Source organism: Acinetobacter sp. YH16053 (assembly GCF_013417035.1).
Taxonomy (GTDB): Bacteria; Pseudomonadota; Gammaproteobacteria; order Pseudomonadales; family Moraxellaceae; genus Acinetobacter; species Acinetobacter towneri.
The window spans coordinates 1-57,671 of the sequence record NZ_VPEP01000012.1 but is presented as its reverse complement, the minus strand read 5'-3'; the positions used below and the strand labels follow the sequence as shown (position 1 = coordinate 57,671).

Below are 57,671 nucleotides of genomic sequence, written 5' to 3'. Positions count from 1 at the left end.
GTTTACCGTGCTATACGCGGTTTAATTCGCGTGAATGATAATTTACCGATGTATCATTAAATTCACGTTCGTTCGTCTTTTTAAGATGTTTTGAGCGATCTTGCCTAGATGCTGTTCATTCAACTTTTTGGGATGATGTGTTTCGTTTTAAAAATTTTGGTCGCCATTCGCTGACCAGCACGCCTAAAACCACCAGTAGTCCACCGAACAACGCCAGAACTGCCAAGCGCTCGCCTGCCAAACGTCCAATCAATGCGGCCCAAACAGGCTCACCTGCATAAATAATAGCAGCTTGCGCAGGGTCTACTTGTCGTTGCGCCCAGTTCATCACCAATTGAATCACGGCACTGGCAATGCCTAAGCCGAGCAAAACAGCAAGGAGTGACCACTGAAATTCGGGCAATTGAGTTTCTCCAACCCATGGTGCAATCGCAAAACACAATAACGATGCACAACCCAGTTGGATGAGGGTAACGCGCTTTAAATTGACCCGATTGGCAAAATAGCTAATTAAAATAATTTCAAAGGCAATCGCAATTGAACCGATTAAAGTAATGGCTTGTCCAAAACTTAACTGAATTGCGCCTAAGCCATTGCCTGTTAAAAAGACCAAGCCTACAAATGCCAAAATAGCACCCAACCAAGTCATGACATGCGGACGTTGATCAAAGCATAACCACAGCAATAGCGGTACAAGCGGGACATACAGCGCCGTTAAAAAGGCCGATTCGCTACTGCTGATACTTTGTAAGCCAATGGTTTGAGTGACATAACCTAGCGCAATGACTGCGCCTATGGCAAAGCCTGCATAGAGTTCATCGATGCTAAAACCACGTAAGCTTCGCCATGAAATCAGCCCCACGGCCAACGTGGCTGCGGCAAAACGTAAGCCTACAAACAGTACTGGACTGCTGAAGTTCAAACCGTATTGCACGGTAATGAAGGTTGCACCCCAAATTAAGGTAATCAAAATGAGCGCCAGTTGCGGCGCTTTGCTGCGAAGCATTGGTGAAAGCTGAGACATAGAACCAGTGGGAGATGAAGAAAACTCAAAATGAGTAAAATAAAATCAAAATAAAAAAGAGGTCCGCAGACCTCTTTAAAAATACGCGGCAGAATTACAAAGATTGCTCATCTAAAAGCAACTGTGCCTCACGCAGGCTTAACGTGCCTTCGTAAATTGCACGACCTGTAATCGCACCTAAAATGCCAGGCTGACCTTTTAGGTTGCGTACGTCATCTAAATTGGTCACACCGCCAGAAGCAATCACGGGTAAGCCTGAATATTGCGCCAAGTTTACGGTTTGTTCTACGTTCACACCTTGCATCATGCCATCACGGGCAATATCGGTATAAACAATGCTAGATACACCTGCATCGGCAAAACGCTTAGCTAAATCTGTTGCCTTCACGTCTGTGACGTTGGCCCAACCATCAGTAGCCACCATGCCATTCATGGCGTCAATGCCGACAATGATGTGTCCTGCAAATTTCTTGCAGGCTTCTTCTACAAAAGTAGGCTCTTGTACGGCTTTGGTACCAATAATCACGAACGATACGCCTGCATCCAAATAGTGTTCGATGGTTTCGAGTGAACGAATACCGCCACCAATTTGAATTGGAAGTTCCGGTTGTGATTTTGCAATCGCTTCAACCACAGGTTTATGAATTGGCGTACCTGCGAAAGCGCCGTTTAAATCGACTAAATGCAAGCGACGCGCGCCTTCATTTACCCAGTGTTGTGCTGTTGCCACTGGATCGTCAGAAAATACAGTATCATCTTCCATACGACCTTGTTTTAAACGAACACACTTGCCATCTTTCAGGTCAATTGCAGGGATGATCAGCATGCTTTCGCTCCTTGCCAAAAACTTATTGAATTCAATCTGTGCATCTTAACAAAGTATTGTTAAATATCTAAGCATCTGTTGTAGGTTTTGTTTTAGAGGGACGAATCCGCAATTTGAGTGAACTGTTTGGGATATGCTCGGGCAATAGACCCAAACGCCCCAATTCTTCAAATATCAACACAGGTGCGTAGGCATCGGCGGCAGCATAGGCAATTTGTGCTTCACTGAGCTGTTTGCATGCCCAGTTTGAGGTGCTGATACTTCGGCTTTTAGGGAAATGAACGTGAAATAATAATGCCATGGCATTTTTAAGCCCAAGCGGACTTTTAAAACCAAAACTGCCAAAACATTTGGATAGTTCAATCACGCTATTCAGTTGTATACCTTTTTTACGAAATAAATGGGCATCATTTTTCAGCCCAAAACCTACTTTAATTTGATCGCGATTGGCAAAAACTGGCTGCAAAAATTGCCAAATGTCATCATTGAGCTGAAATAGATAGGCTTTTTCTAAGGTTGCGAGCTGAATTAAATGCGGGCCTGTAGAAACTTCGCCTACATTAAACGTGGGTTTAGATTCAGAATCGAAACCCAAGACAGCTGCGGTTTTCAGTTCAGCTTCAATTGCTAGACATTGCTCTAGATTTTGAATCAGTACAATATTTTGACGCGCAATATTTTCAAACAGTGGCAATTGCCGAATTTCATCAGGGCTAGGCAGGGTACGCAGACGAGTGAGATCCATAACATTCAAAGCGGTAAAGAAGCGGTTTTAGCCTAAAGCGTTTTGCGGAATTTGGCAAAGTTTAAAAGATTGAAAATGCTGTGCAGGACAAAGATTGCAGCGAATATCCTGAAAAAATAGCCCAATAGATGGGCTATTTCGAAATATCAACCAAGTGGAATATTTTTGCTTAGACGTTGCTGAATATACCTGACAAGAAGCTGCCAATAATCGCCAAAATCATCAGCACAATAAAAATCCAAGCCAGTACTTTTTCCCAACCTGCAGTTTCACGTACCGCACCATAGCTATTTTGACGATCATCGCCAGGTGCAAATACCAAATATAAACCCATAATAATATTCACCAAAGGCACCAAAATCAGCAAAGATAACCAGCCAGTATGATTGCGGTCATGCAAGCGGCGGATGGTGAAAATAAAGCTAAAATAGAACGCAACGATATAAATGATCACGAGCAAGATCATGCCGATGCCCATAGAGCCAGAGCCGAGCTCTAGCAATAAATTGGGTGCAACAACGGCAATAATTGCAATCAGTACTGCAAGCCCCAAGCTGAGCAAACAGTTCCACGCTAAAAATGATAATCGACCAAAACGCCCCGCTGCACTGAGTGCAGAATCTTCTACATATTGACTCATTGTTGTAATTCCTAGATTTTTTGAATTTTCTGTCGCATACCGTATATTTGCTCAAAAATCTTGTGAGATATCTCTCTCACATCGCAAACATAGACCAATTATCGACAGACCCTCAGTTTATTTTGAATAAAAGGTATAAAAAACGCTTTAATTTTAAACACAAATCAATGTGCAATAAAAGTGAAAAACATTCACGCAAAAATAAAGCCGAGATTAACTCGGCTTTATTGATTGAAGCATCCTGAATATTAGATATTCCATTCCACAAAGTTTTTTAGTAACTGCAAACCAACAGTGTGACTTTTTTCTGGGTGGAACTGCGTTGCAAACAAGTTGTCTTGATGCAGGGCTGTACAGAAAGTTAAACCATAATCACAGGTCGCGGCCACGATTTTTTCATCTTGCGGTTCAACATAAAAACTATGCACGAAGTAAAAACGCGCATCTTGTTCAATGTTGTTCCACATAGGGTGGCTCGGGTCACGTTGATGTACCTGATTCCAACCCATGTGTGGCACTTTTAAACCTGCTACTTCAGGAAAGCGTTTGACTGTACCTGCAAAAATGCCCAGTGCATCTGCTCCGCCATTTTCTTCGGAATGTTGCATCAGCGCCTGCATGCCTACACAAATTGCAAGTACAGGTTTATTAAAGACCGCGTTGCGTACCACGTCATCAATGCCAGCTTCATGCATGCCTTGCATACAATCACGCATAGCACCCACACCTGGAAACACAATTTTATCGGCTTGTGCAATCAGTTTTGGGTCATTGGTCACATCTACCGTTGCACCCACATGCTCTAAAGCTTTCGCTGCAGAGTGTAAATTTCCCATGCCATAGTCAAGAAGGGCAATTCGGGTCATTAGAGTGTTCCTTTGGTTGATGCCACTGTATTTTCAGCACGCGGATCGACTTCACATGCCATACGTAAAGCACGTGCAAATGCTTTAAATACGCTTTCAATTTGGTGGTGGCTGTTTTTACCTTTGAGGTTGTCGATGTGCAGTGTCATTAATGCATGGTTGACAAAGCCTTGGAAGAATTCTGAGAATAAATCCACATCAAAAGTACCAATACGTGCGCGGGTAAATGGAATATCCATAAATAAACCCGGACGACCCGATAAATCGACAATCACACGGCTTAAAGATTCATCAAGTGGTGCGTAAAAGTGACCGTAGCGTCGTAAACCTTTTTTATCGCCCAAAGCTTGAGCAAAAGCTTGTCCAAGCGTGATACCACAGTCTTCTACAGTGTGGTGATCATCAATTTCCAAGTCGCCATCACAATGAATATCAATATCAAACAAACCGTGTCGCTTGATTTGATCAATCATATGGTCTAAAAATGGAACTCCAGTGTTGAGTGTGCCTTGACCCGTACCGTCCAGATTCACACGAACTCGAATTTTAGTTTCGTTGGTATTTCTCACCACTTCACTGATACGTTGGGTCATAGACACGTTCCTCAAAAAACGTCAAAAATGATTGATGTAAAATGTTTTCGCTGTGACGAAGTCTCAGCATATTAGATTGCTCAGGAGGGTTAATCAATGCCTATTACCGTACATGCCTATACTTCACTGGAAAATACCGAAGTGCGCAGCCAGCTTGAGCGACTGTATGATACCAGCCCTGAATTTGGCGATGGGCAAGATGCGGTAAGCCAACTTGAGCAGAACTTGGCTCAGTATACCCTACTTTACACGGCAGAATTTAATACTAAAGTGATTGGTGCGATTTGGTGCACAGGGCAAGATGATCATCGTACGCTTGAATATATTGTGGTGCATCCTGCAAACCGTGGTCGAGGTGTGGCAGATCGTTTGGTGAGTGAGGTGTGCCGTATGGAAGAAGCCAAAGGTGTGCAGCACTTTCAGCCGGGTTGTGGTGCGATTCATCGTTGTTTGGCGCATTTGGGTAAGTTGTGAGTTTTTAAAAAGCTGACGTTGTGTCTGTCTTTTCAGTTTATCCGTATAGGTCAAAATTAAATTAGTATCGAAAATCCCTTCTCTTGCGCCATATATGGCTCAGGGATGAGGAATATCTTCCGTAAGAGGATGATGGGGGATTGAAGTATGGTTTTAATCGGATTTGTGAAAGAAGTTTATCTAAATCCTATATTGTTTTTTGTGCTTGCACAGCCACAATTTTTAGCTAAGGTTTAAATAGCTTTGCGTAGGCATCTTCCTACTTTGGCAAGACCCAAAGTAGGCAAAAGTCTTTTGTTACCCATACACGACATCCTTGTCGTGATGGGTAACGTGGGGCATCCGTGCCCCACATTCGCGTATCGGAAGTTTGTCAAAATTTAATTGGAAAAGAACTCATTTTTAAATTTTTGGGTGATATTTCAGCAGAAATAGAATGAGGTTGCTGTAAAAGTAAACATTTGCACTGAAAAGCGAAAAAGACTATTGACGATTTACAGCTGAAACTGTTTAATACGCGTCATTGGCGTGATAGCTCAGTCGGTAGAGCAACGGATTGAAAATCCGTGTGTCCCCAGTTCGATCCTGGGTCTCGCCACCATATTCAAAACGGTTAAATGTTTTCAATCCCTGATTCCATCAGGGATTTTTTTTTGCATAAAATTTATGCGATCAAATAAAAAAGTGATGATTTTTATTGACTATTCAGCCGAGATACGGCTTAATACACGGCATTGGCGTGATAGCTCAGTCGGTAGAGCAACGGATTGAAAATCCGTGTGTCCCCAGTTCGATCCTGGGTCTCGCCACCATATTCAAAAAGCCTCAAACAATGTTTGGGGCTTTTTTATGCGCAAAATTTTTTATGTCTAAAATAAAATCTTGTATTCAAACCCGCTTTGCCTCTTCATCTAAAGTCCACAATACGTATTAAACAAGCTGAATTAAAATCAAGCGATCATGGTCAGGGAATGCAGCATGAAAGATTTGTTTTCGCAGGGCAGCGATTTATATCGTCAGGCACGTCCGCAGTATTCAACCGCGATTGTCGATACGATTTTACAACATGTGCCAGAGCGCTGTTTGGCGTGGGACTGTGGTGCAGGTTCTGGGCAGTTTACCCAGTTATTGGTACCACATTTTCAGCAGATTTTAGCCACAGATTTAAGTCAAGCACAGTTGGATTTGGCACCGCAGTGGGCAAATGTGAGTTATCGTACCTGCTTGGCGCAAGACAGTGGATTGGCGGATGCAAGTGTAGATTTAATTACCGTTGCACAAGCGATTCACTGGTTCGACTTTGATGCTTTTTATGCCGAAGTACATCGGGTACTAAAACCCAGTGGTGTGTTTGCTGCGGTGGGCTATGGTCTGATTCAGGTAGAAGATAAGGCAGTGAATACTGAAATTCAGCGCTTGTATGCTCAGACTTTAAAGGGCTATTGGGATGCCGAGCGCCGTTATATTGATGACTTATATCGCACAATTCCTTTTCCATTCCAAGAAATAGTCACGCCTGAACTTTGCCTGAAATATTGTTGGTCGGCAGCTCAGTTGTTGGATTATTTAAATACTTGGTCGGGGCTGCAGCATTATTTAAAGCAGCATACAGAAACGCCTTTGCTTGAACTACAGCAATTGTTACGGCAGCAGCCTACTCAGGTGTTTGGTATTCAGTTCCCCGTGTTGCTGCGTTTAGGTCGTTTGGTATAAAAAGTCAATGTATTGAGTGATTTTTGAACTTAAAATATAAGTTGGTGAAAAAAGGATGTTTCTCCACAGGTGTAATTTACCTATGTGCGAGGTGTCCAATGTTAAAATTTTCTCTCCCTATTTTATTCAGTCTTGCGCTGAGTCTCCCTGCGACTGCTTTTGCCAATCTTGATCAGCCTTTACAGGTCTTGGATGATTGTGCATTAAGTGCAGAATATGGGCAATCCAACAGCTTAAATTTGCTGCATGATCAATACCGCTTTACCGCGCAAGATGTGGTGAATCAAGTTCGAGCTGAACAAAACCTAGACTTAGCAAGCAAATTTGCAACTTTGGGTTCTCGTTTTTATATCAACCCGCAAGGTCAAACTGTGCTGCAAATTCAACGTGATGTGGTGTCTTTGGGTGTGATTGAAACCACACTCAGTGTGGATGGTTTACGCCAGTTAGGGCAGCATTTTATAGATGAATTTAAAGCTTTGGCATTTGAGTAAAATGGAGTGCGTTGTCGCAAATGACCTTGTGACAATCTAAGACATAAAAACTTAAGACATAAAAAAACGCCCTGAAAAATCAGGGCGTTTTTTTATTGCACGCGAATTATGCTGGTTGCGCAGATTCTTGTTGTGCAGGAGTCAACATGTGACCGTGTTCTTCGAAGTTTGCATGCCAAGATAATGCTTCACGAAGTAGGTGAGGAGTGTGACCACCTTTTGCACATGCACGCTCAAAGTAATCATTCAATGCATTGCGGTACATTGGGTGTACACAGTTGTCGATAATCGCACGAGCGCGTTCACGTGGTGCAAGACCGCGTAAATCTGCTAAACCTTGCTCAGTAACCAAAATGTCAACGTCGTGTTCGTTGTGGTCTACGTGCGCAGCCATTGGAACGATAGATGAAATGTCACCGCCTTTCGCAATTGATTTAGTCACGAAAATCGCCAAGTGTGCGTTACGCGCGAAGTCACCTGAACCACCAATACCGTTCATCATTTTGGTACCGCATACGTGGGTTGAGTTCACGTTACCGTAAATATCAAACTCAAGTGCAGTGTTAATACCAATGATGCCTAAACGACGTACTAACTCAGGGAAGTTAGAAATTTCTTGTGGACGTAAAATGAATTTGTCTTTGTAGTGTGCAAGATTACCAAATACGCGATCGCCACATTTTTCAGACAAAGTCATTGAACAGCCAGAAGCGAACTTCATTTTGCCTGCATCAATCAATTCAAACGTACAGTCTTGGAGTACTTCTGAGTACATCACCAAGTCTTCAAAGTTAGAGTGTTTGAAGCCTGTTAATACTGCATTTGCAATTGAACCGATACCTGCTTGTAAAGGTGCCAAGTTTTTCGGTAAACGACCTTGAGCTACTTCGTTTTCAAAGAATGCGATCAAGTGATCTGCAATTGCTTGAGTTTCGTCATCTGGATCGGTCACGTTAGATGGAGAGTCAAGCAAGGTATCGTTAAATACAATACCCACAACTTTTGCAGGGTCTAACTGAATACCTTTGGTTCCAATACGTTGTTCAACGTGAGTTAATGGCACTGGACCACGTGTTGGACGTGCTTCAGGAATATAAATGTCGTGTAGGCCTTCAAATTCTGTGCTTACAGTGGTGTTGATTTCGATAATGACTTTATCTGCATATTCAACAAAGCTTGCAGAGTTACCTACAGAAGTTGTTGGAATAATTAGGCTGTCTTCAGTAATTGCAACTGCTTCAACAATCGCGATGTCTGGGCGTTTTAGCGTATTGTTACGCATTTGCTCAACAGTTTCAGACAAGTGTTGGTCAATGAACATAACTTGACCTTGGTTAATTGCTTTACGCAAAGTGTTGTCTACTTGGAACGGCATACGACGAGCCAAAACACCTGCTTCAGTCAATTGCTTGTCTAAATCATTACCAAGACTTGCCCCAGTAATTAAGTCAATTTTTAAAGGATTGGTTTTAGCGCGTGCCACCAATGCAAGTGGAACAGCTTTTGCTTCACCCGCACGAGTAAAGCCACTCATACCTACGGTCATACCATCTTGAACGAATTCAGCAGCTTGTTCTGCGCTGATTACTTTGTCGTGGAGGGAGGCTAAACGGATGCGATCTAAAGACATGGCGAACTCTCGTAAAATACTAGACTGATACCGATTGTACCGATCAAAAAAGGTATTTTGCATAGGTGTTAGGCTAAGGTCTAATTTTTTGCCTAAATGGTGGTATAAAAATATAAAATAATACATAAATAATTGAATTTAATCGTTTATTTATATATCAAAAGGTAAATATTACAATTTGTTTGATATATTTTTATACAATTTTGATATGCACCATCTGAATTTTTTACTTTGATCGTCCATCTGATTTGCTGTTGGTCTGAAATTGGTATATAGCAAGCCAGATAGAGATCAAAAGCGTCAGCCGTTTAGAAGTGTTCACTCAAACTTTGTTTGATTTTTTCCAGCGTGCCAACATTATTTTTTTCTTCAACGATTTCAGGTTGTAACGGCAGGGTAATGATGGCTTCAAGACCACCGTGTTCACGGTTTTGAATGGTGAGCTCGCCCTGATGAATATCGACAATACGTTTTACAATTGCCAAACCTAAGCCACTGCCTTGTACAGTACGTGCTTCATTGCCGCGTACAAAAGGCTGCATTAAATCGGCAATTTGGTCTTCTGGAATGCCTGTACCGTTGTCTGCCACGCTAATCCGAATGTGTTCATCCAGCACTTCTGCAGACAACTCAATTGGCTCTGCACCATAGCGTTTCGAGTTATTAATCAGGTTGCCAATCAGACGTTTCAGCGACAAACTGCGCGCCTGAATTAAAGGTAATTCTTGTGCGTTAAAGCGAATATCCAACGGTTTAAATTGAATAATCAATTCCTGCAGCAAAACATTTAAATCGGTTTCTTGTAATTCTTCATCGGAACCATCACGCATATAAGAAATGAATTGATTTAAAATCGCATCCATATCTTCTACATCGTAAATTAAGCCTTCTTTTAAAAAATCATCATCGGGCATCATTTCGGCACTTAAACGAATCCGTGTCAGTGGCGTGCGCAGGTCGTGTGAAATACCTGCCAACATGATACGACGGTCACGTTCAGTCTGTTCCAAGGTATAAATCATGTGATTAAAGGCTTGGTTGACCTCACGAATTTCCTGCGGACCGTGATTGGTTTCCAAATAAGGTGCTTTGCCTGTTTTACTGTAGCTATTGGCGGCATTTTGCAGACGACGCAAAGGACGATTCAGCTGACGTACTAGAGTTAAAATAATCGCTGCAGCAAAAAGCGGAATACCCAAAAGCCAGCCAAAGACCAGTTCAGGGCTGTAGTTGGCATAGGTTTTAAGGGGTTCACGTACCCAGTTGCCATTCATTTCTGGGGTTTGAATCCAAATACGCGGGCTTGGTTTGAACTGGAAATAGACCGTGACATCCTGCATTTTTAATTCAGTTGCCAGTTTCTTTTCTATTTGTTGGGTAAAAAACTCTGCAATGACTTTTTCCCTTACATTAGGAAACTCACGTGGATCGGTTACATATTCAATGCCGACCCGATTTTTAAGCCACGCATCGACATCGACTTCGGCTTCATTGTGAAAAATGCGCAAATCTGGATTGTTTAAAATTTCCAGTTCAACCGCTAAATAGCGGGCGTGTTGTTGAATTTCAGGTAAATACAAGGTGCGCCAAAAGAACCACAACGACATAAACAGGCTAAACAACACCACAAAAACCACCAGTACCGTGGTGCGCATGGCTGCAGAGCGTGGTTTGATTTTGTCCAGAAAACGCTCCCAACGAGTACGTTTCTTTTCAGAATACGCCACATAGTCGGTAAATTCTTGTGGGTCGATGGGTTCGAGTTTCACATATTGTCCTGTGGCAGAGGTTGTAAAGCGAATTTGGTGAGTGAAATTTTATGATGAATATACTTTTTATTGGAGTGTTTGTTCTTTAAATCATTGCACAATGATCGGTGTGTTTAAATATTAGTCATTGCATGAAGATGTGAGGCTGAAGCCCCACATCATTTTCAACTTATTCCGCGCCATCTGGAACAAATACATAACCTACACCCCAAACCGTTTGAATATAACGCGCACGAGCAGGGTTTTCTTCAATTAAACGACGTAAACGTGACACCTGAACATCAATCGAACGCTCCATCGCACCCCATTCACGACCACGCGCTAAATTCATTAACTTGTCACGGGTTAAAGGCTCACGAGGATGTTGTACCAACGCTTTGAGTACTGCAAATTCACCTGTAGTTAGGGTCACGACCTGACCTTCACGGGTTAAAGTGCGGGTCGATAAATCTAGTGACCATGGGCCAAAACCGACCACTTCCATTTGCTGACTTGGTGCGCCCGGAACTTCTCGCACTTGACGACGTAATACGGCACGAATACGTGCTAACAGCTCGTTTGGATTAAATGGTTTTGGCAAATAATCATCTGCACCTGCCTCAAGTCCTGCAATACGGTCAGAGTCACTACCGCGAGCCGTGAGCATAATAATTGGCGTGTCGATGTTAGATTGACGTAAACGACGGCAAATACTTAAACCATCTTCAACAGGCAGCATAAAATCAAGCACGATTAAAGAGAACAGTTCACGCTGTAACAAACGATCCATTTGTGTCGCGTCGTGGGCAGTTTTGACCACAAAGCCCTTATCTTCCAAGAAACGCTGTAACAGGGTACGTAAACGCACATCATCATCGACAACGAGAATGCGTTCAACGCGGTCAGTTTCGCTGTGTACGGTATCTGTTTTTTCAGCAGGTACAACTAAACTCATGATGTGCTCCTTTATTCTTTATTGTCATCGTAAACAAAAAGTTGAGTTGGCTTTGAGTATACGATTCATTGGTATCTATTGCCTATGCTCTAAAGCAACAAATATTGCAGATAAAATCAAGACATAGATACCAAATATATACAGCATTCCCATGCGAAAAACTGACATATTTGCCCATTTGAGTCTAACATAAGCCTGAATTTTATTTAGATTTATAAAATTTTGCCGAATTGGCAAAAATCGCCAAAAAACCACCATTTATAAAATTCATAAAACAATTGTGGATTTTATAGTCTTGGTCTTTATAATCATGGCTTTTAGTACTTATCCTTGTAGGATCACACACGATGACTGACTTAGTTCAGCAGTTAGCAAAAGAACTTGCCGTACGACCAAATCAAGTAGAAGCTGCCATCAAACTTATTGATGAAGGTGCTAGCGTTCCATTTATTGCACGTTACCGTAAAGAAGTGACGCAAGGTTTAGATGACACGCAGCTACGTCAGCTCGATACACGTTTATCGTATTTACGTGATTTATATGAGCGTCGCGAAAAAGTAATAGAATCACTCAAAGAACAAGATAAATTATCTGATGATTTATTGGCACGGGTTAACGCTGCTGAAACCAAAAATGCTTTAGAAGAAATTTACGCGCCTTACCGTCCAAAACGCACCAGTAAATCGTTTAAAGCTAAAGAAGCAGGTTTAGGCCCAATTGCAGCGCAAATTTTTGCAGAACAGGTTGAGCCAAGCGAAGCTTTAGCAGGCTTTAGTCATGCAGACTATCCTGATGCAGACAGTCAGCTAGATGCGGTACAACACATTCTGATTGATGAATGGGCACAAAATATTGCCTTAACCACAGAATTAAAAGAAATTTTTGCCAAAACAGCGGTATTAAAAAGCTTGGTTGCTTCTGAAGAGAAAAAAGAAGTGGGCAAAAAATTCCGTGATTACTTCGATTTTTCAGAAAACCTCAACAAAGTGCCTTCACATCGCCTATTGGCGATGTTGCGTGGTCGCCAAGAAAACGTCTTGGGTTTAAAAGTTGATGGTGAAGACAGTGCACCTTTGGCACGTATTGAAACTGAATACAATTTAGATCAAATTCAGCCGCAAGCACGTCAGGACTTTTTAAAGCAAACGGCAAAATTGTTCTGGTTGGGCAAAGTGCGTCCACAAATCGAACATTCATTATTGACTGAAAAGCGTTTGGCTGCCGAAGCTGAAGCGATGGATGTCTTTGCAGAAAACTTGCGTCATTTATTGCTCTCTGCACCTGCAGGTGCGCGTTGTACGCTGGGCGTAGACCCTGGCATCCGTACAGGTGTCAAACTGGCTGTGGTGAACCAATCTGGCGATGTGGTTGCACATAGCACGGTTTATCCATTTGCACCTAAAGAAGACAAAGCAGGCGCGATTGAAGAACTTGCACGTTTATGCCGTGAGCACAATGTTGATTTAATCGCGATTGGTAACGGGACTGCAAGCCGTGAAACTGAAGCGGTTGTGGCAGAAATGATGGCGGCGCACAGTGACTTGAAATTAACACGTGTGTCTGTATCTGAAGCGGGTGCATCTGTGTATTCAGCTTCTGAATTGGCATCGCAAGAGTTGCCAGAACTAGATGTGTCGATTCGTGGTGCAGTGTCGATTGCACGTCGTTTGCAAGACCCATTGGCAGAGTTGGTAAAAATTGATCCAAAATCAATCGGTGTGGGTCAGTATCAACATGACGTGAATCAGGCAGGTTTAGCAAAAACCTTAGAAGCTGTGGTAGAAGACTGTGTGAACTCGGTCGGTGTCGATGTCAACACGGCATCTTCAGCAATTTTGGGTTATATCGCAGGTTTGAATAAAGCCATTGCACAGCAAATTGTTGAATACCGTAAAGAACATGGCCGTTTTGACAATCGCCAAGCTTTGAAAAACGTACCGCGTTTAGGCGAACGTACTTTTGAACAAGCAGCAGGTTTCTTACGTATTCAGGCAGGTTCTGAGCCTTTGGATGCTTCTGCAGTGCACCCTGAATCTTATGGTTTAGTAGAAAAAATTGTGGCTGCCAAAGCGACCACGGTTAAAGATATTATTGGTAATACTGAAATTATCCGTTCGGTGAATGCTGAAGAATTTGTGGATGAGCAAGTCGGCTTACCAACTATTCAGGATGTTTTGTCTGAATTGGAAAAACCAGGTCGTGACCCACGTCCTGAATTCCGTACGGCTAAATTCCGTGAAGATATTACTGAAGTGGCGCAGTTGACTGAAGGCATGCAGCTTGAAGGTGTTGTAACCAACGTGACCAACTTTGGTGCTTTCGTGGATGTGGGCGTACATCAGGATGGTTTGGTGCATATTTCTGAGTTGGCCAATGAATTTGTGGCTGATCCGCATAAAGTGGTGAAACCAGGTCAAATTGTTCAAGTGCGTGTGTTGCAGGTTGATGTAGAGCGTAACCGTGTGAATTTATCGATGCGTCCTGAAGGTTCGGCTGCACCTGCAAAAGCAGCGCGTGCACCACGTCGTGATCAACAACAGCGTACAGAGCGTAAGCCACAAGCGAAACGTCCACAGCAGTCACGTCCTCAGACTGAGCGTCCACAAGCGAAAAAACCACAAGCCGCTAAACCACAAGAAAATAAAATTGGTGGTTTAGGTGCATTGTTGTTACAAGCAGGGATTAAAGGTTCGAAGTAATTTTGAATTGCTCTAACAAAAAGCTCCCGAAATTCGGGAGCTTTTTGTTTTGCAGGAACATTTTTATATACAGATTTTTTGATGGATTTTAAATCAACGGTACAATCCAACTCACCAAAATCAGCATAATTCCCAAATGTCCAAGTTTACGAGTCACTGCGACTAGTTTTGACGGTGGTGCTTCAAGTTGGCGAGCATATTCCTGAAGATTTAAACCTTGTGAGGCTTTGCTGCTAAATAAAAATACGCCCAAATCAATACAAATTAAAATCGTGCCGACATCGGCAACAACCTCTAAAAGTTCATATTCTTGCTGATAAAGCGCCGTTGCAACCTGATAACTCAGAAACAAGGCAAAGGCAAAACAGCCATACTGTAAAATGAGGGCCAGTGCTCGCATAATCCATTCAAAATACTTAAAACAGCTGTGTTATAGCATAAAAATGCGGTGCAATTGAATGTTTTGTTATGGTTGAGATTGTGGATCTTAAATAAGCAATTAACGGATTAAGCCTTGCAGAACAAAACTTGTGGCAATACTGCCTGCTGCCAATTTAGACATGAAATAACTGTAATTAGAAGAGGCAGAAACTTCGGACATCGCACCAGATGAATGCGACATGGGCACGGCAAGTTGGCTGCGATAGCCCAATTCGACTAACAAGACCACCAGGCCTGTCAGTGTCATCACTTGAAATGTGTCTACATGATTGCGCGTAAGCTCAGTATATAAGTGATAAAAACTTAAGCCCGCAGCAGAAAAACAAAATAGCTTAAACAGATACAGAGTTTTCATGTGTTGTACCTTTCATTATTGTAATGTCATTTTGAATGCTATTTCTTAAACCAATATTAAAATCACATGAAAAGTTGCGGCTGCACAATTTAAAAATTGTTGAAGTGATGTTGTATTGTTGTGCGCTGTTCAACCTAAGCTGTAAAAACAAATAGGCGACCCGTAGGTCGCCTAAAGCAAAACTTGAATTGTGTATAAATTACCAGTGTTCACCTGGGAACAAGCGCGCATACGCTTTTTGTACCCAGTTCAGTTTTTGCTGCTCGCCCACAGAAGCGGTAGAGCTTGGGAATAAGTTATAACCAATCGACATGAGTTTGTTGTTAATGTCTGGTGCAATCGCATAAGTGATTGAAGCCAAACGACCCAAATGTGTCGCAATTTTCTTCGGACGTTTCACAATCGCATAAGCAATTAAATCTGCCGCTTGCTCAGGTGAAAGGGTGGGCACGTACTTATAAATTTTGGTTGGTGCGATCATTGGGGTACGAACCAATGGCATATACACCGAAGTAATCGCAATTTTGTGTGTATGTGCTTCTGCAGATAGACAGCGACTAAACGCATCCAATGCGGCTTTAGATGCCACATAAGCCGAGAAACGCGTTGCGTTGGCTAATACACCAATCGAGCTGATGTTGATGATGTGACCATCTTTACGGTGCATCATCTGCGGCAAAATATTGAGTACCAAACGCACAGCACCAAAATAGTTGAGCTGCATGGTACGTTCAAAGTCGTGGAAACGATCAACCGACTCATGTACTGCACGACGGATTGAGCGGCCTGCGTTGTTAATTAAAATATCAATATGATCGACAGAGGCAAGAATTTGTTGCGATACAGCATCAATAGAGTCCATATCGTTTAGATCACAAGGGAAAACTGAAGCCTTGCCACCACGTGCTTCAATTTCAGCTTTGACTTGTTCGAGCGTTTCCTGAGTACGTGCCACCAAAAGCACATGCGCACCTGCATCGGCTAGCTTATGTGCCACGGTTAAACCAATACCACTCGATGCACCTGTAATAAGGGCAACTTTACCATTTACACGCTGTTGAAAAAGTTTCTCTAATTTTGGCTTCACGCTAATATTCCTGATTTAGATTCCTGAGTTGTCATTTTTATTGAGATTGACGATTCAAATTTCAGACTGAATTTGAACTGTTTTACTTGGCTTTATGATAGCCGATTGCACAAAAAAAGCTATGGAATAAGTGGTTGAATTTAAAAATGAATTTAGAGTAATTGCTCTATTTTTGTGAGCTGTATATCTTTATTTTTACCATGAAATAAAGCTAATGCAAAGACATACAAAGAAAAATTAAAATAAAAAAGCATCCTGTTGAAATTAATCAGCAGGATGCCAGTACAAAGTTTGAACTGATGAGTTTTTATACGGCTGCTAAAGCTTGCTCTAAATCGGCAATTAAGTCATCGGCATGTTCAATCCCGATGGATAAACGCACCATATCTTCACTCACACCAGCCGCTTTGAGTTCATCTGCACTCAACTGACGGTGAGTGGTGGTTGCAGGGTGGCAAGCCAGACTCTTGGCATCGCCAATATTGACCAAGCGTGTGAATAATTGCAGTGCATCAATAAAGCGGGTTCCGCCTTCACGGCCATCTTGCACACCAAAAGACAGAATTGCAGAAGGTTTGCCTTTCACATATTTTTGTGCCAACGCATGTTGCGGGTGATCTTTCAAACCTGCGTAATTGACCCATTTCACTTTTGGATGTGCCTGTAAATATTCCGCTACTTTTTGCGCGTTTTCAGTATGGCGTTCCATACGCAGGCTTAAGGTTTCTAAACCTTGTAAAATTAGGAATACGTTATGCGGGCTAATCGCTGCACCTGTATTGCGTAGTGGTACTACACGTGCACGTGCAATAAATGCTGCAGCGCCTAAGGCTTCTACATAGTTCACACCATGGTAACTTGGGTCAGGTGTATTTAAGGCTTTAAAACGCTCAGGATATTTGCCCCAAGGGAATTTACCGCTATCGACAATAATTCCGCCAATAGACGTACCGTGACCACCAATATATTTGGTCAGTGAGTGAATGATGATGTCTGCGCCAAAATCAAATGATTTTTGCAAGACAGGCGTGGCTACAGTGTTATCCACCACCACTGGAATGCCGTATTCGTGCGCAATTTTCGCAATCGCTTCAAGGTCAATAATATTGCCCAATGGGTTACCAATGGATTCTACAAAGACCAGTTTGGTTTTGTCATCAATCAGGTCGCGTAAGCTTTCAGGCTGTTGATAATCGAAGAAACGTACTTCAATGCCTTGTTTGGGCAAGGTGTGGGCAAATAAGTTGTAAGTACCGCCGTATAAAGTTGATACTGAAGCAATGTTATCGCCTGCTTCGGTAATGGTCTGAATTGCGTAGGTAATTGCAGCCATACCCGATGCTAAAGCCAATGCGCCAATACCGCCTTCAAGTGCTGCAACACGTTGCTCCAATACTGCAGTGGTTGGGTTCATAATACGGGTGTAAATATTGCCTTGTACTTTTAAATCAAATAAATCGGCACCATGTTGCGTATTATCAAAGGCATAAGAAGTGGTTTGGTAAATAGGCACAGCCACGGCTTTGGTGGTTGGTTCTGGGCTATAGCCTGCATGAATGGCCAAAGTTTCGTCTTTATAGGTCATGTTTACTTCATCTTCGTGAGTTAAATTGGTTTGAGTCTAGCACTTTTAAATATGAAAGAAAGTGTAAAAATGCTGCAATATTTAGCTGTAAATTTGATATAGCAGGCAAAAAGTCCTGTGCTTATCCGCTGATCGCTAGAGTTGTAACAAAGCATGCAAGATGTTTGTGGTGTCTTATTTTTTCTCCGTATTCAGGTATAATACCCGATTATTTTTTCGCTCATTAGAGCAGGGGCTGCTCATCTGAGCCCCAGATTTGGTTTTCTATTGAGGAGTCCTACGTGGCCCAATATATTTATACGATGAACCGAGTGTCGAAAATGGTTCCGCCTAAGCGCGAAATCTTGAAAGACATCTCCTTATCATTTTTCCCAGGTGCGAAAATTGGTGTGCTTGGTTTAAACGGTGCAGGTAAATCGACTTTGCTCCGTATTATGGCGGGCGTAGATAAAGATTTCTCTGGTGAAGCTCGTGCACAGCCAGGCATCAAAATTGGTTATCTTGAGCAAGAACCACCACTAGACCCGAGCAAAGATGTACGCGGCAACGTGGAAGATGGTGTGCGTGAAGCTTTAGATGCTTTAGAGCGTTTAGACCAAGTTTTTGCAGAATATGCAGATCCAGATGCAGATTTCGACAAACTTGCAAAAGAGCAAGAGAAGTTAGAAGCGATTATCCAAACTTGGGATGCACACAACCTGAACAATCAGCTTGAACAAGCAGCGGCAGCATTAAATTTGCCAGCTTGGGATGCTGATGTTAACAAATTATCGGGTGGTGAGCGTCGTCGTGTGGCTTTATGCCGTTTGTTATTGTCTAAACCAGACATGCTGCTTCTAGACGAGCCGACGAACCACTTGGATGCAGAATCTGTATCTTGGTTAGAGCGTTTCTTAAAAGACTTCCCGGGTACGATTGTGGCAATTACCCACGACCGTTACTTCTTGGATAACGTTGCAGAATGGATTTTAGAACTTGACCGTGGACATGGTATTCCATATCAAGGTAACTACTCTTCATGGTTAGAGCAGAAAAATAACCGTTTAGAGCAAGAACAGAAGCAAGAAGAATCTTTTGCTAAAGCCTTGAAAAAAGAATTGGAATGGGTACGTTCCAATGCGAAAGGCCAGCAAAAGAAAAACAAAGCGCGTATGGAGCGTTTTGAAGAGCTTAACTCGCGTGAATTCCAACAGCGTAACGAAACTTCTGAAATTTATATTCCACCTGGCCCACGTTTAGGGAACAAAGTGGTGGAAGTGGAAAACATCAGCAAGTCATTTGGTGATCGCTTACTTTACGAAAACCTTTCCTTTACTGTGCCGCCTGCAGCGATTGTGGGGATTGTCGGTCCAAACGGTGCGGGTAAAACGACTTTATTCCGTATGATGACTGGCGAGCAGCAACCTGATACGGGCAGCGTGACTTTAGGTGACTCGGTAAAAGTGGCTTATGTCGGTCAGATTCGTGACACTCTAGATGATGACAAAACTGTTTGGGAAGAAGTTTCTGGCGGTTTAGACATTTTGAAAGTGGGCGATTATGAAATTGCATCGCGTGCTTATATTGGTCGCTTTAACTTTAAAGGTCAGGATCAGCAAAAACGCGTTGGTGAATTGTCGGGTGGTGAGCGTAACCGTTTACAACTGGCAAAAATTCTACAGCAGGGCGCAAACGTGATCTTGCTGGATGAGCCATCAAACGACTTGGATATTGAAACTTTACGTGCACTGGAAGATGCAATTTTAGTCTTCCCAGGTACAGTGATGGTGGTATCGCACGACCGTTGGTTCCTAGACCGTATTGCAACGCACATCTTGTCATTCGAAGATGAGCAACCAGAATTCTTTACAGGTAACTATACTGAGTTTGAAGAATATCGCCGTAAGAAATATGGTGATGATCTGGCAACCAAACGTAGCAAATACCGTAAAATTGGCGCTTAAGTCTAAAAACTTGAGTTCTCATTAAAAAAACCAGCCGAGAAGGCTGGTTTTTTTATATTTGCTCGATGATGTGGTCTTGTGATCAACCTAGCAACATTTTTCTTAATCTAGATGTAGACCAGTGAGGTTTAAACTTCCCACTCATGTGCACATTCACGGCACTTCCATTTTTTTTGTGACTGCATAAAGGCTTGCATAGAAATTTTGAAATCAGGCAAATCACGATAAAATAAGAAACCTGCAATTACACACAGCACAAATACCGACACAGTAATGCTTTGTAAGGTTGTGCCTGCACCATCACCAAAAATCCACATGGCGATACTGATCAAGACAAGAAGTAATAAGACAAATACCGCTGGAATAAGCATCACCAAGCTTTTTGGCACCACAGGACGCGGTGTTGTTTGACCTGCCTGCGCAACAGGCATGATTTTTGGGCTTTGACATTTAGGGCATCGGTATTGCATTACAACTCCAAAATTCTAATCTGATCGTTATTCTAACCAAATGTACGGCAAATCAAAAACAGTCTGTCAGAAAACAGGGCAATAAAAAAGCCCAAGTCATTGCTTGAGCTTTATTATAAGATGAAGATAAGTGAATTTATATTCATCTTGAATATGGCGTCCCTACGGGGATTCGAACCCCGGTTACCGCCGTGAAAGGGCGATGTCCTAGGCCTCTAGACGATAGGGACTTGATGAGGCAACACAGGTAAAGCCTTATTTAAACTTGGTGGAGTCAAGCGGGATCGAACCGCTGACCTCTACAATGCCATTGTAGCGCTCTACCAACTGAGCTATGACCCCAGTCTGTGTGAGCGCAATATTAGGGCTATTGCGCGCACACGTCAACAAAAAAATGAATTAAGCTGGATCAATTGCATCATTTTTCGGCAATTTGATGCTTTCATTCAGTTTTTCCCAGACTTTAACTTCTTTTTTGCTTGGTCCGCCAACCACTTCTAAGGCATGACGCAAACGTGCAAAGGTCAGGTCAGGACCAATGGTGACCATGGTTTGCATCACAGGTGTAGATGCGGTTGAACCTGCAATTGCAATAAAGAACGCAGGCATGAAATCACGCAATTTGATTTCCATTTGGTTGGCTAAATCCATTAGGGTTTGGCTCACCGTGTCGTTGTTCCAAGTAAATAGACTTTCTAAACGCCAAATTGCAAATTGTAGGCTTTGACGCACTTGTTCTTCAGACAGTTTTTTACTTTCAAACTGTTCCTTGCTCAAGCTTGGGAAATGGTTGAAGTAATGTGCAGACCAATTGACCGCTTCTGAGAGTAAATTAATACGCGGTTGAATCGCGGCAGCAATCTCTTCCAATTTGGCACGATCTGCTTTCCAAGCCAATAAGGTATCTAACAGCTCAGCAGGTGAAAGCGCTTTAATCCATTGACCATTCAGCCAATTGAGTTTTTCCACATCAAAGATAGGGCCGCCTAGTGAAACACGTTGAATATCAAAGTGTTCAATCATTTCGGCTAAGGTGAATTTTTCACTTTCATCTGGCATTGACCAACCCATGCGACCTAAATAGTTCAGCAAAGCTTCAGGTAATACGCCAATGTCTTTGTAGTAGTTGATTGAAGTTGGGTTTTTACGTTTAGATAATTTTGATTTGTCTGGGTTACGCAACAATGGCATGTGGCATAACACAGGCATATCCCAACCAAAATATTGATAAAGCAATTGGTGTTTCGGTGCCGATGGAATCCATTCTTCACCACGAATCACGTGAGTGATTTGCATCAAATGGTCATCGACCACATTCGCCAAATGGTAAGTTGGTAAGCCATCGGTTTTCAGTAAAATTTGCATATCGACTTGCGCCCATGGAATTTCCACTTCACCGCGTAGCATGTCGTTAAATTTACATACGCCTTCGGTTGGCACTTTCATACGAATAACATGCGCTTCGCCTGCGGCTAAACGACGCTGTACTTCATCTGCAGACAAGTTTAAACCACGACCATCGTAGCGCGGGCTTTCACCACGTGCTTGCTGCTCTGCACGCATTTGATCCAGTTCTTCGCTAGTAGCGAAGCAATAGAAAGCATGTCCTTGTTCAACCAATTGCAAGGCATATTGCTTATAAATATCCATACGTTCAGATTGGCGATACGGTGCATGCGGGCCGCCGACATCTGGACCTTCTGCCCAATTTAAGCCTAACCAACGCAATGAATCCAAAATCATTTTTTCAGATTCTGGAGTTGAACGCAGTTGGTCAGTATCTTCAATACGAAGAATAAATTCACCACCGTGTTGTTTGGCAAAACATAAGTTAAACAAGGCGATATACGCTGTTCCCACGTGCGGGAAACCAGTAGGAGAAGGCGCGATACGAGTACGAACAGTCATAAGCAAAAATTAATTCAAAATGTAAATTGCAACCATTATAACGAAAAAGCCCAAGTACTTAATGTTAAATTCAACATTCTGTACTTGGGCGTTTCAACTGCATTTGAAAAGGGGATCAAAGGCAGTGAATTTAATGCGGAGTTATGAGTTATCTTGCGGGAATAAGGCTTGTACAAAACGGCTAAAACGCTGATTTTGCAAGGCAAAGAAATTTTGAGTTGGAGCGACATGAATGGAAGTCAGCACTTTTAAATCATTATTTGATTCAAACTTTTGCTTGTCTGCCTGTTTTTGTTGGGTAAGGGCTTTTTCAATTAAAGACCCCTTTTCCGCAGTTAAATGGGTTTTACTTTCAGTAGACTTGATCACAGCACTGTGACTGACTGTGCTTAAAGTGAGTAATGCTGCGCATATGAGTTTAGATTTCATCTTGATTCCCCCTTTCCTTTATGAATGAACTCACAATTTATAAATTGTTTTAATCACTTTAATATTTAATCACAAAAATCATAACAAAAGTAGATTTGCGTCACACTCTTAATAAGATCTTTATCATTATTTACTCACTATATACCGATTTTTCAGATGATCTTTGATTTAGAACATGTTGTAACAAACAACTGTGGAGATATCGTGAAGATTGTTACAAAAGTCACAATAAAATAGTTTTGAAGCGGGTTTGATTGCTGTGATGTCGCTTATTTTACCGTTGAGTCTAAAAACGGATCAAAGTTTTATTCACTTTTCATATATCTAATCCATAAAAAGGTATAAATTTGGAATAAACGCCGCATCTTGAATTAAATTGATTAAAAACAATTAATTAAAGCTAAATTATTTGAATTTAATCATTTTTTGCATGTTTTTTACAAATTGCGCAGCGCCTGAGCATTGCATATATTGAGCGACAGATTAAAGGTGATGTGTGCTGTAATGAAAACTCAATTGAAAGCTTTATTGGCTGCTGCGCTATTGGCAACAGGTTTTGCTGCAACGACTGCTCAGGCTGCAGATCGTCAGTTTTTAAATGTATCGTATGATGCGACCCGCGAATTTTATGATGAATTTAACAAGTCGTTTGGTCAGTACTGGAAAAAACGTACAGGTTTAGACGTCAACTTTAAACAATCACATGGTGGTTCAGGCAAGCAAGCGCGTTCTGTGGTCGATGGTTTAAAGGGCGATGTCGTAACTTTGGCATTGGCGAATGACATTGAAGAAATTGTAAAGTCAGGTCAAATCCAAGCAGGTTGGCAAAAAGAATTTCCTCATAACTCTGCGCCTTATACCTCGACCATCGTCTTTATGGTGCGTAAAGGCAATCCGAAAAACATTAAAGACTGGAATGACTTAACCAAACCAGGCGTACAAATTATTACCCCTAACCCGAAAACAGGTGGTTTGCCACGTTGGGTGTATTTATCGGCTTGGGGTTATGCAGAAAAGCAGCCGGGCGGCTCTAAGGCCAAAGCGCAAGAATTTGTGGGCAAGATGTACCACAATGTAAAAGTGATGGATTCGGCAGCACGTGCGTCGATGACTACATTTGCTGAACGTGGCATTGGTGATGTGTTGTTGACTTGGGAAAATGAAGCCCTTGTAACTTTAAAAACCTTAGGCAAAGACAAGTTTGATATTGTTTATCCATCTATTTCTATTTTGACTGAACCTTCGGTGGCAATCGTAGACCGCACAGTAGAAAAAAATGGCAATAAATGGTTAGCGACAGGCTATATCAACTATTTATATTCACCTTTAGGTCAGGAAATGGCGGCTAAGCATTTCTACCGTCCACGTAATGAAAAAGTCCTTGCAAAATATGCAGCACAATTCCCGAAATTAAAAACCTTCACGATTGATGAAGTGTTCGGTGGCTGGGAAAATGCACAAAAAACACATTTTGTGAATGGTGCGATTTTCGACCAAATTTATAATACTAAGCGTTAAACAGATATCCATTTTCGGCTAATCTTTTATTGGATTGGCACACAAAAAAATCTCTACGGAGATTTTTTTGTGCTTTAAAAAAGTCAAAAACGGTTTTCCCTATGGAAAGTAATATTTATCTACAAAAAGACGTTTGGAGCTTTGCCAAAACAAGGTAATAATGTGCAGTTACATTTTAGCTGTATTGATTGAACCTTATGTCGCATATTTCTGTATTACTTCATGAAACTGTTGATGCCGTGTTGGCAGATCGCAATACAGGAATTTATGTCGATGCCACCTTTGGACGCGGTGGACACACGCGTTTGTTGTTATCCAAATTGGATGCGCAGGCACGAGTCTATGCCTTTGATAAAGATCCACAAGCTTTGGCCGTGGCAGCAGAATTGGCGCAGCAAGATTCGCGCTTTCAGATTATTCATGCCAGTTTTGCCGATATGCAGCAAGCGTTGAATGATTTGGGCGTCACTCAGGTCGATGGTGTGATGGCCGATTTAGGCGTGTCGTCACCACAGCTAGATCAGGCAGAACGCGGTTTTAGCTTTATGAAAGATGGCCCGCTTGATATGCGTATGGACAACTCACAAGGCCCGACTGCGGCAGAATGGCTGGTGGATATTGAAGAAGAAGCCTTAGCCAATGTGATTTTTCAATATGGTGAAGAGCGTTATAGCCGCCGTATTGCCAAAGCCATTAAACAGGCGGGTTATATTGAAACTACCGCACAATTGGCTGAAATTGTAAAAGTTGCCCATCCGAAGTGGGAAAAAAACAAACACGCTGCAACACGTACTTTTCAGGCAATTCGTATTGCGATTAATAAAGAATTAGAAGATATTGAAAACTTCTTGCCGCAAGCCGTTGAGGTGTTAAAACCCGAAGGTCGTTTGGCGGTAATTAGCTTCCATTCTTTGGAAGATCGTTTAATTAAACAGTTTATTCAAAAAGAATCGAGCCTGCCTGAAGATTCGGGTTGGGGCTTGCCACAACAGCAACAAGATACACGTCGATTGAAAAAAATATCACGTGTGCGTGCCAGTGATGAAGAAGTCAAAGCCAATCCACGCTCACGCAGCGCATGGCTACGTGTTGCAGAACGATTAGCTTGAAAAGGCCAATAATGAAAACTGAAACCGTTGAAAAAAATCAATCTCAAGTGCGACTGAAAAAAATGGTCGCCTATTTTATTTTATTGGCGCTGGTATTTATCAGCGCGATTATGGTGGTGTTTCAAGTGTTTGAATATCGCCATGATTATCGTGAGCTGAGTTCTTATATGCGCGAGCGAGATGACTTAAATGCCGAATGGGGGCGTTTGTTAATTGAACAGCAGACCTTTGGTGCAACTGCACAAATTGGCACCCGTGCGGTGACGCAACTGCGTATGTATTCACCGCCCGCACCGCAAACTGTGGTGATTTCTTTGCCTACAACCTCAGAACAACAATAAGGCGAGTTGCACATGGTCGATACGCGTAAAAAGCAAACCCGAAAGAAACAGCAATCGGTAACTGGAAAAAATGCCATTCATGTAGAAATGTGGCGTTTTTACTTAATGTGGGCTGTGGTACTGCTGGTGTTCGTGGCACTGGTGGGACGTGCTTTTTATGTGCAAATTGTGAACCATGACTTTTTACAAAACAAAGCCAATGCCAATATTTTAAGAACAGAAAAGCTCAAAGCTATGCGCGGGGTGATTTATGATCGCCACGGTGTGCCTTTGGCAATTAGTACCCCTGTAATGAAAGTGGTGATTGATCCACGTGATTATTTTGACAATAAAAAACTGTTTGAAGAAATTACAGCCGAGTTGGAAAAAAAACCGACCAGTCGTAAATTGCAGCGTCAATTGCCAGATAAAAACTTGAATTTAGATGAACTTGCCGATGCAGTTGGGATGGATCGCCAAGAACTGAAAAATAAAATGAACGAGCGTCCGCGTTCACGTTATTTGGTTTTACAAAAAGAAGTGCCGCCGCAACAGGCAGAGCTGATTCTAAAACGTAATTTCCAAGGGGTATATACCGAGAAAAACTATAAGCGTTATTACCCGCAGCCACAGCCGAATGCACAAATTATTGGTTTGACCAATAGTGAAGGCACAGGCATTGAAGGCTTGGAAATGCAGCTAAATACCCGCTTGGCAGGCGTGGATGGCGAACAGCAAATCGTGCGCGATAAAAAGGGTAACCGTGTCAAAGACCCAGAAGTGGTGAGAGAGGTTGAACCGGGCGAAAATATTACCCTGAGTATCGACTCACGTTTGCAATACATTATGTATCGTGAATTGACTGCAGCAGGGGTGGCAAATAATGCCCGTTCAGCCACAGCAATTGCGGTAGATGTGAAAACGGGTGAAATTTTGGCGATGACCAGTTGGCCGTCGTATAACCCGAATGACAAAAAAAGTTTGTCCAATAAAGATGCCATGCGTAACCGTGGTGCGGTGGATTCTTTTGAACCGGGTTCGACCATGAAGCCTATGACGGTGGCAATGGCACTGGAAAGTGGCAAATATTCACCGAATACCGTGGTCAATTTAAGTGGTGGTTCAATGCGGGTGGGTAATCACACCATTCGTGATACCCACAATTATGGCTCACTGACTTTGGCGGGAATTATCCAAAAATCGTCAAACGTGGGTGTGGCGAAAATTGCTTTATCTTTACCGTATGCAACCTTACCGACTTTTTATAAGCGTTTAGGGTTTGGTGCGCGTTCTGCAGTGAAATTTCCGGGTGAAAGTGCAGGTTTAATTTTGCCGCCAAGCAAGTGGAATGTGTCGGAAGTGGCGACCATGTCCTATGGTTATGGTTTGAACGCCACTGTGCTGCAATTGGCAGATGCCTATGCCATGCTTGCCAATAAAGGCGTAAAAATGCCGCTGAGTTTATACAAATTAGAAGAACAGCCTAAAGGCGAACAAATTGTTGATGCTAAAATTGCCGATCAAGTTCTACTGATGATGGAAGCCGTAACGTTACCTGGTGGTACGGCACGTCAAGCCAATATTCCAGGCTATCGGGTTGCAGGTAAAACGGGAACAGCGCATAAACTTCGTGCAGACCGCAAAGGCTATTCACAGACTGAATATCGTGCCTTGTTTGCTGGGGTTGCGCCAGTCAGTGATCCGCGTTTAGCCATGGTTGTCGTGGTGGAAAATCCAACAGGACAGTATTATGGTGGTTTGGTGGCAGCGCCTGTATTTGCCCGTGTGATGCAAGAATCTTTACGTTTAATGAACGTACCTTTAGATAAACCTTTAGAAACTCCCAACATCCAATAACAGGTGACGCATGTCTATCAGCTTTCAACATATTTATCGCAGTTCTCGCGTTGCAGATTGGATGACACAAGACTTTCAGGGCTTTCAACTTGACAGCCGCCATGTAACAGCAGGACAAATTTTTATTGCCCTGACCAGTTTGTCGCAGCCTGAAAAAACCGCACAATTTGCGCAAGCAGCTTTAGATCAAGGTGCTTTGGCGGTGATTTCGGAAACTGAATTGGCAGTTGCCAATAATTTGGTGGTGCCAGATGTGCGTCAGCGCATGGGGCAGTGGCAAAAACAATATTTACAAGCACGACAGCCTGTACCTTTGGCACGTGTGCTTGCAGTCACGGGTACCAATGGTAAAACCACCATTTCCCGCTTAATTGCTGAATTGTTGATGTTGCAAGCTCAACGCTGTGCAGTCATGGGCACCACAGGCAACGGAATTTTGCCCAATTTGGAAGCTTCAACACATACCACTTTAGATGCCTTGCAACTGCAAAATGCTTTATACAGCTATGCACAACAAGGGGCAAAATTTGCCGCAATTGAAGCCAGTTCACATGGCTTGGAGCAAGGGCGCTTAAATGGCTGCGATATTGAAATTGCGGTATATAGCAACCTGAGCCGTGATCATTTGGATTATCACGGTACTTTAGAGGCGTATGCTGCAGCCAAAGCCATGCTGTTTCAGTTTGCCAGTTTAAAAGTTGCAATTGTCAATTTAGATGATGAATATGCTGGGATCATGTTGCAAGCGGCGCAACAGAACCCTGCGCAACCGAAAATTTTGACTTATTCCACGCAGCAAGCGGCAGACTATCAAGTACAGCAGATTGAATACAGTCTGAATGGTGTACGTTTCCATCTACAAACTGCTACGGCAGAATATGTGGTGCAAAGTCCGTTGCTCGGACATTTTAATGTTGAAAACTTGGTCGCGAGTTTAATCGCAGCAGAGCAAGCAGGTTTTGCATTACAGGATTTAATACACACGACTGCACAACTTAAAGGCGCACCGGGGCGTATGCAAGTGTTGCGTGATGCAGAGCGTTTATTTGTGGTGGATTATGCACACACGCCAGATGCCCTAATTCAAGTGTTGCAAACCTTAAAACGCCATGTTAGCGCACAGCTTTGGGCGGTGTTTGGCTGCGGTGGAGATCGGGATCGTGGTAAACGCCCACTGATGACTCAAGCGGCATTGGACTATGCCAATGTTGTGCTTTTGACTTCTGATAACCCGCGTACAGAAGATCCTTTGCAAATTTTTGCCGATATGCAGGCAGGTGTAGATTTATCAGTAGCACAAACGCATGAAATTCATGATCGCCGTGAAGCGATTAAATATGCAGTCAAACATGCACAGTCAGGCGATATTGTCTTGATTGCAGGCAAAGGTCATGAAAACTATCAAGAAATAGATGGGGTAAGACACTGGTTTGACGATGTGGTTGAAGTGCAATCTGCGATAGATGCACAGCATTGTTCACCTTCTGCTTATCCTGCGCAATAAGGAATTTGTATGCACACTTCCACCACCAGTACCGCAATTTTAGAACCTTGGACTGCCGAACAACTCAAACAGGCAACACAGGGTTATTGGTTCAATGGGCAAGCACCGCAAGGCGAGATTAAACGTATTTTAACCGATTCACGTCATGCCGAAGCAGGCGATGCCTTTTTGGCTTTAAAAGGTGAGCGTTTTGATGCGCATGATTTTGTGGCACAAGTGGCGACTCAGGGCTGTTCTATGGCAATTGTCAGCCAGCCTGTAGACGCAGATATTTGCCAATTGGTCGTGCCTGATACCCGTTTAGCTTTAGGACACTTGGGCGCATTTCGTCGTCAGCAACATCCTCAATTAAAAGTGATTGCGTTAACAGGCAGTAGCGGTAAAACCACCACTAAAGAAATGCTCGGTAGTATTTTGTCACGTTTGGCACCGACTTTAATTACCCGTGGCAACCTGAATAATGACTTGGGTGTGCCGATGATGTTATTGGAGTTGAATGCTAGCCATCAATATGCAGTGATGGAATTGGGCGCCAGTCATCAAGGTGAAATCGATTACACCTCAAACTTGGTGCAGCCGCAGGTGGCAGGCATTATCAATATTGGTACTGCGCATTTGGGTGAGTTTGGTGGGCGTGATGGTATTTGTCGGGCCAAGTCTGAAATTTATGCACATATTGCCTCGCAAGGTACAGCGATTGTCCCTGCTGCCGATGATTTTGCCGAACAGATTCAGCAAGCGGTTCAGTCGGAACAGCGTCTAAGTTTTGGTGAAGGCGGTGATGTGTTTGCGACAGACATTCAGTTGCAGCCACAATCAGCACGTTTTTGTTTAAATACCGCACAAGGTGTGCGTCAGATTCACTTGCCATTCGCGGGTGAACACAATGTTCAGAATGCTACGGCTGCTGCCGCTTTTGCACTGGCAATTGGCGTAAGTTTAGATGATATTGTCGCAGGCTTAGAACAGGCTCAGGGGGCAAAAGGTCGTTTGAACTTTATTCAGCAAGGCACCCATTTATTCATTGATGACACCTATAATGCCAATCCAACCTCTATGCGTGCTGCAGGCGAAGTTCTTGCGCAGCAAACAGGCGTGCGAGTTATGGTAATTGGTGATATTGGTGAACTGGGCAACAGTGCAGCACAACAGCACTATATGTTGGGGCGTGACTTGGTGTCTATTCGTGGCATCAACTTTGTGGTGGCGGTCGGTGAATTTGCACCTGCGACCCAAGAAGGTGCGCGTAGTACCCAATATGGAAAAAAATTACAGGCTTTTGTCACTCAAGAACAAGCCTTGCCGTTTTTAATTGATCTGGTAAAAACACATCAACCTCAGTCCATGAGTTTCCTATTTAAAGGTTCTCGTTATACCCATATGGAAACGTTGATGGCTGCATTGATGGAGAAAATTTAAATGCTGTTATGGTTATTTGAACAGCTGGCGGGCTATAACAGCTCGTTTCAGGTGGTTCGTTATTTAACATTACGTTCATTACTGAGTGTATTGACTGCGCTTGGCATCGGTTTGGTGCTAGGCCCTGTGATGATTCGTAAATTACAAGCATTAAAATACGGTCAGGCAGTCAGCTCTTATGCACCTGAAGGGCATGCCAAAAAAATGGGTACGCCAACCATGGGCGGGGTATTAATCCTGCTTTCCATTGGTATTTCGACCCTATTATGGGCAGATTTATCTAACCCTTACGTCTGGATTGTACTGGCGGTCATGGTCATTTTTGGCGCTGTAGGCTGGGCAGATGACTGGATTAAAATTCGCTACAAAGACAATGCGGGTTTGCCTGCGCGTAAAAAATTCTTCTGGACTTCGGTAGCATCATTGGGTGCGGGTATTGCGTTGTATGTGATTGCAACCCAACAGCCAAATCCTGCACAAACCGCAGATATGCTGGATGTGTTGATTCCATTTTTTAAAGATTTCAGCATTCCATTGTCGTTGATTCCACTCGGTATTGGCTTCATTATCTTTACCTATTTGGTAATTAACGGTGCCTCAAATGCGGTGAACCTAACTGATGGTTTAGATGGCTTGGCAATTATGCCAATCGTGTTGGTTGCGGCAGGTTTGGGCGTCTTTGCCTACTTGGCGGGGGATGTTCGTTTTGCTGATTATTTGCATATCCCTTATGTGAAATATGCGTCTGAGTTGGTGGTAATCTGTGCCGCGATGATTGGAGCAGGCTTAGCCTTCCTGTGGTATAACGCGCATCCTGCACAAGTCTTTATGGGCGATGTCGGCGCATTGTCTTTGGGGGCAATGCTGGGTACGATTGCCGTGATGGTACGTCAGGAAATCGTGTTTGCGATTATGGGTGGGGTGTTTGTAGTTGAAGCAATTTCGGTATTTCTGCAAATTGGTTCACTACGTATGCGCAATAAACGGGTATTCTTAATGGCGCCGTTGCATCACCACTATGAAAAGAAAGGCTGGCGTGAAACTCAAGTGGTGATTCGTTTCTGGATTATCACAATTATGCTGGTGGTTTTAGGTTTAATGACTTTAAAATTACGTTAAGCCTATCCAACCGAAAATTTTAAAAGTCGGCACTCGCCGACTTTTTTATGTGGTTCACTCTGGAGAAAATGATGAATTTGCTGATGTGTCCTGTGTGTCGTCAGGTATTGCAACTGCATGATCGAACGTGGCGTTGTGCCAGCAATCACAGCTATGATGTTGCGAAACAAGGCTACGTCAATTTGCATGTGGTGCAGCATAAGCACAGTAAAAATCCGGGGGATACACCTGCTTCGGTGCAGGCACGTCGTGCATTTTTAAGTGCAGGGCATTATGCGCCCTTGCAACAGGCAGTGGTGCAAAAAATTCGCACCTTACGCATCGAAAATTTGTTGGATATTGGCTGTGGTGAAGGCTATTACACCGCTGCCATGCAAGGCGAAGTGTTGCAGTGTGTCGGGGTGGATATTGCCAAGAATGCCGTACAAGTGGCGGCGAAACTGAATCCCGCAGTGACTTGGGTGGTGGGGACAGGGGCAACTTTGCCTGTTTTAGAACATTGTATTGATTTATGTGCCAGCTTGTTTAGCCCAATTCCACAACAGGAAATTTTGCGGGTTTTAAAACCACAAGGCTATTTGTTGGTAGTAACGCCTGCGCCTGAGCATTTATTGGCGATGCGTCAAGCTTTGTTTGAAGAAGTGAAGCCGCATGAACCTGAAAAATTTATCGCTCAATTGCAAGATGACTTTGATTTAGTCGATGCTAGCGTGGTGGAAACGCCGTTACAGCTCAATCAAAACGATTTAATTCATTTAATTGCTATGACACCTTATGCCTATAAAGCTAAAGCAGAGCGCCGTCAGGCATTGGAACAGCAAACCGAGTTTGACGTGACAGCACAGCATCAAATTTATCTGTTTCAGAAAAAGTAAGTTTGAATAGCCCATAAAAAAAGCCCTCATCTTTGCGTAAGAGGGCTTTTTTCTGACTGCTTATCTGCGGTTATAAGACTTCATCAATTAAGTTTTCTAATGCATCGGGAGCAGGTTTGGCTGCATTGGGTTTAGCAGGGTTGTTGCTTGGCGCTTGCATGGCAGGCGGTGCAGCATTGTCAGGAATTAACACTTCCTCGCCTGGTAAGTCGTCAAAATCTCGCTCAGGCGCACGTGCTGGCGCAACAGGTGCAGGTCGATACAGTGGACGTGCCAATGGCGGTGAAGCACGATAATCCTGCTTCTGTTCTGCATTCATTTGATTGAGTTCACGTTGTGGCGCTTTGGCTTTGCTGTCTAAACTGACCCATGCTTCAGGTGTGCCTTTAAGTGCATTGCCCATAAAGTCTGTCCAAATTGGCAGCGCTGCAACCCCCCCATATTCACGACGTCCTAAAGTTGTTGGTTGGTCAAAGCCCACCCAAGCCACAGTCACCAGTTTGCCGTTGAAACCTGCGAACCAAGCGTCTTTTGCATCGTTGGTGGTTCCTGTTTTACCGCCAATATCACCACGACCAATTCTGAGCGCAGCACGTCCAGTACCATGTTGAATTACGTCACGTAAAATATTGGACATATCATACGCCGAGCTAGATTTTAAAATACGTTGTGCCTGTTTGTACTGACTACGCTCTGCCAATAATTGTGGATCCTGTTCAGCTTGTGCCAGTTTTTTATTGGTCACTTCAATCACTTCATCATCTGGCGTGGTGGTTTCGGCACTTTCCAGCGTTTGTTCTTTGGCGTTAATACAAGCAATACAGGCATATTCAGGATTAGCTTGATAAATCACTTTGCCATAAGCATCTTCAATACGGTTAATGAAGTGCGGTTGAATACGGTAACCCCCGTTGGCAAAAGTGGCATAGCCCGTGGCCATTTGAATAGGAAGAACTTGTGGCGTACCCAATGCAATGGTGTAGTTACGCGGAATCTGATCTTCCTGCAAACCAAAATCCATGAATAGTTGGCGGGTACGCTCAATACCGACTTCTTGTAATAAGCGTACCGAAACCGTGTTACGAGATAAATAGAGAGCACGACGTAACGGAATCATGCCTAAATGGCGACCATCGGAGTTACGTGGTGACCATTTACCAATGGTGATTGGACTGTCATTGACCATGGTGTGTGGCGTCATACCACGCTCTAAAGCCAGAGCATACACAAAAGGTTTGATGGTGGAACCCGGTTGACGCCAACCTTGTAAAGTACGGTTGAACTTAGATTGATAGAAGTTGTATCCACCGACCAACGCTTCAATGGCGCCATTATTCGGGTTAATTGCGACCAATTGACCTTGCACTTTCGGTACTTGTACCAATGACCAAGCGGTTTTATTTTCATTTGGACGTAAACGGACAATATCTTTGACTTTTACAATCTGTGCCGCACGACTTGGCGCATTGCCTACACTGTTGGCATTGCGATAGGGGCGCGCCCAAGACATACCTGACCATGGTACAGTAACTGTTGTGCCATCTTGCATTAACGCTTCAAAAGAATTATTCAGCACTTTGCTGACTTGCGCAGGGTAGGTGTTGGCATAAGCACGAAACTCATTCAGCGGTTTGTCGTGTGCCTCTGCACCACGCCAGCCGTGGCGACGGTCATAGGCTTCTAAGCCTTCTTGTACCGCCTGTTCTGCATACATCTGACGTTTGCTGTCTACCGTGGTGTAAACTTTATAGCCCGAATCAACCGCTTGTTCGCCAAATTTACTAACCAGTTCAGCACGCACCATTTCACCAATATACGGATGTTTATTGCTGATGCTGCGGTCTGGCATATCTAAATTAATGGGTTCAGCAATGGCTTTTTGGTATTCATTTTGGTTGATATAGCCCAGTTGCAGCATACGCCCCAAAATCCAGTTACGACGTTCTAAAGCACGCTCAGGATTCACCACTGGATTGTAGCGTGAAGGTGCTTTAGGTAAGCCTGCAATCATCGCCATTTGTGCAATTGTCAGCTCTTCTAAGCTTTTGTTGTAATAAATTTTGGCAGCTGCCGCGATGCCATAGGCATTTTTACCCAAAAAGATTTTATTGACGTATAAAGTCAAAATTTCTTCTTTGCTCAGGTTCTGTTCAATTTTACGTGCTAAAAAGATTTCGGTGAGTTTACGCTTTAAAGTACGATCAGGGCTGAGATAATAGTTTTTTGCCACTTGCATAGTAATGGTCGAGCCGCCAGTTTGCACATTGGAGCCTGTTACCGCCTCGCTCACCGCGCGCCCCAAGCCTTTGAAGCTAATCCCACTGTGTTCAAAAAAAGCAGAATCTTCGGCTGCTAAGAACGCAAAAATAAATTTTTCAGGAATATGTTCATAATCGACAGGCACAGAAAGCTTGCCGCCATACTCGGCAATTAGCTCATTATCGGCACTATAAACCTGCAATGGTTTTAATAATGGCGCTTTTTTTAAGGTGGTCATTTCTGGCAAAGATGGGGCAATATAGAGATACATGCCATAGAAACCCATCGGTATTGCGACCAAAATTATAATTATGATCAAAAAAAATGGATGAACACGACCCGAACAAGATAGCTTTTTCATAACAAGTGCGTTTTAATAAGCGCTAATAGCAAACTAATTGCTGGTCAGTATAGCGAGTAGATTTACGGATTGTTAGATGAATTATTGTATCCGTAAAAAATTATAGACCAGCGCGGATTAGTAGGTTAAATTTTTTTGGGGATAAAAAAATAATAGGAATGGTACTATTGTGCGTAGGTTATATCGTAAGCCAAGTAAGGGGTTAATAGGTGTAGATATTAGTTCTACTTCTGTTAAGTTATTAGAACTCTCTGTTAAGAATGGTAGATACTGGGTCGAGAGCTATGCGCTGGTCCCACTTCCAGAAGGCAGTGTGGTTGAAAAAAACATTCTCAATCCAGAAGCAGTCGGGGATGCGCTTGAACGTGCATTGAACTTAGCAAACACGCAATCTACATCTGCAGCATTAGCAATTCCAACCTCAATGGTGATTACCAAAATCATTGAAATGGATGCAGATATGACCAGCGATGAGCGTGAAGTTCAAATTCGTATGGACGCCGAGCAATATATTCCATTCCCATTAGATGAAGTCAGCCTAGACTTTGAAGTCCAACCAGACCGTTTAGCCAATCCAAACCGAGTCAATGTGTTACTGGTTGCAACACGTTTAGAAAACGTAGAAGCACGAGTAGAAGCATTGGAGTTGGGCGGCTTGACAGCCAAAATTGCCGATGTCGAAAGTTTTGCCATCGAAAATGCCTTTAAAGTGTTCTCCGATACCCTGCCAATGGGTGTGAACACCATTGGTATTTTGGATATTGGTCATACCATGACCACCTTGTCGGTACTGCAAAATAACAAAATTATTTATACCCGCGAGCAAACCTTTGGCGGTAAGCAGCTGACACAAGAAATTCAAAACCGTTATGGTTTGTCGTATGAAGAAGCAGGACGTGCGAAAAAAAGCCGTACTTTGCCAGATGACTACGATGTAGAGGTGCTCGAACCGTTCTTAGAAGCGGTGGTGCAACAAGCGGCACGTTCATTGCAGTTCTTTTTCTCATCTTCACAATTTAACGAAATTGATCACATTTTATTGGCAGGGGGGAATGCCAATATTCCAGGTCTTGCGAAGTTGTTGCAGCAAAAACTGGGCTACCGTGTGACCATTGCCAATCCATTCTTGCAAATGGGCTTCTCTCCACAAATCGACATTAAAAGAATTGAAAGTGATGCGCCGTCATTGATGGTGGCATGTGGTTTAGCAATGAGGAGTTTTGATTAATGGCAAAGATTAACTTACTCCCTTGGCGCGATGAGCTAAGAGAAAAACGTAAAAAAGAATTTATTGTATTTTGTATTGCAGCGGCTGCTGTTGGGGTGTTATTGGTGGCTTTGGCGTGGTTCTTCTACAACGCGAAGTTACAAGATCAAGAACAAGCCAATCAATTGGTGATCAGTACCAACCAAAACCTAGATGTACAATTAAAATCTTTGGAAGGCTTGCAAGAACAGCGTAATGCTATTGTTGAGCGCATGAAGCTTATTCAGGGCTTACAAAGTCAGCGTCCAATTGCCGTGCGTTTGGTGGATGAATTGGTGCGTGTGACACCAAGCAATATGTACTTAACCAAAGTGAGCCGTACAGGCAACAAATTCACTTTTGAAGGCAAGGCTGAAAGTCCAAATACTGTGGCTGAATTCTTGCGTAATTTGGAAGCATCGCCGTGGTATCGCAATGCATTTATGAATTCATTCTTAGCCAAAGAAGAAAATAAAGATAAAGCACCAAGCTCTGTGGTTCCTCGTGTAGAGGAAAGTTACGGTACTTTTGTAGTAACTTCAGATTTAGAAGAAATTGCAATTCCAGTAACACCAACAGAATCTAATTCAACATCAGCAGCGGGGGCAGCACAATGAGTCTCGATGAATTTGATGAAGTAAATCAGGATGCTGCTGTTGCTCCGAAAAAGAAAATGACAGTTGAAAAGTTTTTTCAACAGTTCAATACCCTAGATCCTAACAATTATGGTGCTTGGCCACTTTCGGTCAAAATTACCTGCTGGATTTTTATTATTTTCCTGATTCTAGCTTTAGGTTACTTTGTCGTAATCAAGCCAAAGTTAGATGCCATTGCAGCAGCGCATGCACAAGAACAGAATTTATTAAACGAGTTCCGTGAAAAAGATTCTAAATTGCGTAATTTGCAGCAATATCAAGCGCAATTACAAGAAATGGAAGCGAACTTTAACCAACAACTTGAACAATTGCCAAAAGAAACTGAAATTCCAGGTTTAGTTGAAGATATTAACGTCACAGGCGTGAATTCAGGTTTGAAGTTTAAAAACATTCGTTTAGAGAACGAAATTAAACAAGAGTTCTTTATTGAACAGCCAATTTCAATTGAAGCGACAGGCGATTATCATGCCTTTGGTTCATTCGTAAGCGGTACAGCAGCATTGCCACGTATTGTGACCATGCACGACTTTGAAATTGTGGCGACTGAAAATAAAGACAAGAAAACCGATATTCCGCAAGTAACCTATAAAGCGCAAGCAAAAACTTATCGTTATGTAGGCAGTGCAGATGCGCAAACTACAATGGAAAGCAGTGCAACCGATACTGCTGCGAATAGCGAGAAGAGTAATAAAAGAGTAAATAATACTGCGAAAAGGGGTAAAAAATGAAAATTGAAAAGCTTTCGTTAGCCCTGTTGGCAACTGTATTAATGGTTGGTTGTGATTCACGGATTGATGCAGTCAATGCACAAATGGCTGAAATTCGTAATCAGCCACCACTACCCATTGAACCTGCACCTGTGTTTGAGCCTGCACCAACCTTTAACTATGCAGCACACCAGCTCAAAAGCCCATTTATGCCAAGTTCATTGGCGGCAGAGCTTAAAATTATGGCAGGGAAGCGCGTTTATCCGAACCTTGCTCGCCAGCTACAACCACTGGAAAATTACGCACTTGAGTCACTGACCATGAAAGGCAGTATGCGTCAAAATGGTCAAATTTTGGCATTGATTCAAACACCTGATGGTGAAATTGAGCGTATCCAGCGTGGTAGCTATATGGGGGTAAATCATGGTCGTGTGGTGAATATTACACCTACACAAATTGATTTAATCGAAATTATTCCAGATGGTCGTGAAGGTTATGTAGAACGTCCAAGAAGTTTAGTTTTAATTGGGCCTGCGCCATAAATTAAAGGAATAAAAATGAATAACAGTGTGAAAGATTTTATTTTTGGGGATGGTAATACAATGAACAATTTGTTCCGTCAGTTTTCAATGGGCGCAGTCGCAATGGCAGTGATGCAAGTTGCCAATGCCCAAGTCAGCATTACCAACATCGTACCCATGCAAATTCCGGGACAGGGCACCGAAATTCGTGTCATGTTTAATGGTTTGCCACCTCAACCTGCAGCATATCAGCTGGAACAACCTTCCCGCTTGATTTTAGATTTTGATAAAGCGCAACAAACGCTGAAACAAAACAGCGTTGCAGTCGCGACCAAAGAAGCCAGCTCTGTAGAGGTAAGCTCAGATGCACAGCGTTCACGTTTAACTGTGAACTTGGCCGATGCGGGCGCATTTACCACGCGTGTTGAAGGCAACACCTTTATTTTAAAAATCAACTCAACAACGGCAACCCCTGTGGCTGCCGTGACTGCCCAACGTAGTGCGCAAGGTGTATCCAATATTGGTTTCCAGCGTGGCGGTGAAGGCGAAGGTCAGGTGGTGATTGATCTACTCGGTAGCAATACGCCTGTAGATGTGCAGCAGCAAGGCAGCAAAATTGTGGTGCGTACTTTAGGCAATAAAGTACCAACACATTTGGCACGCCGTTTAAATGTAAATGACTTTGCAACACCTGTGTCGACCATTGATGCACATAATGATGGCAGCAATGGCGTGATTACCATTCAAGCTGCAGGCAGCTATGAATATATGGCATATCAGGCAGAAGACAAGCTAACCATCAGCTTAAAACGCCCTGTCGATAAAAACCCGTTTAAACCGCGTGCAGCGCAAAGCTATACAGGCAAAAAGATTTCACTGGATTTCCAAGACATCGAAGTGCGTCGTGTATTGCAGTTATTGGCTGATTTCACAGGCATTAACATGGTGGCAGCAGACACTGTGCAAGGCAACATTACCTTACGTTTAAAAGATGTACCTTGGGATCAGGCTTTAGATATTATCCTGAAAACCAAAAACTTAGATAAGCGTCGTAATGGCAACGTGATTTGGATTGCACCTGTTTCTGAATTGATTAAAGCCGAAGAAGAAGAAGCCAAAGCGATTGCGCAAAGTGTGAAACTGGCGCCACTACAAACTGAATATATTCAATTGAACTATGCCAAAGCGGCAGATATTGAAAAACTAATTACGCAAGGCAAGAATGCATCACGTGGTGGTTCAAATACCAATACAGGTACTGATCCATTAGGCGATAGCGTTGGTAGCTTGCTAAGCCCACGCGGGACTGTTTCAGTAGATCCACGGACCAATACCTTAATCATTAACGATACATCAGCAAAAATTGATCAGATTCGTCAAATGATTGATTTGCTAGATGTGTCTGTGAAGCAAGTGATGATTGAAGCACGTATTGTTCGTGCAACCACAGATTTCACCAAAGAAATGGGGGTGAAGTGGGGCATCTTGTCACAAGGGATTACCAATAATAACCACTTGTTGGTGGGTGGTAGCGATACGACTTTGTGGAACTTGCGTGAACCAGAAAAAGATAGTGATACGGGTGGTTGGAAGTACGAAATTGAACGTCCACAAAACCTGAATGTCGATTTGGGTGTGACCAGTGCTGGTGCTAGCCGTATTGCATTTGGTTTAATCAGCTTGTCTGACTTTATGCTAGATTTGGAATTGTCTGCATTACAAGCAGATGGTTACGGTGAAGTGATTTCGACACCAAAAGTTCTGACTGCAGATAAGCAAAATGCCAAAGTGGCATCGGGTACGCAAATTCCGTATCAATCTTCTGAGGGTGGGGGTGTCAATGCAGTATCTACCACAGAATTCATTGATGCGACTTTAAGTTTGGATGTGACCCCAAGTATCACGCCTGATGGTAAAGTCCAAATGCAACTAAATATCACCAGTGACTCACCAGGTTTACCAACACCAACAGGTCAGCTCACCATTAACAAAAACGCCGTGAATACCAATGTTCTGGTAGATAATGGTGAAACTGTGGTCTTGGGTGGTATTTTTGAACAACAAACGGCTAACTCACAAACCAAGGTTCCATTCTTGGGCGATATTCCTTATATCGGACGTTTATTCCGGAAAGATGTTAAGTCGGAAAACAAACGTGAGTTGCTGATTTTTGTTACACCACGAATTGTTAATGACAGTGTTTCAAGAAATCATTAATATATTTTCAATTTAAACAAAATTTATAGGTGACTCCTTGCTAAGCAAAGAGTTTGACACCCTACCAAATATCTATTTGGTAGGGCCGATGGGGGCAGGCAAGACCACTGTAGGACGCCATTTGGCGGAATTGTTAGGGCGTGAATTTCTAGACAGTGATCATGAAATTGAACGCAAAACTGGCGCTACGATTCCTTGGATCTTTGAAAAAGAAGGCGAACAAGGGTTTCGTAGTCGTGAAACAGCGGTTATTGATGAGTTAACCACACGGCATAAACTTGTACTTGCTACAGGTGGCGGTGCGGTGACTCAAGCCCCGAATCGAGACTTCTTAAAACAACGTGGTATTGTTGTTTATCTATATACCCCTGTCGAAATTCAACTTCAGCGAACCTATCGCGATAAAAACCGTCCTTTACTTCAAGTCGAAAACCCCGAACAAAGATTACGTGATTTGCTTGCAGTGCGTGATCCGTTGTATCGTGAGGTGGCACATTATATTATCGAAACTAATCAGGGTGCTGCGCGTGATTTGGCGCAAAAAATCTTAAATACGATTGTTTCATAGCAAATATCTTAGGTAGAAAGCGACTTTTTCATGCAGACTTTACACGTTGAACTTGGCGATCGCCGTTACCCAATTTTTATTGGCAGTGATCTTCAGCCCCAAGAATTACTTGCACCTTATATTAAAGGTCAGCAAGTCATGATTGTGACCAATACCACGGTTGCACCTTTGTATTTAAATCACTATGTGACGGCTGTTGAAGCACTGGGCAAGAAAGTGGCAACCTGTATTTTGCCTGATGGAGAAAAATACAAAGATATTCAGCATCTCACCCTTATTTTTGATGCCTTGCTGGAAGCTGGTTTTAACCGTGATTGTACGGTGCTGGCTTTGGGCGGTGGCGTGATTGGAGATATGGCAGGTTTTGCTTCGGCAAGTTTTCAGCGTGGAGTGTACTTCATTCAAGTACCGACCACTTTATTGTCGCAGGTCGATTCAAGTGTCGGTGGCAAAACAGGGATTAATCATCCATTGGGTAAAAACATGATTGGCGCGTTTCAGCAACCCCAAGTGGTGCTGGCCGATATGTCGCAACTGAATACTTTACCTGAGCGTGAGTTGTCTGCAGGCCTAGCCGAAGTCATTAAATATGCGCTTTTGGGTGATGTCGAGTTTCTAGAATGGCTTGAAACGCACATGGAAGCATTAGTGGCGCGTGATCCTGCTGTACTGGCAGAAGCGGTATATCGTTCATGTGCACATAAAGCGCGTATTGTTGCCAATGATGAAAAAGAGCAAGGTGAACGCGCTTTATTGAATCTTGGGCATACTTTTGGGCACGCAATTGAATCTTATTTGGGCTATGGTAAATGGTTACATGGTGAAGCTGTTGCGACAGGGATGGTAATGGCAGCCGATTTATCACAGCGTATGGGCTGGATTTCTGCCGAAGATGTAGAGCGTACAAAAAATATCATTTCTCGCGCCAATTTACCGATAGTATGTCCGCAAATTCCACTGGATCAGTTTTTGGCTTATATGGCACACGATAAAAAAGTGCTGAATGGTCAATTACGTTTGGTGCTCATGAAGCAATTGGGTCAAGCCATCATCACCAAAGAGTTTGACTTAGAATTGATGAAACAGGCGATTTTAGCCAATCAAGCATAAAAGGCAGCATATGACAGCACTGCGTACACACTGGCAAAAAATTCAACAGTCAATTTGGTTGCTGGGCGCGGTGCTGTGTTTATTGGCGGCACTGATTTTTTGGGCGATGACTGACCGTGAAGAACTGGTTGAAATTGAAAAACAACCAGAGTCTGAAATTGAATTACAAATTCAACCCGAAAAGGTTGCTGCAACCACCTATTTGGGTGGTTTGCAAGAAGAAGTCCGCCCTTTGGAACTCACCACGCGTTTAACAGCTTCTGGTTTGCATGAGGCTGAATATCGCGGTACTAAATTTATTCAGGAACAAAAAAATAACAGCACGATTGAACTGTTTCGGGTCAATGATGAAAACATCATTAAAAGTTTTATTAAAAAGCAAACAGATCGGAGCAAGCTGTTTTATATCCGTTTAAGCGGTGAGGGGCAGGCTGAACAATATGTGATGTTATACGGCAGTTTTGGCAATAAACGCGACGCTGCACAGACTTTGACCGCATTGCCATTCAAATTTCCTGAAACGATTCAGCCTGTTGTGGTGCAATTTGCTGACTATCGTCCTTATGTCAATGATTTAGGGGCGGATGAAATGGGGCTGAGCACTAAGCTATATGCGGTAAATTTACGTCCTGCAGCTGTGCCTAAAATAGATGAAAGTGCTTTGGCACGTCCACCTGCAACCACAACGACTGCACCGACTACGCAGACTGTTGCACCGCAAAATAGTACCACTAGCACTACAATTACCCGCCGTGATCAGGAGGGTAATGTCGTTGATGTACAAAAATCACAAAGTGGTACAGCACCTGCTCAGCCAGATGCACCTGAACCTGAAGTGCGCGATCCTTTTAACTAATCATAAACACTTCCAATACGCTTTTTAGCTCAAGTCGAGTCATTCAAATAGCTACTTGAGCTTTATCCTTTTTGTCTATTTTGGCTCAATTGCACCAATTTGATCTAAAAAAACTATTCTTCTCACTAAAAAATGCGTTCTAAAATGGCGCAGCATGGTGTATAAAAATAATGAAATGCACAAAAATAGTGCGAATTTGACTTAAAAATGTGATCTGATTTTACATTTTTAGGGTTAAAGCTGAGATTTGGCTCATGTGCGAATAAAAAATAAAGTTGGCATTGTTTTTGCTTTTATTGGTGCGTGAATTGAGTTGTTGTCCCTATTTTGGCGCAAAAAAGATTCAATGATTGTGCGAAACTGTCAAATTTGCCTGCTACATTAAAGTGTAAAAGTTGCGTAAATGATGAATCGGTCACTCAGGCTTTTTAATCGGTATTGATTGGAATAAATGTGTGACATTTCATTTACCCAAGGTTGATGTTTAGAGTTGTAAATTGAGTTAAATCGCAAAAACAGATTGTTTAATTGGCCCAATTGGGCAAGTAAAAGAAGGGTACGCTATGCACATGCCATCGCCTAATACTGTAGCTCCCGCTCAAGGTTTATACCAACCGGATGAGTTTAAAGATAACTGTGGTTTCGGTTTAATTGCCCATATGCAGGGTGATGCAAGCCATGATCTCGTCAAGACTGCCATTCATAGTTTAAGTTGCATGACCCACCGTGGTGGTATTGCCGCAGACGGTAAAACGGGCGATGGATGTGGTTTGCTGTTGGCGATGCCAAAGCAATTTTTCCGCGAAGAAGCAAAACGCTTAAGTGATATTACTCTGAGCGAAATTTTTGCAGTGGGTACAGTATTTCTGAACCTCGACCCTGCCTTAGCGGCGCATGCAAAAAATATCCTGACCAAAGAAATTGAAGCAGAAGGCTGTAAAGTATTGGCTTGGCGTGTGGTGCCAACCAATAATGAGGCATTGGGCGAAATCGCCATGCAGTCTTTGCCTGCTTTTGAGCAAATTATTGTCAATTGCCCATTGGGTGTGACTGAAGTTGAATTTAACCGCAAACTATTTTTGGCGCGCCGTCGTGCCGAGCAGCAATTGACTGCCGATCCATATTTTTATGTGACCACGCTATGCTCAACCGTGATCAGCTATAAAGGTTTGATGATGCCTGCAGCGATTGCAGACTTTTATACCGACCTTGCCGATGAACGTCTGGCATCACATATTGTGGTGTTCCATCAGCGCTTCTCGACCAACACTTTGCCACGTTGGCCGTTGGCACAGCCGTTCCGTTATTTAGCACACAATGGTGAAATCAACACCATTACCGCCAACCGTAACTGGGCAATGGCACGTACCCCTAAATTTGAAAATCCATTATTACCGGGTTTGACTGAGCTTACGCCAATTGTAAACCGTACAGGTTCAGACTCATCTAGCTTGGACAACATGCTGGAAATTCTGGTGGGTGGCGGAATGGATTTATTCCGCGCCTTGCGCATGTTAGTTCCGCCTGCATGGCAGAACGTCGAAACCATTGATGCCGATTTACGCGCTTTCTATGAATTTAACTCTAAACACATGGAAGCGTGGGATGGCCCTGCAGGTTTGGTGATTCAGGATGGTCGTCATGCCATCTGTATGTTAGACCGTAATGGCTTACGTCCTGCACGTTGGGTGATCACCAAAAATGGCTACATTACTTTGGCCTCTGAAATTGGGGTGTGGGGTTATGAGCCTGAAGATGTAATTTCTAAAGGACGTGTTGGTCCTGGTCAAATTTTGGTGGTGGATACCTTTACTGGCAAAGTGCTCGATACGCAGGATGTAAATAACCATCTGAAAAGAATGCGTCCTTATCGTGAATGGTTACGTGAAAATTCAATCCGTTTACAAGGTAGCCCAGAGCTTGAAGAATATTTGTGTGATCAGGGTTTAAAAGGTGATGCCTTAAAAGCTGCACAAAAAATGTTTATGGTGACCTTTGAAGAGCGTGATCAATTATTGCGTCCAATCGCAGAAAGTGGTCAGGAAGCCGTTGGTTCCATGGGTGATGATACGCCAATGGCAGTATTGTCGCGCCAGGTACGCCATGTGTCGGATTATTTCCGTCAGCAGTTTGCGCAGGTGACCAATCCACCGATTGACCCATTGCGTGAATCGATCGTGATGTCTTTGGAAACCTGTTTGGGGCGTGAACAAAACGTATTTGAGCAAGGCCCAGAACATGCCGACCGCTTGATTATTTCAAGTCCTGTGTTGACCAATTCCAAAATGCACCAAATTCGCACTTTGGGTCGTAAAGGCTATGAAATTGCCGACATCGACCTGAACTATGCCGAAAATGAAGGTTTGCAAGCTGCGATTCAACGGATTTGCAGAACTGCTGCACAAGCGGTGCGTGAGGGTAAAACTTTATTGGTACTCACCGATAAAAAAATCCGTGAAGGTTACTTGCCTGCCAATGCGGTCATGGCGACTGGTGCGGTGCATCACTACTTAATACAAGTCGGTTTACGTACCGATGCCAACATTATTGTGGAAACAGGCTTTGCCCGCGATCCGCACCAATTTGCAGTATTGCTCGGTTTTGGTGCAACTGCGGTGTATCCATATTTGGCTTATGATGTGATCAATGATTTGATTGCCAAAGGCGAGTTATTGGGCGATCCAGTTTATGCGCAAAGCAATTTCCGCAAAGGCATTGAAAAAGGCTTGCTCAAAGTCTTATCCAAAATGGGGATTTCAACTGTCGCATCTTACCGTGGTGGTCAGTTGTTTGAGGCAGTCGGCTTATCTGCCGAAGTGGTGAATACTTGCTTTATTGGTGTACCGAGTCGTATTCAGGGTGCAACTTTTGCCGATCTGGAAAATGATCAGAAAAAATTGGCAGATACTGCATGGAAATCGCGTAAGCCAATTGATCAGGGCGGTCTGCTGAAATTTGTATTTGGCAAGGAATACCATGCCTTTAACCCAGATGTGATCAATGCCTTACACAAAGCGGTGCGTTCAGGCAATTATGCAGATTTTAAAGAATATGCAGAAATCGTGAATAATCGCCCAATCGCAACCATTCGTGATCTATTCAAGTTAAAAACAGACAATTCCATTGCCTTAGATCAAGTGGAATCGGTTGAACAAATTTTACCGCGATTCGACTCTGCGGGCATGTCTTTGGGTGCGTTGTCACCAGAAGCGCATGAAGCGATTGCGATTGCCATGAACACTATTGGTGGGCGTTCAAACTCAGGTGAGGGCGGTGAAGACCCTGCGCGTTATGGCACGATTCGTAACTCGAAAATCAAACAGATTGCTTCGGGACGTTTTGGGGTCACACCTGCTTACTTAACCTCTGCAGAAGTGTTGCAGATTAAAGTGGCACAGGGTGCAAAACCAGGCGAGGGTGGTCAGTTACCGGGTGGTAAAGTGAATGGCTTGATTGCCCGTTTACGTTACTCTGTGCCAGGTGTAACTTTGATTTCACCACCACCGCACCACGATATTTATTCGATTGAAGACTTGTCACAATTGATTTTCGATTTAAAGCAAGTCAATCCGCAAGCCATGGTATCGGTCAAACTGGTGTCTGAACCGGGTGTGGGTACCATTGCAGCAGGTGTCGCTAAAGCCTATGCCGACTTCATTACCATCTCGGGTTATGATGGCGGTACCGCAGCATCGCCACTGTCCTCTATTCACCATGCAGGTTCACCGTGGGAGTTGGGTTTAAGCGAGGCGCATCAGGCACTGCGTGTGAATGACTTGCGTGGCAAAGTCCGTGTGCAAACCGATGGTGGCTTAAAAACTGGTTTAGATGTGGTGAAAGCGGCAATTTTAGGTGCGGAAAGCTTCGGTTTTGGTTCAACGCCAATGATTGCCTTAGGTTGTAAATACTTGCGTATCTGTCACTTAAATAACTGTGCAACAGGGGTAGCAACGCAGCAAGATCATTTGCGTCAGGAACACTATATTGGTGAACCACAAATGCTGATCAACTTCTTCACATTTATTGCTGAAGAAACTCGTGAATGGTTAGCAGCATTGGGTGTGGCGAGCTTAAAAGACTTGATTGGTCGTACCGACTTACTGGAAATTTTACCAGGTGAAACTGAAAAACATGCGCATCTTGATTTAAGTGCCTTGTTGGAATCGCATCCTGCGGCAGAAGGCAAAGCGCAATACTGTCAGGTTGAAGGCAATGCACCATTTGACAAAGGTGTCTTGGCTGAAAAAATGATTGCAGAGATGTTGCCTGCAATTGAAGCAGGTACGGGCGGCGAGTATTACTTTAACGTGAGCAACTGTGACCGTTCTATTGGTGCACGTATTTCAGGTGAAATTGCCCGTCGTTATGGTAACTTGAGCATGGAACATTATCCTGTCAAAGTGAATCTTACAGGTACTGCAGGGCAATCTTTAGGTGTTTGGAATGCAGGTGGTTTGCATATCAAACTTGAAGGCGATGCCAATGACTACGTTGGTAAAGGCATGGCGGGTGGACGTATTTCCATCTTCCCACCAAAAGGTTCGCCATTCCAAACGCAGAATACGGCCATTATTGGTAATACCTGCCTATATGGTGCAACTGGTGGTAAATTATTTGCTGCGGGTACTGCAGGTGAGCGTTTTGCGGTGCGTAACTCAGGTGCTTTCGCTGTGATTGAAGGAGCAGGCGACCATTGCTGTGAATACATGACAGGCGGTATTGTGACTGTATTGGGCAAAGTGGGTCATAACTTCGGTGCAGGTATGACCGGTGGTTTTGCTTATGTACTCGATTTAGATAATGACTTCGTTGACCATTACAACCATGAACTCATTGAATTGAACCGTATCTCAACTGAATCGATGGAAGAACATAAAGAGTTCTTGTGCCGTATTTTAGATGAACATATTAAAGAAACAGGCAGTGCGTGGGCATACAAAATCCGCCATGAGTTTGATTTCTATAGCCGTAAATTCTGGCTGGTGAAACCAAAAGCTGCAAACTTGCAGACTTTGTTAAAAACTACCCAAGCAGATCCACAATAATCCACGACTCAGCATTCGGCAGATGTGGATAACTTTAGACTTATACCCAGTGTAAATGTCGCGTTATCCACATCCACCTACGGAGAAAGACATGGCAGAACGCCTACATAATGACTTTCAATTTCTGGATGTAGCACGCCAAGATCCAGAGAAAAAAGATCTCGATGTCCGCAAAAATGAGTTTGTGGAAATTTATAAACCGTTTACTGCAGAAGTGGCGGCCAATCAGACCCATCGTTGTTTGGGCTGTGGTAACCCGTACTGTGAATGGAAATGCCCTGTGCATAACTACATTCCGAACTGGCTTAAACTAATTTCGGAAGGTCGTGTTTTTCAGGCGGCAGAATTGTGTCATCAAACCAATACTTTGCCTGAAGTTTGTGGACGGGTTTGTCCACAAGACCGTTTGTGTGAAGGCGCATGTACCTTAAATGATGGTTTTGGTGCAGTGACCATTGGCAATGCCGAAAAGTACATTAACGATACTGCTTTTGCCTTGGGTTGGCGTCCAGATATGTCGCATGTGAAATGGACCGATAAAAAAGTGGCCATTATTGGCGCAGGCCCTGCAGGTTTGGGCTGTGCCGATATCTTGGTGCGTAATGGCGTCAAACCAGTGGTCTTTGACAAACGCCCTGAAATTGGCGGTTTGCTGACCTTTGGTATTCCAGAATTTAAAATGGAAAAAGACGTGATGAGACGCCGCCGAGAAATTTTTTCTGGCATGGGGGTTGAATTCCGTTTAAATACCGAAATTGGTACAGATATCACGATTGAACAATTGCTTGCAGATTACGATGCCGTGTTCATGGGCATGGGCACTTATACCTATATGAAAGGTGGATTTGCTGGTGAAGATTTAGATGGTGTTTATGATGCGCTGGATTTCTTGATTGCCAATGTCAACCGTTGCCAAGGCTGGGAAAAAGACCCTGCAGAATACATCAGTGTTGAAGGCAAAAAAGTGATTGTACTGGGTGGTGGGGATACTGCCATGGACTGTAACCGTACTTCTATTCGTCAAGGTGCGCAAGAAGTGACCTGTGCTTACCGTCGTGATGAAGCCAATATGCCAGGTTCACGTCGTGAAGTGACCAACGCCCGTGAAGAAGGAGTGAACTTCTTATTCAACCGTCAACCCATTGAAATTGTAGGTGAAAATGGCAAGGTTACAGGTGTCAAAGTTGTAACGACTCAATTGGGTGAGCCTGATAGCCGTGGCCGTCGCAGCCCAGAGCCTGTACCAGGTTCAGAAGAAGTTTTACCTGCCGATGCAGTGTTACTTGCTTTTGGTTTCCGTGCCAGCCCAGCAGACTGGTTTAGCACTGCCAATGTTGGAGTAGACGGTTCAGGTCGTGTAGTGGCAGCAGAACAGCAAACATTTAAGTTCCAAACGTCTAACCCGAAAATTTTTGCAGGGGGCGATATGGTGCGTGGTTCTGATTTGGTCGTGACTGCAATTTGGGAAGGTCGTCAGGCGGCAGAAGGTATTTTAGATTATTTAGAGATCTAAACGAGTTTGTTTTGCTTAGATCTTGAAAGGGCTGAGTTTTAAGGAATTCAGTCCTTTTTTATTGGATGTTTTATCCAGCTCATCTTCTTGTAGAATATATTGCCATCTCTGATTCATATAAGGTTTAAGAGCTGAAACTTCAATATCAATTCAATCTGCTGTACAAGGTTATTGTTTGATGTAAACAGTTTGGTGATTCGCTCGATTAAACAAAATACACAAACAGGTCAGAATTTCACGTTAGAATGAAATCATTTCATACAAATACAAAGAAAATTTAGAGGTTAATTTATGAATTTCACAAAAAAAACCATGCTCGCGGTGGCTTTAACCAGTACTTTGACATTAAGCGGCTGTGGCTATAACACCTTACAAGTGAAAGATGAAGCCGTAACAGCATCTTGGTCAGAAGTCCAAAACCAATATCAACGCCGTGCCGATTTAGTGCCAAACTTGGTGAATGTGGTTAAAGGCTATGCCAAACATGAAGAACAAGTCTTGACTGAAGTCACTCAGGCACGTGCCAATGTCGCAGGCTTAAAAGTGGATAAGTCGGTATTGGAAGACCCTGCGTTATTCCAGAAATATCAAGAAGCACAGGCGCAAATGACCAGTGCCTTATCACGTTTAATTGCGGTGTCTGAAAATTATCCAGACTTAAAAGCCAATGAGCAATTCCGTGATTTACAAGTACAACTAGAAGGCACAGAAAACCGTATTGCCGTGGCGCGTAACCGTTACATCAGCACAGTGCAAGACTTTAACAGCTATGCACGTCAATTCCCGCAAGTGATGACCGCAAAAGTGATTGGCATGGACACCAAACCAAACTTCAGTGCCGAACAAAGCGCACAAACAGCACCGAAAGTTTCGTTTGAATAACGCCTAGGAGGATGTCTGGATGCTGCAATTACACAGCAAGACCCACATGAGTCTAGCGCAGATGCTGCTGCTCATGGCAGTTATGTGTTTCAGTTGCTTGGCATATAGTGAAGTTGCTACAGCAACCGATGAAACTGCCGAAGCTGTGGTGCTGGGTAAAATTGTGCAGCAACAGCATCCTCAAAGTGCAAACCCTATTCCTGATCTTACAAATTCACGCCAGTCTACATCGAGCACTCAGCAAGCACCTGTAGGATCACCTGTTCAGCAACCGAAAATTGCCCATGATATGGCAGAAGGTGAATCTATACGTGCTTTGCCGACCTTGAATCAGCCCGTAGTCGATCAAGCCAATTTGCTCACTGCTGCAGAAAAACAGCAAATCAGCCAGCGGATTTTAAATGTACATCAACAAGCCAAAGCACAAATTGGGGTGGTGATTGTACCGACCACAGGGCAGGAAGATATTTTTGATTTTGCCATGCGGGTCGCAGAACAATGGAAGCTTGGTTCTGCCAAGCAAGACAATGGTGTGTTGATGGCAATTGCAGTCAATGACCGCCGTATTCAAATTTTAACAGGTTATGGTTTAGAGGGCGTGCTGCCCGATATTGTGGTCAGTCGGATTATTAACCAACGCATTACGCCATATTTTAAGCAAGCGCAATATGCACAAGGCATAGATGCTGGCTTGGCAGAAATTGAACGGATTTTAAACTTAGACCCCGAAGTTGCGGCACAGGCAGCGCAAGAACTGAAACAGCGTCAGGAACAAGCCTTGCAAGAACAACAGGCGCGTGAAAAAACCTTGAGCACTGCTTTATTTATTTTAATTGCGGGGGTAATTGGCTCACTGATTGTCGGAAAACGCTTAAGTGCTTCAACTGCTGCCGTAGCAGGAACAGTGGCAGGTTTGGTCAACGGTGCAGGCTTAATCACCAGTTTAATGATTGGCGCGGGGATTTTCTTTTTACTCATTACTGCCATTGCACAGACCATTTTCCAAATTTTCTTGTCCTCTGCAGGGCGTGGCGGCGGACATGGTGGCGGTGGTTTTGGCGGCGGCGGTTTTGGTGGCGGTGGCTATAGCGGCGGCGGTGGTGGCTTTGGTGGGGGAGGAGCATCAGGATCATGGTAACCACAACAGATACAACAGAAATTATTACTCAACCGAAAATGGACATTGCAGCCCGTCCGAGTGTAAAGCGTTGGCTGAAGCATTACTTTTATTTACCTGCCACCAAACGTTTTTTTAATGCGCAGGATCAACATGCCATTGCAGAAGCGGTGACGGCTGCCGAGCATGGGCATGTAGGTGAAATTCAGGTGGTGATTGAAGGTTGTTTACCGTCGCGGTTGGCGTATGCGATAGATACGCATACCCGTGCACGCCAATTATTTGCAGAATTGGGTGTTTGGGATACTGAATTGAACAGCGGGGTTTTACTGTACCTGAATTTGTGTGAGCGCAAGGTGGAAATTGTGATAGACCGTGGCATTAAAACCGCGACCACGCAACAGGTATGGGATGAAGTCTGTGCGCATATTGTGCAGGGTTTGGCACAGCAGCAGTATCGGCAAGCGGTAATCACAGGTGTGAAAGAAATTGGTGAAATTTTGGATGTGTTTTATGACCGCCAGCTGCTAGATCAGCAAAATGAATTGGGCAATGCACCGATTATTTTGGGATGAGGGTTGTTGGTATTTTTCTTTTTTTAATTCCTTCCTGAGCACAAATTTAAGCACGGCTTTAAGTTTGTGCGCAAGAAAGGAAATGCAATGAGGGTTTCTCCCTTTTTTAAAGTGAGGCTAGGAGAGATTTTTTAAACATGGGTAGCTTTCACTACATGTGCCTTACTTTTTCAAAAAGGGGATGTCTCATCAATACAAAAGATAAGCACTGCACATAAGTTAAATTTGCTGAAATTTAGATCAAAAATACAAATATATATGTGATGAATTTATTTTCAAAATGTAAAAATGTGATGTAATTCGCAAAAGAATGACAAAATTTGTTAAATTTATAATTTGAAATTGACAATATTTGTCACTTTTTAACAAAAATACACAGTCAAATTAAAAGTTCTAAATTTTTTATATGTAAGGTGCTGTTTTTTTGTGAGAATTGTTTATAATAAAAGTTGGCACGTTTAGTGCTAAGTATAAAATTGCTTACAAAGCTTATAATTAAATTAACAAACATTTGTGGAGAATGTTTATGAATACCATGCAAAAAGGTTTTACCCTAATTGAATTGATGATCGTTGTAGCGATTATTGGTATTTTGGCTGCGATTGCGATTCCTGCATATCAAGATTATATTGCAAAATCACAAGCGACATCTGGTTTAGCTGAAATTTCACCTGCTAAAACTCAATACGAAGTTCTTGTAAATGAAGGTGCTGCTGCTAGTGCATTTACAGTGGCAGGTGTTGGTATTAAAAATAGTGACCGCTGTACAGTTGGTGTAAATGCTCCTACATCTGGTGCAGCTACGAATGCTATCACTTGTTCATTAAAAGGCTCACCAAAAGTAACTGGTGCAGTCATTAACTTAGGTCGTTCAGCTGATGGTTCATGGTCTTGTACTCTAACAGGTACAACTTTAGATGCTAAATATAAACCAGGTTCATGTTCATAATTTGAATTTGAGTTAAAAAAGAGAGCCTGGGCTCTCTTTTTTATGGCTTAATATTTGTTGGTCGGTTTGCCTAAGTTTTGTGGAACATAGGGTTCTAAATGTAATGGGCGTCCTGAATCCCAAAATGCAGGTGCACCTTCCCAATCTATACTAATACAGTCTTTACAGATAATATCTTGTCCATGTACGATCAAAAGAATGCTAGAAAATAGAACGATTAAAAACATCCATAGATATTTCATTGAATTTATATTTAAAGGTGCAGTATTTGGACGAAGACAAAAACTTAGAGTATATGACAAGACGCATAAACTTGTGATTTGGCTGACTGGGTAAAGCAAACTACCAGATAACATTGAATTGATTAAAATAGCAATTGTACCTGCCAATAGTAGCGGAGGGATCTGAGATATTTCTTGCTTTATATTTATGCAGAGTGCAATGATGAGTCCTGTCAGGAGAAATACAGAAAGTCCCCATTCGCTTAAAAATTTTAGCCAAATATTATGTGGGTGAGCAATGATGGTATAAGGTTGCTGCAAAAGAAAATGATTACCTCCCACCCCTAAAATTGGATTCTCAAGCCAAGTATTGAATGCCTTTAACCATAAATCAATTCGACCCGAGCTACTAGTTCTTGCTAAAGCAGATCCGATTGAACTCGGTAAAATTTGATGATAGATGGTATACAGGCTAAGTGCAGTGAGACCTGATAAAACAGGGAGCTTAAAATCAAATTTCTTGCTTTTTTTATGATAAATAAAACTCAGTATAAGACCAATGATGACTGCAAGTAAGCATGCTCTTGCGCCATGAAATAGAAAATTCAATAAGTAAATAGTTGAAACACTATAGACTGAAACAGTAAGTAGCCATTGCTTGAGTTTTGAGAGTTGAACAGATACTTTCAAAAATCCAATACGAAGCCAGAGTAGAAATACGCAGGGTAGTAGAGCATCATCAAGCATGCGGATATTGGTAAAAGATTGTGTCCAGCTACCAATGCCACCTTGTAATCGATCAAAAATCGCAATGGGTAAAAAAATAAGTGTTAGTATGGGTAGAATTGCTACGCATGCAAGCATATTTTCTGCAAATTTTTTGTAGTATTTAAAGAGATTGGCATAAATGAGGCAAGCGCTCATGAGTAAAAAATATAAAGAGGCATCTGCATAAGCACGAGGAGAGTAATCTGCTTGCCAAGCGGAAATGAGTACTAAAGTTACTAATAATGTAATAAGTAGAAATATGGTCTTCCTTATTTTTTCTTCAAATATTTGATAGTATTCTTTATGGAGTAGATGAATGCCTAGAATATTAGTTGTTAATAATAATAAAATTTCGTAGATTCGCCACGCATCATAAGGCGCTTTAACCCAATACGCACTTAAGCTTGAAAATGCAATAAAACAGAAAAGGGCAATTAAAAAAAGCAACGATTTGTTTATAATATGGAACATTGAGAGATCCTTCTGAGCCTTTCTGTATAGGGGAATTATATGAAAGATATAAAGCAAATTGTAAAAGAAAAGTTCAAAGCATTTGCAGTGCATTTTGCATTATCTTTCTTGGTTTTAAGTCTAATTATAAGTTTTATTTATTTTATATGGTATCCGGGTCCTATTTTGCAGGCTGTTGAAGCAAGTAAAATTTTAATGTTAATGATTCTTATTGACGTGATACTAGGGCCATTATTGACATTTATTGTGTATAAAAAAAATAAAAAAACCTTGAAAATGGACTTGGCTGTTATTGGTTTTATTCAGGTAATTGCCTTGGCTTTTGGTGTAAGCAGTTTAGCTTTAGCCAAACCTGTATGGATTGTATTTAATGGCAATAAGTTTGAATTGATTCAGAAAAATGAAATTATCTATACAAGTCAAAATACATCACAGGAGTTTTTGAGTAGTCATTATTGGTCAAAACCGAGATTTGTAGCGGCAACACTTTCAAACGATGCTCATGAGAAAGAAGCACAAATCATGGATGAGGTGTTTTCAGGTATATCATTAGCCCAAAAGCCTGAAAATTATGTGGAAATTAAACAGGTCTTCCCAGAAATTTTAAAATCGTCTTATCCACTACAAGACTTATATCAATATAATGCTAAAGCTAGCGTTGATGCAGTACTAGAGCGCTATTCACCACGTAAGCATTGGTTACCATTAAAAGCAAAAGAAGTAGATATGGTTGTTTTAGTGGGGAATACAGAAAATGATTTTGTAATAGTAGATTTACGTCCTTGGAACTAGTCGATCTTTTAAATTTCTTATCAAAGGCAGATTACTCATTAATCTGCTTTTTGTTTATCATGTGCCAGACTCTCACTGCCTGATATTTCCATGAAATTCACGCTCGCGCTCATCGCCGCCATCCTCATCTCCCTTGCATGGCTATTGCCCATTCACTACCGCCCGTGGGTGACTTATACAGGTGAACTCTACGCATTTTTTGCTCTGTTTGCGCTTGCCACTTGCCTATTCAAAGAAAAATTGCAGATACCAAAAATCAGTCTGCCCTTACTGGCACTGTGCAGTGTTCCACTCATTCAGTGGGGCCTTGGCTTAGTCTACTTCTTTGACAAAGCCTTGCTCAGCAGCGTGTATATCTTCAGTTTTTGGTTGTCAATTATTTTTGGCTATAACCTCACTCAAAACAGCATTGAACGTGAACGCATCTTTACAGGCTTTAGTTATGTGCTACTCGGCGTGGGAAGTATGACCGCATTCATGGCGATTTGCCAGTGGCTCACACTCGATCAATACCTGCCAATGATGGTGGATATTAAAATTGGACAACGCCCTTATGCCAACTTCGCCCAACCAAATAATATGGCGACCTTTTTGGTGATGTCACTCATGGCATGCCTATATTTATACGAAAAACAAAAACTTAAAACCGTGTGGATTGTGATTGCAGCTGCCATGATTTTAGTCGGTGTGGTACTGAGTCAATCGCGAACGTCATGGTTGGCGTCGCTGTGTCTCTTGATCTATTTGAGCTATCAACAATACCGTGGCGTGATGCGGATTAAATGGCGCTATAGCTTGCTGTGGTTTGCCGCATTTATCGGGTTAATTTTTATCGCACCTGCTTTTAGTCAATTGCTCTCACAAAGTGCAGACCTTTCGGTGCAATCTCGTGATGTGGTACAGCGCGCCACAGGTGATATGTCGCGCTTGGCCATTTGGCAGCAAATGCTCGCTGCGATTGAACATCAACCGTGGTGGGGCTATGGTTGGCATCAAACCAGTGTGGCGTATGTCACGATTAGCGAATTTGTACAAGGTCCTGTGTGGATTCGCAGCGCACACAATTTCATTTTAGACTTTTTACTCTGGAATGGTGTGATACTGGGCGTGCCATTTTTGGCGTATCTGGGTTATTGGGGCTACCAGTTGCATAAATATACCCAATCGGTGGAATCGGTTGTGGGAATTTTAATGCTCGGTGCATTTAGTGTACATGCCATGCTGGAATTTCCACAAAACTATGCCTACTTCTTGTTGCCTGTAGGTTTTATTATCGGCATGGTTCAGTCACAACGGGTGTTTAAAAACTTCACTTTATCTGCAATTTATTTACGCAGTACTTTTGTACTTGGCGCATTGTTGTTGATGCTGATTTATCGTGATTATGAGGTGATGGTGCCTAAATTGAATCAGTCGGTACGTTATGAACAAACGCCTGAAAGAATCACCCATCAAGAGCGTATTTTTGTACTCGAAGAATTTAACCGCCGCATTGAGTGGATTCGTTTAAATCCGTATAGCCTACAAACGCCTGAACAATTGCAGGATATCCATGAAATTGTGTTGAATTATCCAACCCGCTACGATTTATTGAAATATGCACGCGTATTAGCATTTAACGGTTATGAGGCAGAAGCCAAAAAGCAATTATGGTTGTTAAGCACTTTGTGGCAGGTTAATGTAGATTATGCGACTTTATTGGATGAGGCAAAGCCGCGCTGATTTAAGTATTCTATTTTAAGAATATGCTTCTGTGGCTTCCCCCTTTGAAAAAGGTGAGCCATATATGGCGCAAGGAGGGGGATTAAAAAATATAAGCCAAATATGGTGAAAATTTTCAATGTTGAAAATCTCTCCCAACCTTTCTTTAAAAAGAGAGGGGTACTCATTATCAAATTGATTTCATGTGCGAAAATTTAAAGAGATGCTGAAATTTTGTTCAGATAAAGGGGGTTGTGTTAGAATTGTATGATCTATTCACACAATAAGGCATGCTGATGGCGAGAACTACAAGTGTAACAATTGGCCCACAACTCGATGACTTTGTGAGCAAACTGATTGAATCTGGACGTTATGGTTCAACCAGTGAAGTGATGCGATCTGCATTAAGATTATTGGAACAGCAAGAAAATCAAACTGCAGCTTTAAAGCAAGCGATTGAAGCAGGTGAGAACAGTGGAGAAAGTACACTCAGCCTAAAAGATATTGCTGCTCAAGTGAAGCAGAAGCATCGTGTATAAACTATCTAATTTAGCTGTCGATGACTTCACTGCTATTTATGAATACACCTTACTTAATTTTGGTGTAGCTCAAGCTGACCAATACACGCAACATTTGGAAAATACCTTTCATTTGTTAGTGAGTTGGTAATCCCCCCTAAAAATAATTGAGTTTAAAAGTAGAAAATCGAATAACCTTGATTTAAGGAGATTTTCTATGAAAACATCTAAGTATTCAGACAGCTTGATCATGAGTATCTTGAAGCAAGCTG

50 protein-coding genes and 4 tRNA genes (1 of these 54 running past the window's edge) are annotated in these 57,671 nt (G+C 42.7%); 34 read left to right on the top strand and 20 right to left on the bottom strand.

Going from position 1 to position 57,671, the window contains the following annotated elements; all coding sequences use genetic code 11:
• Positions 1–60, top strand: the end of a protein-coding gene (locus FTV43_RS10120; protein WP_167846391.1) for a hypothetical protein. The gene continues 345 nt to the left of window position 1, outside the view; only the last 60 of its 405 coding nucleotides appear in the window; the start codon falls outside the window, past its left edge; its stop codon occupies positions 58–60.
• Positions 61–115: 55 nt separating this feature from the next.
• Here FTV43_RS10120 and FTV43_RS10115 read toward each other — a convergent pair whose 3' ends face one another.
• The 6 genes from FTV43_RS10115 to hisB all read right to left on the bottom strand — a co-directional run bounded on the left by FTV43_RS10115 (position 116) and on the right by hisB (position 4,694).
• On the bottom strand, positions 116–1,006 hold the full coding sequence (locus FTV43_RS10115; RefSeq protein WP_228274487.1) for a DMT family transporter: 891 nt from the start codon (positions 1,004–1,006) through the stop codon (positions 116–118).
• Positions 1,007–1,118: 112 nt separating this feature from the next.
• Positions 1,119–1,850 carry a 1-(5-phosphoribosyl)-5-[(5-phosphoribosylamino)methylideneamino]imidazole-4-carboxamide isomerase gene (gene hisA / locus FTV43_RS10110; RefSeq protein ID WP_179995408.1) on the bottom strand — a complete coding sequence of 244 codons (732 nt, stop codon included), beginning with the start codon at positions 1,848–1,850 and terminating at the stop codon, positions 1,119–1,121.
• Positions 1,851–1,917: 67 nt separating this feature from the next.
• Positions 1,918–2,595 carry a hypothetical protein gene (locus FTV43_RS10105; protein ID WP_004974396.1) on the bottom strand — a complete coding sequence of 226 codons (678 nt, stop codon included), beginning with the start codon at positions 2,593–2,595 and terminating at the stop codon, positions 1,918–1,920.
• 169 nt (positions 2,596–2,764) lie between these two features.
• Positions 2,765–3,235, bottom strand: a complete 471-nt coding sequence (locus tag FTV43_RS10100) for a DUF805 domain-containing protein (RefSeq protein ID WP_004974398.1) — start codon at positions 3,233–3,235, stop codon at positions 2,765–2,767.
• Positions 3,236–3,483: 248 nt separating this feature from the next.
• Complete coding sequence (hisH, locus tag FTV43_RS10095; protein WP_004974401.1) at positions 3,484–4,101, bottom strand: imidazole glycerol phosphate synthase subunit HisH; 618 nt, start codon at positions 4,099–4,101, stop codon at positions 3,484–3,486.
• Positions 4,101–4,694, bottom strand: coding sequence for an imidazoleglycerol-phosphate dehydratase HisB (gene hisB, locus FTV43_RS10090; RefSeq protein ID WP_096902642.1), 594 nt, complete (start codon positions 4,692–4,694; stop codon positions 4,101–4,103). Before hisB ends, hisH begins: the two co-directional genes overlap by 1 nt.
• Positions 4,695–4,790: 96 nt before the next feature.
• Here hisB and FTV43_RS10085 point away from each other — a divergent pair, with 96 nt between their 5' ends.
• The 5 genes from FTV43_RS10085 (at position 4,791) to FTV43_RS10065 (ending at position 7,375) form a co-directional block, all read left to right on the top strand.
• Positions 4,791–5,168, top strand: a complete 378-nt coding sequence (locus tag FTV43_RS10085) for a GNAT family N-acetyltransferase (protein ID WP_096902643.1) — start codon at positions 4,791–4,793, stop codon at positions 5,166–5,168.
• A 525-nt stretch (positions 5,169–5,693) separates the two neighbouring features.
• Positions 5,694–5,769, top strand: a tRNA-Phe gene (locus tag FTV43_RS10080).
• 135 nt (positions 5,770–5,904) lie between these two features.
• A tRNA-Phe gene (locus FTV43_RS10075) sits at positions 5,905–5,980 on the top strand.
• A 166-nt stretch (positions 5,981–6,146) separates the two neighbouring features.
• Positions 6,147–6,881, top strand: coding sequence for a class I SAM-dependent methyltransferase (locus FTV43_RS10070; RefSeq protein WP_179995407.1), 735 nt, complete (start codon positions 6,147–6,149; stop codon positions 6,879–6,881).
• Between the two features lie 98 nt (positions 6,882–6,979).
• Positions 6,980–7,375 (top strand): hypothetical protein, encoded by a 396-nt coding sequence (locus FTV43_RS10065; protein WP_004974410.1) that lies wholly within the window; start codon positions 6,980–6,982, stop codon positions 7,373–7,375.
• 106 nt (positions 7,376–7,481) lie between these two features.
• Here the strand turns inward: FTV43_RS10065 and FTV43_RS10060 are convergent, their stop codons facing one another.
• The 3 genes from FTV43_RS10060 to ompR form a co-directional block, all read right to left on the bottom strand.
• Positions 7,482–9,005: an acetyl-CoA hydrolase/transferase family protein gene (locus FTV43_RS10060; protein ID WP_004974412.1), complete on the bottom strand. Its 1,524-nt coding sequence runs from the start codon at positions 9,003–9,005 to the stop codon at positions 7,482–7,484.
• Positions 9,006–9,313: 308 nt separating this feature from the next.
• The gene (locus FTV43_RS10055; RefSeq protein ID WP_131260650.1) at positions 9,314–10,774 is read right to left on the bottom strand and encodes an ATP-binding protein; all 1,461 of its coding nucleotides are present in this window, start codon (positions 10,772–10,774) and stop codon (positions 9,314–9,316) included.
• Positions 10,775–10,943: 169 nt separating this feature from the next.
• Positions 10,944–11,708 (bottom strand): two-component system response regulator OmpR, encoded by a 765-nt coding sequence (gene ompR / locus FTV43_RS10050; protein WP_004974415.1) that lies wholly within the window; start codon positions 11,706–11,708, stop codon positions 10,944–10,946.
• A 347-nt stretch (positions 11,709–12,055) separates the two neighbouring features.
• Here ompR and FTV43_RS10045 point away from each other — a divergent pair, with 347 nt between their 5' ends.
• On the top strand, positions 12,056–14,407 hold the full coding sequence (locus FTV43_RS10045) for a Tex family protein (protein ID WP_179995406.1): 2,352 nt from the start codon (positions 12,056–12,058) through the stop codon (positions 14,405–14,407).
• An 88-nt stretch (positions 14,408–14,495) separates the two neighbouring features.
• On the opposite strand, the gene FTV43_RS10040 is transcribed toward FTV43_RS10045, so the two are convergent.
• From FTV43_RS10040 to FTV43_RS10025, 4 genes are all read right to left on the bottom strand, one after another.
• Positions 14,496–14,807: a hypothetical protein gene (locus FTV43_RS10040; RefSeq protein ID WP_019838218.1), complete on the bottom strand. Its 312-nt coding sequence runs from the start codon at positions 14,805–14,807 to the stop codon at positions 14,496–14,498.
• A 99-nt stretch (positions 14,808–14,906) separates the two neighbouring features.
• Positions 14,907–15,203, bottom strand: coding sequence for a hypothetical protein (locus tag FTV43_RS10035; RefSeq protein WP_179995405.1), 297 nt, complete (start codon positions 15,201–15,203; stop codon positions 14,907–14,909).
• 199 nt (positions 15,204–15,402) lie between these two features.
• Positions 15,403–16,290: an SDR family NAD(P)-dependent oxidoreductase gene (locus FTV43_RS10030; protein ID WP_004974423.1), complete on the bottom strand. Its 888-nt coding sequence runs from the start codon at positions 16,288–16,290 to the stop codon at positions 15,403–15,405.
• A gap of 307 nt (positions 16,291–16,597) precedes the next feature.
• A complete protein-coding gene (locus FTV43_RS10025) occupies positions 16,598–17,875 on the bottom strand; it encodes an O-acetylhomoserine aminocarboxypropyltransferase/cysteine synthase family protein (protein ID WP_004974425.1) in 1,278 nt (425 codons plus the stop codon).
• Positions 17,876–18,156: 281 nt separating this feature from the next.
• Between FTV43_RS10025 and ettA the strand changes: the two genes are divergently transcribed.
• A complete protein-coding gene (ettA, locus tag FTV43_RS10020) occupies positions 18,157–19,818 on the top strand; it encodes an energy-dependent translational throttle protein EttA (protein WP_004974427.1) in 1,662 nt (553 codons plus the stop codon).
• 128 nt (positions 19,819–19,946) lie between these two features.
• On the opposite strand, the gene FTV43_RS10015 is transcribed toward ettA, so the two are convergent.
• The 5 genes from FTV43_RS10015 to FTV43_RS09995 form a co-directional block, all read right to left on the bottom strand.
• The gene (locus FTV43_RS10015; protein ID WP_179995404.1) at positions 19,947–20,288 is read right to left on the bottom strand and encodes a hypothetical protein; all 342 of its coding nucleotides are present in this window, start codon (positions 20,286–20,288) and stop codon (positions 19,947–19,949) included.
• A 154-nt stretch (positions 20,289–20,442) separates the two neighbouring features.
• Positions 20,443–20,518: transfer RNA gene (locus FTV43_RS10010), tRNA-Glu, on the bottom strand.
• Positions 20,519–20,554: 36 nt separating this feature from the next.
• A tRNA-Ala gene (locus FTV43_RS10005) sits at positions 20,555–20,630 on the bottom strand.
• A 57-nt stretch (positions 20,631–20,687) separates the two neighbouring features.
• Entirely contained in the window at positions 20,688–22,196 is a 1,509-nt protein-coding gene (gene gltX, locus FTV43_RS10000; protein WP_154320243.1) for a glutamate--tRNA ligase, read from the bottom strand.
• A 141-nt stretch (positions 22,197–22,337) separates the two neighbouring features.
• On the bottom strand, positions 22,338–22,625 hold the full coding sequence (locus FTV43_RS09995; protein ID WP_019838212.1) for a hypothetical protein: 288 nt from the start codon (positions 22,623–22,625) through the stop codon (positions 22,338–22,340).
• Between the two features lie 504 nt (positions 22,626–23,129).
• Between FTV43_RS09995 and FTV43_RS09990 the strand changes: the two genes are divergently transcribed.
• From FTV43_RS09990 to FTV43_RS09955, 8 genes are all read left to right on the top strand, one after another.
• The gene (locus FTV43_RS09990) at positions 23,130–24,143 is read left to right on the top strand and encodes a sulfate ABC transporter substrate-binding protein (protein ID WP_096901291.1); all 1,014 of its coding nucleotides are present in this window, start codon (positions 23,130–23,132) and stop codon (positions 24,141–24,143) included.
• A 197-nt stretch (positions 24,144–24,340) separates the two neighbouring features.
• The gene (gene rsmH / locus FTV43_RS09985; protein WP_004974437.1) at positions 24,341–25,252 is read left to right on the top strand and encodes a 16S rRNA (cytosine(1402)-N(4))-methyltransferase RsmH; all 912 of its coding nucleotides are present in this window, start codon (positions 24,341–24,343) and stop codon (positions 25,250–25,252) included.
• An 8-nt stretch (positions 25,253–25,260) separates the two neighbouring features.
• Entirely contained in the window at positions 25,261–25,593 is a 333-nt protein-coding gene (gene ftsL, locus FTV43_RS09980; RefSeq protein ID WP_171287420.1) for a cell division protein FtsL, read from the top strand.
• A gap of 12 nt (positions 25,594–25,605) precedes the next feature.
• On the top strand, positions 25,606–27,429 hold the full coding sequence (ftsI, locus tag FTV43_RS09975; protein WP_179995403.1) for a penicillin-binding protein PBP3: 1,824 nt from the start codon (positions 25,606–25,608) through the stop codon (positions 27,427–27,429).
• A gap of 10 nt (positions 27,430–27,439) precedes the next feature.
• On the top strand, positions 27,440–28,933 hold the full coding sequence (locus tag FTV43_RS09970) for a UDP-N-acetylmuramoyl-L-alanyl-D-glutamate--2,6-diaminopimelate ligase (RefSeq protein ID WP_179995402.1): 1,494 nt from the start codon (positions 27,440–27,442) through the stop codon (positions 28,931–28,933).
• A 9-nt stretch (positions 28,934–28,942) separates the two neighbouring features.
• Entirely contained in the window at positions 28,943–30,352 is a 1,410-nt protein-coding gene (gene murF / locus FTV43_RS09965; protein WP_179995401.1) for a UDP-N-acetylmuramoyl-tripeptide--D-alanyl-D-alanine ligase, read from the top strand.
• Positions 30,353–31,471, top strand: a complete 1,119-nt coding sequence (gene mraY, locus FTV43_RS09960; protein ID WP_019836136.1) for a phospho-N-acetylmuramoyl-pentapeptide-transferase — start codon at positions 30,353–30,355, stop codon at positions 31,469–31,471.
• A gap of 71 nt (positions 31,472–31,542) precedes the next feature.
• Positions 31,543–32,346 (top strand): putative RNA methyltransferase, encoded by an 804-nt coding sequence (locus FTV43_RS09955; RefSeq protein WP_179995400.1) that lies wholly within the window; start codon positions 31,543–31,545, stop codon positions 32,344–32,346.
• A 70-nt stretch (positions 32,347–32,416) separates the two neighbouring features.
• Here the strand turns inward: FTV43_RS09955 and ponA are convergent, their stop codons facing one another.
• Positions 32,417–34,966: a penicillin-binding protein PBP1a gene (gene ponA / locus FTV43_RS09950; RefSeq protein WP_179995399.1), complete on the bottom strand. Its 2,550-nt coding sequence runs from the start codon at positions 34,964–34,966 to the stop codon at positions 32,417–32,419.
• Positions 34,967–35,135: 169 nt separating this feature from the next.
• Between ponA and FTV43_RS09945 the strand changes: the two genes are divergently transcribed.
• The 14 genes from FTV43_RS09945 (at position 35,136) to FTV43_RS09880 (ending at position 52,928) form a co-directional block, all read left to right on the top strand.
• Positions 35,136–36,194, top strand: a complete 1,059-nt coding sequence (locus tag FTV43_RS09945; protein ID WP_004974460.1) for a pilus assembly protein PilM — start codon at positions 35,136–35,138, stop codon at positions 36,192–36,194.
• Positions 36,194–36,829: a PilN domain-containing protein gene (locus FTV43_RS09940; RefSeq protein WP_004974461.1), complete on the top strand. Its 636-nt coding sequence runs from the start codon at positions 36,194–36,196 to the stop codon at positions 36,827–36,829. The genes FTV43_RS09945 and FTV43_RS09940 overlap by 1 nt, the downstream gene beginning before the upstream one ends.
• Positions 36,826–37,596, top strand: coding sequence for a type 4a pilus biogenesis protein PilO (locus tag FTV43_RS09935; protein WP_179995398.1), 771 nt, complete (start codon positions 36,826–36,828; stop codon positions 37,594–37,596). The genes FTV43_RS09940 and FTV43_RS09935 overlap by 4 nt, the downstream gene beginning before the upstream one ends.
• Complete coding sequence (locus FTV43_RS09930; protein WP_104852650.1) at positions 37,593–38,117, top strand: pilus assembly protein PilP; 525 nt, start codon at positions 37,593–37,595, stop codon at positions 38,115–38,117. The genes FTV43_RS09935 and FTV43_RS09930 overlap by 4 nt, the downstream gene beginning before the upstream one ends.
• 60 nt (positions 38,118–38,177) lie before the next feature.
• A complete protein-coding gene (locus FTV43_RS09925; protein WP_179995411.1) occupies positions 38,178–40,313 on the top strand; it encodes a type IV pilus secretin PilQ in 2,136 nt (711 codons plus the stop codon).
• Between the two features lie 37 nt (positions 40,314–40,350).
• Positions 40,351–40,881 (top strand): shikimate kinase AroK, encoded by a 531-nt coding sequence (aroK, locus tag FTV43_RS16015; RefSeq protein ID WP_104852648.1) that lies wholly within the window; start codon positions 40,351–40,353, stop codon positions 40,879–40,881.
• A gap of 30 nt (positions 40,882–40,911) precedes the next feature.
• Positions 40,912–41,991 (top strand): 3-dehydroquinate synthase, encoded by a 1,080-nt coding sequence (aroB, locus tag FTV43_RS09915; RefSeq protein WP_179995397.1) that lies wholly within the window; start codon positions 40,912–40,914, stop codon positions 41,989–41,991.
• 10 nt (positions 41,992–42,001) lie between these two features.
• Positions 42,002–42,847 (top strand): hypothetical protein, encoded by an 846-nt coding sequence (locus FTV43_RS09910; protein ID WP_179995396.1) that lies wholly within the window; start codon positions 42,002–42,004, stop codon positions 42,845–42,847.
• Positions 42,848–43,416: 569 nt separating this feature from the next.
• Positions 43,417–47,892 carry a glutamate synthase large subunit gene (gene gltB / locus FTV43_RS09905; RefSeq protein WP_179995395.1) on the top strand — a complete coding sequence of 1,492 codons (4,476 nt, stop codon included), beginning with the start codon at positions 43,417–43,419 and terminating at the stop codon, positions 47,890–47,892.
• A gap of 91 nt (positions 47,893–47,983) precedes the next feature.
• On the top strand, positions 47,984–49,405 hold the full coding sequence (locus FTV43_RS09900) for an FAD-dependent oxidoreductase (protein WP_179995394.1): 1,422 nt from the start codon (positions 47,984–47,986) through the stop codon (positions 49,403–49,405).
• Between the two features lie 291 nt (positions 49,406–49,696).
• Entirely contained in the window at positions 49,697–50,287 is a 591-nt protein-coding gene (locus FTV43_RS09895; RefSeq protein ID WP_019836149.1) for a LemA family protein, read from the top strand.
• Between the two features lie 19 nt (positions 50,288–50,306).
• A complete protein-coding gene (locus tag FTV43_RS09890) occupies positions 50,307–51,425 on the top strand; it encodes a YgcG family protein (protein ID WP_179995393.1) in 1,119 nt (372 codons plus the stop codon).
• Entirely contained in the window at positions 51,419–51,979 is a 561-nt protein-coding gene (locus FTV43_RS09885) for a TPM domain-containing protein (protein WP_179995392.1), read from the top strand. The genes FTV43_RS09890 and FTV43_RS09885 overlap by 7 nt, the downstream gene beginning before the upstream one ends.
• 526 nt (positions 51,980–52,505) lie before the next feature.
• Positions 52,506–52,928, top strand: a complete 423-nt coding sequence (locus FTV43_RS09880; RefSeq protein ID WP_179995391.1) for a pilin — start codon at positions 52,506–52,508, stop codon at positions 52,926–52,928.
• Positions 52,929–52,975: 47 nt separating this feature from the next.
• Here FTV43_RS09880 and FTV43_RS09875 read toward each other — a convergent pair whose 3' ends face one another.
• Positions 52,976–54,388, bottom strand: coding sequence for an O-antigen ligase (locus FTV43_RS09875; RefSeq protein WP_179995390.1), 1,413 nt, complete (start codon positions 54,386–54,388; stop codon positions 52,976–52,978).
• A 39-nt stretch (positions 54,389–54,427) separates the two neighbouring features.
• Between FTV43_RS09875 and tfpZ the strand changes: the two genes are divergently transcribed.
• The 4 genes from tfpZ to FTV43_RS16235 all read left to right on the top strand — a co-directional run bounded on the left by tfpZ (position 54,428) and on the right by FTV43_RS16235 (position 57,550).
• Complete coding sequence (gene tfpZ, locus FTV43_RS09870) at positions 54,428–55,180, top strand: TfpX/TfpZ family type IV pilin accessory protein (RefSeq protein WP_179995389.1); 753 nt, start codon at positions 54,428–54,430, stop codon at positions 55,178–55,180.
• Between the two features lie 90 nt (positions 55,181–55,270).
• Positions 55,271–56,902 carry a PglL family O-oligosaccharyltransferase gene (locus FTV43_RS09865; protein WP_179995388.1) on the top strand — a complete coding sequence of 544 codons (1,632 nt, stop codon included), beginning with the start codon at positions 55,271–55,273 and terminating at the stop codon, positions 56,900–56,902.
• Positions 56,903–57,177: 275 nt separating this feature from the next.
• On the top strand, positions 57,178–57,420 hold the full coding sequence (locus tag FTV43_RS09860; RefSeq protein ID WP_019836164.1) for a type II toxin-antitoxin system ParD family antitoxin: 243 nt from the start codon (positions 57,178–57,180) through the stop codon (positions 57,418–57,420).
• Complete coding sequence (locus FTV43_RS16235) at positions 57,413–57,550, top strand: type II toxin-antitoxin system RelE/ParE family toxin (protein ID WP_179995387.1); 138 nt, start codon at positions 57,413–57,415, stop codon at positions 57,548–57,550. Before FTV43_RS09860 ends, FTV43_RS16235 begins: the two co-directional genes overlap by 8 nt.
• Positions 57,551–57,671: the final 121 nt, after the last annotated feature.

Bases quoted from the DNA above. Each gene is read 5' to 3' on its own strand.
- mraY (WP_019836136.1), top strand. From the start codon at position 30,353: ATGCTGTTATGGTTATTTGAACAGCTGGCGGGCTATAACAGCTCGTTT.
- gltB (WP_179995395.1), top strand. From the start codon at position 43,417: ATGCCATCGCCTAATACTGTAGCTCCCGCTCAAGGTTTATACCAACCG.
- ponA (WP_179995399.1), bottom strand. From the start codon at position 34,966: ATGAAAAAGCTATCTTGTTCGGGTCGTGTTCATCCATTTTTTTTGATC.
- FTV43_RS10045 (WP_179995406.1), top strand. From the start codon at position 12,056: ATGACTGACTTAGTTCAGCAGTTAGCAAAAGAACTTGCCGTACGACCA.
- FTV43_RS10070 (WP_179995407.1), top strand. From the start codon at position 6,147: ATGAAAGATTTGTTTTCGCAGGGCAGCGATTTATATCGTCAGGCACGT.
- FTV43_RS10025 (WP_004974425.1), bottom strand. From the start codon at position 17,875: ATGACCTATAAAGACGAAACTTTGGCCATTCATGCAGGCTATAGCCCA.
- FTV43_RS10100 (WP_004974398.1), bottom strand. From the start codon at position 3,235: ATGAGTCAATATGTAGAAGATTCTGCACTCAGTGCAGCGGGGCGTTTT.
- aroB (WP_179995397.1), top strand. From the start codon at position 40,912: ATGCAGACTTTACACGTTGAACTTGGCGATCGCCGTTACCCAATTTTT.
- FTV43_RS09880 (WP_179995391.1), top strand. From the start codon at position 52,506: ATGAATACCATGCAAAAAGGTTTTACCCTAATTGAATTGATGATCGTT.
- FTV43_RS09925 (WP_179995411.1), top strand. From the start codon at position 38,178: ATGAACAATTTGTTCCGTCAGTTTTCAATGGGCGCAGTCGCAATGGCA.
- hisA (WP_179995408.1), bottom strand. From the start codon at position 1,850: ATGCTGATCATCCCTGCAATTGACCTGAAAGATGGCAAGTGTGTTCGT.
- FTV43_RS10065 (WP_004974410.1), top strand. From the start codon at position 6,980: ATGTTAAAATTTTCTCTCCCTATTTTATTCAGTCTTGCGCTGAGTCTC.
- ompR (WP_004974415.1), bottom strand. From the start codon at position 11,708: ATGAGTTTAGTTGTACCTGCTGAAAAAACAGATACCGTACACAGCGAA.
- FTV43_RS09955 (WP_179995400.1), top strand. From the start codon at position 31,543: ATGAATTTGCTGATGTGTCCTGTGTGTCGTCAGGTATTGCAACTGCAT.
- FTV43_RS09990 (WP_096901291.1), top strand. From the start codon at position 23,130: ATGAAAACTCAATTGAAAGCTTTATTGGCTGCTGCGCTATTGGCAACA.
- gltX (WP_154320243.1), bottom strand. From the start codon at position 22,196: ATGACTGTTCGTACTCGTATCGCGCCTTCTCCTACTGGTTTCCCGCAC.
- murF (WP_179995401.1), top strand. From the start codon at position 28,943: ATGCACACTTCCACCACCAGTACCGCAATTTTAGAACCTTGGACTGCC.
- FTV43_RS10105 (WP_004974396.1), bottom strand. From the start codon at position 2,595: ATGGATCTCACTCGTCTGCGTACCCTGCCTAGCCCTGATGAAATTCGG.
- FTV43_RS10115 (WP_228274487.1), bottom strand. From the start codon at position 1,006: ATGCTTCGCAGCAAAGCGCCGCAACTGGCGCTCATTTTGATTACCTTA.
- FTV43_RS10040 (WP_019838218.1), bottom strand. From the start codon at position 14,807: ATGCGAGCACTGGCCCTCATTTTACAGTATGGCTGTTTTGCCTTTGCC.
- FTV43_RS10085 (WP_096902643.1), top strand. From the start codon at position 4,791: ATGCCTATTACCGTACATGCCTATACTTCACTGGAAAATACCGAAGTG.
- ftsI (WP_179995403.1), top strand. From the start codon at position 25,606: ATGGTCGATACGCGTAAAAAGCAAACCCGAAAGAAACAGCAATCGGTA.
- FTV43_RS09910 (WP_179995396.1), top strand. From the start codon at position 42,002: ATGACAGCACTGCGTACACACTGGCAAAAAATTCAACAGTCAATTTGG.
- FTV43_RS09970 (WP_179995402.1), top strand. From the start codon at position 27,440: ATGTCTATCAGCTTTCAACATATTTATCGCAGTTCTCGCGTTGCAGAT.
- FTV43_RS09940 (WP_004974461.1), top strand. From the start codon at position 36,194: ATGGCAAAGATTAACTTACTCCCTTGGCGCGATGAGCTAAGAGAAAAA.
- FTV43_RS09890 (WP_179995393.1), top strand. From the start codon at position 50,307: ATGCTGCAATTACACAGCAAGACCCACATGAGTCTAGCGCAGATGCTG.
- FTV43_RS10015 (WP_179995404.1), bottom strand. From the start codon at position 20,288: ATGCAATACCGATGCCCTAAATGTCAAAGCCCAAAAATCATGCCTGTT.
- FTV43_RS09875 (WP_179995390.1), bottom strand. From the start codon at position 54,388: ATGTTCCATATTATAAACAAATCGTTGCTTTTTTTAATTGCCCTTTTC.
- hisB (WP_096902642.1), bottom strand. From the start codon at position 4,694: ATGACCCAACGTATCAGTGAAGTGGTGAGAAATACCAACGAAACTAAA.
- FTV43_RS10035 (WP_179995405.1), bottom strand. From the start codon at position 15,203: ATGAAAACTCTGTATCTGTTTAAGCTATTTTGTTTTTCTGCTGCGGGC.
- FTV43_RS09860 (WP_019836164.1), top strand. From the start codon at position 57,178: ATGGCGAGAACTACAAGTGTAACAATTGGCCCACAACTCGATGACTTT.
- rsmH (WP_004974437.1), top strand. From the start codon at position 24,341: ATGTCGCATATTTCTGTATTACTTCATGAAACTGTTGATGCCGTGTTG.
- FTV43_RS10060 (WP_004974412.1), bottom strand. From the start codon at position 9,005: ATGTCTTTAGATCGCATCCGTTTAGCCTCCCTCCACGACAAAGTAATC.
- FTV43_RS09865 (WP_179995388.1), top strand. From the start codon at position 55,271: ATGAAATTCACGCTCGCGCTCATCGCCGCCATCCTCATCTCCCTTGCA.
- hisH (WP_004974401.1), bottom strand. From the start codon at position 4,101: ATGACCCGAATTGCCCTTCTTGACTATGGCATGGGAAATTTACACTCT.
- FTV43_RS09935 (WP_179995398.1), top strand. From the start codon at position 36,826: ATGAGTCTCGATGAATTTGATGAAGTAAATCAGGATGCTGCTGTTGCT.
- tfpZ (WP_179995389.1), top strand. From the start codon at position 54,428: ATGAAAGATATAAAGCAAATTGTAAAAGAAAAGTTCAAAGCATTTGCA.
- FTV43_RS09995 (WP_019838212.1), bottom strand. From the start codon at position 22,625: ATGAAATCTAAACTCATATGCGCAGCATTACTCACTTTAAGCACAGTC.
- FTV43_RS09895 (WP_019836149.1), top strand. From the start codon at position 49,697: ATGAATTTCACAAAAAAAACCATGCTCGCGGTGGCTTTAACCAGTACT.
- FTV43_RS09885 (WP_179995392.1), top strand. From the start codon at position 51,419: ATGGTAACCACAACAGATACAACAGAAATTATTACTCAACCGAAAATG.
- FTV43_RS09930 (WP_104852650.1), top strand. From the start codon at position 37,593: ATGAAAATTGAAAAGCTTTCGTTAGCCCTGTTGGCAACTGTATTAATG.
- FTV43_RS09900 (WP_179995394.1), top strand. From the start codon at position 47,984: ATGGCAGAACGCCTACATAATGACTTTCAATTTCTGGATGTAGCACGC.